General features: G+C 57.0%; 49 protein-coding genes (2 of these 49 only partly in view). 27 read left to right on the top strand and 22 right to left on the bottom strand.

Annotated elements, in window-relative coordinates; all coding sequences use genetic code 11:
* The 3 genes in view from P4G45_RS10500 to P4G45_RS10510 are tightly spaced (each overlapping or abutting the next) and all read right to left on the bottom strand, a layout consistent with a single transcriptional unit that may run on beyond the window.
* Positions 1-1,745, bottom strand: the 5' portion of a protein-coding gene (locus tag P4G45_RS10500; RefSeq protein ID WP_348266431.1) for a CusA/CzcA family heavy metal efflux RND transporter. The gene continues 1,393 nt to the left of window position 1, outside the view; only the first 1,745 of its 3,138 coding nucleotides appear in the window; its start codon is at positions 1,743-1,745; its stop codon lies beyond the left edge, outside the window.
* Positions 1,746-2,876 carry an efflux RND transporter periplasmic adaptor subunit gene (locus P4G45_RS10505; RefSeq protein WP_348266432.1) on the bottom strand — a complete coding sequence of 377 codons (1,131 nt, stop codon included), beginning with the start codon at positions 2,874-2,876 and terminating at the stop codon, positions 1,746-1,748.
* On the bottom strand, positions 2,876-4,156 hold the full coding sequence (locus tag P4G45_RS10510; protein ID WP_348266433.1) for a TolC family protein: 1,281 nt from the start codon (positions 4,154-4,156) through the stop codon (positions 2,876-2,878). Before P4G45_RS10510 ends, P4G45_RS10505 begins: the two co-directional genes overlap by 1 nt.
* 288 nt (positions 4,157-4,444) lie before the next feature.
* On the opposite strand from P4G45_RS10510, the gene P4G45_RS10515 reads away from it, so the two are divergent.
* Positions 4,445-5,839: a PAS domain-containing sensor histidine kinase gene (locus P4G45_RS10515; protein ID WP_348266434.1), complete on the top strand. Its 1,395-nt coding sequence runs from the start codon at positions 4,445-4,447 to the stop codon at positions 5,837-5,839.
* A complete protein-coding gene (locus P4G45_RS10520) occupies positions 5,836-6,507 on the top strand; it encodes a response regulator transcription factor (protein ID WP_348266435.1) in 672 nt (223 codons plus the stop codon). Before P4G45_RS10515 ends, P4G45_RS10520 begins: the two co-directional genes overlap by 4 nt.
* A gap of 687 nt (positions 6,508-7,194) precedes the next feature.
* Here P4G45_RS10520 and P4G45_RS10525 read toward each other — a convergent pair.
* The 4 genes from P4G45_RS10525 to P4G45_RS10540 all read right to left on the bottom strand — a co-directional run bounded on the left by P4G45_RS10525 (position 7,195) and on the right by P4G45_RS10540 (position 12,496).
* Positions 7,195-7,395: an AlpA family transcriptional regulator gene (locus tag P4G45_RS10525; protein ID WP_348266436.1), complete on the bottom strand. Its 201-nt coding sequence runs from the start codon at positions 7,393-7,395 to the stop codon at positions 7,195-7,197.
* 612 nt (positions 7,396-8,007) lie between these two features.
* Positions 8,008-8,622, bottom strand: coding sequence for a peroxidase-related enzyme (locus tag P4G45_RS10530; RefSeq protein ID WP_348266437.1), 615 nt, complete (start codon positions 8,620-8,622; stop codon positions 8,008-8,010).
* Positions 8,619-9,251 carry a peroxidase-related enzyme gene (locus P4G45_RS10535; protein WP_348266438.1) on the bottom strand — a complete coding sequence of 211 codons (633 nt, stop codon included), beginning with the start codon at positions 9,249-9,251 and terminating at the stop codon, positions 8,619-8,621. The genes P4G45_RS10530 and P4G45_RS10535 overlap by 4 nt, the downstream gene beginning before the upstream one ends.
* 59 nt (positions 9,252-9,310) lie before the next feature.
* Entirely contained in the window at positions 9,311-12,496 is a 3,186-nt protein-coding gene (locus tag P4G45_RS10540; protein ID WP_348266439.1) for a carboxypeptidase regulatory-like domain-containing protein, read from the bottom strand.
* 255 nt (positions 12,497-12,751) lie between these two features.
* Between P4G45_RS10540 and P4G45_RS10545 the strand changes: the two genes are divergently transcribed.
* From P4G45_RS10545 to P4G45_RS10555, 3 genes are all read left to right on the top strand, one after another.
* Positions 12,752-14,077, top strand: a complete 1,326-nt coding sequence (locus P4G45_RS10545; protein ID WP_348266440.1) for an amino acid permease — start codon at positions 12,752-12,754, stop codon at positions 14,075-14,077.
* Positions 14,078-14,093: 16 nt separating this feature from the next.
* On the top strand, positions 14,094-14,663 hold the full coding sequence (locus tag P4G45_RS10550) for a peroxidase-related enzyme (RefSeq protein ID WP_348266441.1): 570 nt from the start codon (positions 14,094-14,096) through the stop codon (positions 14,661-14,663).
* 61 nt (positions 14,664-14,724) lie between these two features.
* Positions 14,725-15,291 carry a peroxidase-related enzyme gene (locus P4G45_RS10555; protein ID WP_348266442.1) on the top strand — a complete coding sequence of 189 codons (567 nt, stop codon included), beginning with the start codon at positions 14,725-14,727 and terminating at the stop codon, positions 15,289-15,291.
* Between the two features lie 141 nt (positions 15,292-15,432).
* On the opposite strand, the gene P4G45_RS10560 is transcribed toward P4G45_RS10555, so the two are convergent.
* The 4 genes from P4G45_RS10560 to P4G45_RS10575 all read right to left on the bottom strand — a co-directional run bounded on the left by P4G45_RS10560 (position 15,433) and on the right by P4G45_RS10575 (position 22,826).
* Positions 15,433-16,278 carry a sugar phosphate isomerase/epimerase family protein gene (locus tag P4G45_RS10560; RefSeq protein WP_348266443.1) on the bottom strand — a complete coding sequence of 282 codons (846 nt, stop codon included), beginning with the start codon at positions 16,276-16,278 and terminating at the stop codon, positions 15,433-15,435.
* Between the two features lie 117 nt (positions 16,279-16,395).
* Positions 16,396-17,910 (bottom strand): glycoside hydrolase family 32 protein, encoded by a 1,515-nt coding sequence (locus P4G45_RS10565; RefSeq protein WP_348266444.1) that lies wholly within the window; start codon positions 17,908-17,910, stop codon positions 16,396-16,398.
* Positions 17,911-18,007: 97 nt separating this feature from the next.
* Entirely contained in the window at positions 18,008-21,532 is a 3,525-nt protein-coding gene (locus P4G45_RS10570) for a carboxypeptidase regulatory-like domain-containing protein (protein WP_348266445.1), read from the bottom strand.
* Positions 21,533-21,695: 163 nt separating this feature from the next.
* Complete coding sequence (locus P4G45_RS10575; RefSeq protein ID WP_348266446.1) at positions 21,696-22,826, bottom strand: GntR family transcriptional regulator; 1,131 nt, start codon at positions 22,824-22,826, stop codon at positions 21,696-21,698.
* Positions 22,827-22,951: 125 nt separating this feature from the next.
* On the opposite strand from P4G45_RS10575, the gene P4G45_RS10580 reads away from it, so the two are divergent.
* The 8 genes from P4G45_RS10580 to P4G45_RS10615 all read left to right on the top strand — a co-directional run bounded on the left by P4G45_RS10580 (position 22,952) and on the right by P4G45_RS10615 (position 33,322).
* Positions 22,952-23,860 (top strand): carbohydrate kinase, encoded by a 909-nt coding sequence (locus tag P4G45_RS10580; protein ID WP_348266447.1) that lies wholly within the window; start codon positions 22,952-22,954, stop codon positions 23,858-23,860.
* Between the two features lie 375 nt (positions 23,861-24,235).
* On the top strand, positions 24,236-25,393 hold the full coding sequence (hppD, locus tag P4G45_RS10585; RefSeq protein WP_348266448.1) for a 4-hydroxyphenylpyruvate dioxygenase: 1,158 nt from the start codon (positions 24,236-24,238) through the stop codon (positions 25,391-25,393).
* Between the two features lie 37 nt (positions 25,394-25,430).
* Positions 25,431-26,183: a phenylalanine 4-monooxygenase gene (locus P4G45_RS10590; RefSeq protein WP_348266449.1), complete on the top strand. Its 753-nt coding sequence runs from the start codon at positions 25,431-25,433 to the stop codon at positions 26,181-26,183.
* 13 nt (positions 26,184-26,196) lie between these two features.
* The gene (gene hmgA / locus P4G45_RS10595; protein ID WP_348266450.1) at positions 26,197-27,510 is read left to right on the top strand and encodes a homogentisate 1,2-dioxygenase; all 1,314 of its coding nucleotides are present in this window, start codon (positions 26,197-26,199) and stop codon (positions 27,508-27,510) included.
* 1 nt (position 27,511) lies between these two features.
* Positions 27,512-28,366, top strand: a complete 855-nt coding sequence (locus tag P4G45_RS10600) for a hypothetical protein (RefSeq protein WP_348266451.1) — start codon at positions 27,512-27,514, stop codon at positions 28,364-28,366.
* The gene (fahA, locus tag P4G45_RS10605; protein ID WP_348266452.1) at positions 28,357-29,661 is read left to right on the top strand and encodes a fumarylacetoacetase; all 1,305 of its coding nucleotides are present in this window, start codon (positions 28,357-28,359) and stop codon (positions 29,659-29,661) included. The genes P4G45_RS10600 and fahA overlap by 10 nt, the downstream gene beginning before the upstream one ends.
* A gap of 374 nt (positions 29,662-30,035) precedes the next feature.
* Positions 30,036-31,670 carry a hypothetical protein gene (locus tag P4G45_RS10610; RefSeq protein WP_348266453.1) on the top strand — a complete coding sequence of 545 codons (1,635 nt, stop codon included), beginning with the start codon at positions 30,036-30,038 and terminating at the stop codon, positions 31,668-31,670.
* 233 nt (positions 31,671-31,903) lie between these two features.
* Complete coding sequence (locus P4G45_RS10615; protein ID WP_348266454.1) at positions 31,904-33,322, top strand: ATP-binding protein; 1,419 nt, start codon at positions 31,904-31,906, stop codon at positions 33,320-33,322.
* Between the two features lie 90 nt (positions 33,323-33,412).
* On the opposite strand, the gene P4G45_RS10620 is transcribed toward P4G45_RS10615, so the two are convergent.
* Positions 33,413-34,309, bottom strand: a complete 897-nt coding sequence (locus P4G45_RS10620; protein ID WP_348266455.1) for an RluA family pseudouridine synthase — start codon at positions 34,307-34,309, stop codon at positions 33,413-33,415.
* Positions 34,310-35,095: 786 nt separating this feature from the next.
* Between P4G45_RS10620 and P4G45_RS10625 the strand changes: the two genes are divergently transcribed.
* The 4 genes from P4G45_RS10625 to P4G45_RS10640 are packed head-to-tail and all read left to right on the top strand — an operon-like array spanning position 35,096 to position 38,165.
* Positions 35,096-36,385, top strand: a complete 1,290-nt coding sequence (locus P4G45_RS10625; RefSeq protein ID WP_348266456.1) for a tetratricopeptide repeat protein — start codon at positions 35,096-35,098, stop codon at positions 36,383-36,385.
* A gap of 25 nt (positions 36,386-36,410) precedes the next feature.
* The gene (locus P4G45_RS10630; RefSeq protein WP_348266457.1) at positions 36,411-36,878 is read left to right on the top strand and encodes a hypothetical protein; all 468 of its coding nucleotides are present in this window, start codon (positions 36,411-36,413) and stop codon (positions 36,876-36,878) included.
* 6 nt (positions 36,879-36,884) lie between these two features.
* Positions 36,885-37,421: a hypothetical protein gene (locus tag P4G45_RS10635; RefSeq protein ID WP_348266458.1), complete on the top strand. Its 537-nt coding sequence runs from the start codon at positions 36,885-36,887 to the stop codon at positions 37,419-37,421.
* 57 nt (positions 37,422-37,478) lie between these two features.
* Positions 37,479-38,165: a M48 family peptidase gene (locus P4G45_RS10640; RefSeq protein WP_348266459.1), complete on the top strand. Its 687-nt coding sequence runs from the start codon at positions 37,479-37,481 to the stop codon at positions 38,163-38,165.
* A 67-nt stretch (positions 38,166-38,232) separates the two neighbouring features.
* On the opposite strand, the gene P4G45_RS10645 is transcribed toward P4G45_RS10640, so the two are convergent.
* Both P4G45_RS10645 and P4G45_RS10650 read right to left on the bottom strand, forming a co-directional pair.
* Entirely contained in the window at positions 38,233-38,592 is a 360-nt protein-coding gene (locus P4G45_RS10645; RefSeq protein WP_348266460.1) for a hypothetical protein, read from the bottom strand.
* A gap of 201 nt (positions 38,593-38,793) precedes the next feature.
* Positions 38,794-39,657, bottom strand: a complete 864-nt coding sequence (locus P4G45_RS10650; RefSeq protein WP_348266461.1) for a prolipoprotein diacylglyceryl transferase family protein — start codon at positions 39,655-39,657, stop codon at positions 38,794-38,796.
* 65 nt (positions 39,658-39,722) lie between these two features.
* On the opposite strand from P4G45_RS10650, the gene hpt reads away from it, so the two are divergent.
* A complete protein-coding gene (hpt, locus tag P4G45_RS10655) occupies positions 39,723-40,334 on the top strand; it encodes a hypoxanthine phosphoribosyltransferase (RefSeq protein ID WP_348266462.1) in 612 nt (203 codons plus the stop codon).
* Between the two features lie 32 nt (positions 40,335-40,366).
* Here the strand turns inward: hpt and P4G45_RS10660 are convergent, their stop codons facing one another.
* Positions 40,367-41,440, bottom strand: coding sequence for an LLM class flavin-dependent oxidoreductase (locus P4G45_RS10660; RefSeq protein WP_348266463.1), 1,074 nt, complete (start codon positions 41,438-41,440; stop codon positions 40,367-40,369).
* A gap of 137 nt (positions 41,441-41,577) precedes the next feature.
* Here P4G45_RS10660 and deoC point away from each other — a divergent pair, with 137 nt between their 5' ends.
* A complete protein-coding gene (gene deoC, locus P4G45_RS10665) occupies positions 41,578-42,366 on the top strand; it encodes a deoxyribose-phosphate aldolase (RefSeq protein ID WP_348266464.1) in 789 nt (262 codons plus the stop codon).
* A gap of 108 nt (positions 42,367-42,474) precedes the next feature.
* On the top strand, positions 42,475-44,355 hold the full coding sequence (locus P4G45_RS10670; RefSeq protein ID WP_348266465.1) for a SpoIIE family protein phosphatase: 1,881 nt from the start codon (positions 42,475-42,477) through the stop codon (positions 44,353-44,355).
* Position 44,356: 1 nt separating this feature from the next.
* Here the strand turns inward: P4G45_RS10670 and P4G45_RS10675 are convergent, their stop codons facing one another.
* Positions 44,357-45,076: a tetratricopeptide repeat protein gene (locus tag P4G45_RS10675; protein WP_348266466.1), complete on the bottom strand. Its 720-nt coding sequence runs from the start codon at positions 45,074-45,076 to the stop codon at positions 44,357-44,359.
* A 75-nt stretch (positions 45,077-45,151) separates the two neighbouring features.
* On the opposite strand from P4G45_RS10675, the gene P4G45_RS10680 reads away from it, so the two are divergent.
* The 5 genes from P4G45_RS10680 (at position 45,152) to P4G45_RS10700 (ending at position 49,706) form a co-directional block, all read left to right on the top strand.
* On the top strand, positions 45,152-45,616 hold the full coding sequence (locus tag P4G45_RS10680; RefSeq protein ID WP_348266467.1) for an SET domain-containing protein-lysine N-methyltransferase: 465 nt from the start codon (positions 45,152-45,154) through the stop codon (positions 45,614-45,616).
* A 77-nt stretch (positions 45,617-45,693) separates the two neighbouring features.
* Positions 45,694-47,715, top strand: coding sequence for a DNA polymerase III subunit gamma/tau (gene dnaX / locus P4G45_RS10685; protein ID WP_348266468.1), 2,022 nt, complete (start codon positions 45,694-45,696; stop codon positions 47,713-47,715).
* On the top strand, positions 47,716-48,039 hold the full coding sequence (locus tag P4G45_RS10690) for a YbaB/EbfC family nucleoid-associated protein (RefSeq protein WP_188553504.1): 324 nt from the start codon (positions 47,716-47,718) through the stop codon (positions 48,037-48,039).
* A gap of 20 nt (positions 48,040-48,059) precedes the next feature.
* Complete coding sequence (recR, locus tag P4G45_RS10695) at positions 48,060-48,638, top strand: recombination mediator RecR (protein WP_373694197.1); 579 nt, start codon at positions 48,060-48,062, stop codon at positions 48,636-48,638.
* Between the two features lie 66 nt (positions 48,639-48,704).
* On the top strand, positions 48,705-49,706 hold the full coding sequence (locus P4G45_RS10700; protein ID WP_348266470.1) for a metallophosphoesterase: 1,002 nt from the start codon (positions 48,705-48,707) through the stop codon (positions 49,704-49,706).
* Positions 49,707-49,728: 22 nt separating this feature from the next.
* Here the strand turns inward: P4G45_RS10700 and gpmI are convergent, their stop codons facing one another.
* Positions 49,729-51,354, bottom strand: a complete 1,626-nt coding sequence (gene gpmI, locus P4G45_RS10705) for a 2,3-bisphosphoglycerate-independent phosphoglycerate mutase (protein WP_348266471.1) — start codon at positions 51,352-51,354, stop codon at positions 49,729-49,731.
* A gap of 361 nt (positions 51,355-51,715) precedes the next feature.
* On the opposite strand from gpmI, the gene P4G45_RS10710 reads away from it, so the two are divergent.
* Complete coding sequence (locus P4G45_RS10710) at positions 51,716-52,036, top strand: hypothetical protein (protein WP_348266472.1); 321 nt, start codon at positions 51,716-51,718, stop codon at positions 52,034-52,036.
* A gap of 581 nt (positions 52,037-52,617) precedes the next feature.
* Here P4G45_RS10710 and P4G45_RS10715 read toward each other — a convergent pair.
* Together P4G45_RS10715 and eno are read right to left on the bottom strand one after the other, a co-directional pair.
* A complete protein-coding gene (locus tag P4G45_RS10715) occupies positions 52,618-53,199 on the bottom strand; it encodes a DUF2059 domain-containing protein (RefSeq protein WP_348266473.1) in 582 nt (193 codons plus the stop codon).
* A gap of 105 nt (positions 53,200-53,304) precedes the next feature.
* A complete protein-coding gene (eno, locus tag P4G45_RS10720) occupies positions 53,305-54,597 on the bottom strand; it encodes a phosphopyruvate hydratase (protein ID WP_348269249.1) in 1,293 nt (430 codons plus the stop codon).
* A 351-nt stretch (positions 54,598-54,948) separates the two neighbouring features.
* Here eno and P4G45_RS10725 point away from each other — a divergent pair, with 351 nt between their 5' ends.
* Complete coding sequence (locus P4G45_RS10725; protein ID WP_348266474.1) at positions 54,949-55,962, top strand: hypothetical protein; 1,014 nt, start codon at positions 54,949-54,951, stop codon at positions 55,960-55,962.
* Positions 55,963-55,970: 8 nt separating this feature from the next.
* On the opposite strand, the gene P4G45_RS10730 is transcribed toward P4G45_RS10725, so the two are convergent.
* The 3 genes from P4G45_RS10730 to P4G45_RS10740 all read right to left on the bottom strand — a co-directional run.
* Positions 55,971-56,411, bottom strand: a complete 441-nt coding sequence (locus P4G45_RS10730; protein ID WP_348266475.1) for an NUDIX domain-containing protein — start codon at positions 56,409-56,411, stop codon at positions 55,971-55,973.
* A gap of 101 nt (positions 56,412-56,512) precedes the next feature.
* Positions 56,513-57,001, bottom strand: coding sequence for a beta-galactosidase trimerization domain-containing protein (locus tag P4G45_RS10735; RefSeq protein ID WP_348266476.1), 489 nt, complete (start codon positions 56,999-57,001; stop codon positions 56,513-56,515).
* Positions 57,002-57,241: 240 nt separating this feature from the next.
* On the bottom strand, positions 57,242-57,671 hold the final stretch of the coding sequence (locus P4G45_RS10740) for a beta-L-arabinofuranosidase domain-containing protein (RefSeq protein ID WP_348266477.1). 1,406 nt of this gene lie beyond the right edge of the window; the window shows 430 of its 1,836 coding nt (coding positions 1,407-1,836); its start codon lies off the right edge, out of view — the gene reads right to left on this strand; the stop codon is at positions 57,242-57,244.

The raw sequence follows: 57,671 nt of genomic DNA on the forward strand, positions 1-57,671 counted from the left end.
GTTGGGCCAGTGCTTGGCGCGAGCGTGCCGCGAACCCACAGCGCTCCTTCATCGAGGTGAGGTAGAAACTCTGAACCGATGGCGCCTCCAAAGGCAAGAAATGCGGCAACCAGGAGTGCGCCTACTGCCACTCCTACCGTGAGGACGCGGCGTTTAATGGCCCATTTTACCGCTGGACGGTATCGAACGGTAAGCCACGTCATTACCGGATTAGCCCACTCTTTAGCACCGCGCTGAAAGAAGAAATCTGCCAGCACCGGGGCAATGAGCATAGAGAAGGTGAGCGCGCCGAGAAGAGCAAACGCTACCGTCCAGGCCATCGGTTTGAAGAGACGCCCTTCTACGGACTGTAGCGTAAAGATTGGAAGATAGGCAGTGATAATGATAGCAATCGCATAGAAAACGGGGCGCTGTACTTCGTGTGCGGCGTCGCGAATTTTATCTCTTGGGCTGCGATAGTCGGTTCCATTGTGACTCAGGTGGCGGATGATGTTCTCGATCATAACTACGGCGCCGTCTACCACCATGCCGAAGTCGAGAGCGCCAAGCGAAAGAAGGTTCGCCGGAATGTGCCGTAGATCGAGACATATCGACGCGAACAGTAGCGAGAAAGGAATGGTAAGCGCAACGATAAAAGCGCCGCGAGCATTCCCGAGGAACAGAAACAAAATGATCGCCACGAGAATAATGCCGTGCGCCATGTTGTGGAGCACAGTATGCGTTGTGAAATGCACTAAATCAGACCGATCAAGGAACGGAACAATCTTCACTCCCTTGGGAAGGATATGATCGTTCAACTCGTCGGTCATTTTGTGAATGGCCTGGAGTACCGGGTCGGCATCGTCGCCTTTTTGCAGAAGAACGACACCTTCTACAACGTCATCGTTATCGACGACTTTGCCGTCCACGCGCCGGATGGCTTTGCCGATCTGCCCCAGACGGATCTTCGAGCCTTGCGTTACAGTCGCAATGTCTTTGATCCGCAGTGGCGTTCCGCTCTGCGTTTTGATAACTGTATTGGCGATGTCCTGAATGCTTGTGAAGAGGCCGACGGAGCGCACATTGATCTGCTGGCTGCCCTCCTCGATAAAGCTGCCGCCGGCATTTACATTGTTATTCGCGAGCTGTTGTTCTACCTGGCCGATGCTTAGCCCATACGAGATGAGTTTGTCGGGGTCCAGCCGTACCTGATACTCCTTGGTTGTTCCTCCGAAGCTCGAAACGTCCACGACTCCAGGGACATTTTTGTATGCCTTCTCCAGTGTCCAATCTTCGAGCGACTTCAATTCCATCAGGTCGTACGAAGGGTTTTTGCTCTCCAGCGTGTACCAGTAAATTTGCCCTACGGGACTCCAGTCGGTACCGATTTGCGGCTGTAGACCGGTAGGCAGGGTGACTTGCGAAAGCCTTTCCAGCACATGCTCGCGGTTCCAGTCATTCGTCGAATCGTCATCGAAGACCATGGTGACGCTGGAAAGTCCCGCCAGCGACACTGATCGCAGATGCTGCATGTGCGGGATGCCGGCCATCGCTATTTCGAGGGGAATTGTAACCTGCTGTTCCACCTCTTCCGACGCGCGGCCAGGCCATTGAGTGATCACCTGCACATAATTGTTTGCAACGTCTGGATACGCTTCAATAGGCAGGTTGCGAAACGAGAGAATACCCCAGCAAAACAACAGGACGGCACCGCCAAGCACAATCCAGCGGTTCCGGAGCGCAAAATCAACCAGTGCACGAATCATCTACTGCTCCACCGTACTGTTCAGTGAAAGTGCATTGCTGACCACCTGCTGGCCTGCACTGACGCCCGACATGATCTCCTGCTGATTGTTCGGCAGCATTTTGCCCGTGGTAACTTCCACTCGCCGGAACTGATTGTCTCCGGCAGGAACAAAGACCCAATCCCGATCGTGCAGATGGAGGACCGCATCTGCCGGAACTGTGGCCCGCTGTTCGAGATGTTTCCCATGGAAATTAGCCGTGACAAACATACCGATATTCATGAATCCAGGGTTGTGTACCTGAAGACGTACCTGGGCAGTTCGGAGATTCGGATCAAGGATCGGGCTGATATTGCTGATCGTACCGGTGAGAACCTTATCGGGATAGGCATTGAAGTGAATGTCTGCCGTCTGTCCAAGATGGATGGAAGGAATGTCGTTCTCATACACGTTGCAGATCACCCAGACATCGGAAAGATTGGCAATCGTGAAAGCTGTGGAGGATCCTGAATAGGTGACGCCCGCGGCTGCAGCATCTGTCACGTTTTGCGTAACGACTACACCGGATGTCGGTGCGTACACGTTAACAATGTTGCTCGGGTGATCTTTATCAATACCCAGCGTCTGCAATTGTTGCTCTGCTGCATGTAAGTCGGCTACTGCATCCTGCTCTGTATTCTGTGCCTGTTCGAGCTGGCTTTGTGGAATCGCGCCATGCTGATAAAGAATTTCTGCGCGCCTTAACTGGGTAGTCGCGAGATGCTCATCGTTGACCGCTTTGAGGTATGTATTGAATGCTCCGGCGACGTCATTGCTTTGCACCCGCATGAGCAACTGTCCTTTCTTTACGGTATCTCCAAGCCGTACACGAATATCAACGACACGACCTGATGCGAGCGAGATGACAGGAAGCATTTTGGCGATATCGGGATTCACCGTTCCTGTCACATTCAGATCAGAGGCAGCCTGATAGGGAGCGGATACCGTTAACGGAAATTGTTCTGGGTGATCGACAGTCACTTCGTTTGAATCTGAAACGTGGATTACCTGTGTTGGTGGAGGTGCACCAGCTGCAGGGTCGGACTTTTTTTCGCACGCGGTCAGCGAAAGGCAGATGATGCAGCCGACAGCTTTCAATATAAACTTACGCATTATTGGATCACCTCGCGCCCAACGGCAAGATTCAACTGGCTCGCGGCCGTTAAATAAGAACCGACCAGTTGTAGATAGGCCAACTGGACATTGCGGTAGTCACTCTGCGCATTGAGAAAATCCAGCAAAGAAGCTCCACCGTGCTGATAAGAGAACGTGATGGTGTCGCGGACGCGAGAGGCTTGCGCCAGATATTTGTCTTTGTATGGCCGGAGCAAGATGAGATTGCTGTTCACCTGTGCATGGGCCGAATCGACATCAGCGAACACCTGCGCCCGCACCGCATCCTCTACTTGCTGATTGCGTCCGATGTCCAGTTGCGTACGTTGCTTTTCGCCCTGATTGCGATCGAAGATGCGAAGTGGAATGCTCACGCTGGCGCCCACTGTCTGGTGGGCATACGGATTATTAAAGGATGGGTTGTACGTATACCACGCGCTGAACGTTGGATCGGTTGAACCATTGGCGATAGCCAATTTATGGTTAGTGATCGACTGCTGAGCCGACTCAAGAGCTGCTCTCAGATCAGGACGGTTATCGAGGGCGATCTGGCGGAACGTTGCAAGCGGCTGCAATTGGTCAGAGAAATCAAAAGTACCCTGAACATCAAACTGGTCTACCGGCGTTTTGTCATTAAGCAGTTGAAGCAGCTGAATCTTGGACGTTCGCAGATTTACTTCAGCTGTTTGTAGATCGGACTCATACTGCACGCGCTGCAACTCAATTCGATCCAGGTCCACCTGCGCGAGGTCTCCCTGCTTGAAGCGGTCGCGGCTGATATCGATGATGTGATCGTAGTAATCAAGTTCCTGACGCGCCAACTGTAGTACCGCTTTTGCCTGGAGAGTCTGCACGAATACTGACCTTAGATTGAAAAGAAGATTCCGCTCAAGATCCTCGTGTTGCGACCCTGCAATTTGAGTGCCCTCTTTCGCAGTCTCCAGACGGAATTCCCTTTTGCGGTCGCGTTCATGGAGGTAACTAAAATTCGATTGATATTGAGTTCCTACCAATGGTTGCCAAACTCCTTTATAAGGAGTGAGTTGGGTCCCATCCGTTGATAAGGTGAGTTGGGGATTCGGCCTGAGATAAGCCGTGATTTCCTCGGCTTTCATCTCCTGCACGTTGATGGCATCCGCCTTCAACGTAGGATTTGCGGTTTCAAACTTGATCTTAACTTGCTCCCACGTCAGGCCGGTTTGCGCGTTCAAAGACATGCTTGTGAGCATCAGAGCGGCACAAGACAAAAGCAGAGAAATAAATGGCTTTCTGAGAATCATGCAATAAATTCGGCTTCGGAGTATGGTTCGAGGAAGTGTGTTCCCAGATTTAAGCTACCCACCTAATGATGTTTAGGTGGCAAAGGCTCAGGAAATGCTCTACTCGTAGAGTAGAGGCATAGAGTGGCGAAATCGCCCTATCTATCAGACACAGAGGCTATCTTTCGGCTATCCAGCATTGAGCCATCAAAGGATGCGGGCACCATGTTTTATACCGAAGTCACAAAAAAATGAGCCGTTAATACAATGAAAGAGCTTACGTTCCCTAGTTGCTAAGGCAGGAAAATCATGCTTTCGTCAGTGTTTCAAGGCAGCAAGAAATCCGTTTTGGTCAGCACCAGCGTGTTAATTGTGGTGATCGCACTGATTGATTGGCGCGCGATTAATGAACTTCCGCTAGGTTTTCTTTACCTGCTTCCAATGCTCATGGTGGGAAGAATCCTGAATCCTCGCCAGATTGCTCTAGTCGCCGCACTATGTACATTTCTCACTGAGATTTTTGATGAATTTGTTTGGAGTTTTAGAACAGGAATTCCCCGCGATATCTTGTACTTCTCCGGCTTCTTTTGCGCGGGCTTATTTGTGTGTGAAATCAACCGAAGTCGCCGCACTGCCATCGAACACTTGCATGAAATTGAGAGACAGCGAGACGCGCGTCGCGATGCTGAAGATCAACTTAAGGTACTGGTAGAAAGTAGCCCCGCAGCCATCGTCACTACTGACTCGACTGGATGCGTTGTCATGGCGAATGAAGCAGCTCATCGAATGCTGGCGTTGCAACCCGGTGTTCTTCCGGGACAATTGATTCATCGGTATTTTCCATCTCTTGTAAATGTCTCCCGCCAGGAAGCGACACCTCGCCTCTTTCGCACGATGATGCAATCCCGCGGTCAGCGTGCTGACGGAGAAGTATTTTTGGCAGAGATTTGTTTTTCGACCTATCGTACAAATGGCGGGACGCGCCTCGCAGCCATGATTCTGGATACATCCGAAGAACTTCGTACTCGTGAGGAGAGCAGTCTGCACCAAATGCTGGCCGGGTCGCGCATCGCAGCGGCAGCAGTTTCCCATGAAGTTCGCAATGTATCCGGCGCTATTTCAGTAGTTCATCAGAATCTCGCACGTAGCGGACTGCTTTCTCAAAATAAGGACTTTGAAGCCCTCGGAAGTCTCCTGCATGCGTTGGAACGTATCGCTGGCGTAGACCTGCGTCAATATACAGACCAGACTGCGGAGACTGACCTGACCTCCGTACTTGACGATGTGCGGATCGTAGTGGCACCGGCGCTTAGGGAAGCTGGGATCGAAGGCCGATGGGAGATTCCTTCCGAACTACCTGTGGTGTGGGCAGACCAGCAGAATCTTATGCAGGTCTTTCTGAATCTGGCCTCGAATAGTATTCGCGCACTTACAGATAGAGACGACAAAAAGCTGTCTATTGTAGCCAGAGTCAGCGATCAGTATGTGCTGATTGAGTTCACTGACAACGCCGGTGGGGTAGCTTATCCCGATCAATTGTTTCGTCCATTTCAAAGGGAAGCGCAGATAACAGGCCTCGGTCTATTTCTGTCACGTGCTTTTATGCGCGCTTGTAGAGGCGAACTGCGATACAGGCCCATCCCAGGGGGAGCCTGTTTCATCGTCGAGATGCCAATTGTGGAACAATCAAAGGGGCTCGCATGAGCACTCCAACACGCATTCTACTGCTCGACGATCACAGTCTTTTTCGCGAAAGCCTTGTCCGGCTTCTCGAGTCGGAGCCGGATTTCCGTGTTGTGGCCCATTGTGCAACCGTTTCCGCGGCAATCGATGTTCTCCAACGGACCCCAATTGATGTTGTCCTGCTGGACTATGATCTCGGCGAAGAGCGGGGAACCGATCTACTGCGCCAGCTTCATGCCTGCAAAAGCTCGCCAAGAGTGCTGATGGTAACGGCGGGGATAAGTGAGCGTACCACTCTGGACATACTTAATGCTGGTGTGGCCGGAGTTCTTTTCAAACATAGCAATCCAACTCAGTTGGTGGATGCTATTCGAAAAATAGCACAGGGCGAGATGTGGCTTGACGGCGGCATCGTTCGATCATTGGTGTCGGGAGTAAAAGACCGAGGCGCAGAGACTCGGAACACGCGACCGCTGACCTCACGCCAGCAAGAGGTTCTTTCAGGAATTCTCGATGGCCTCACTAATAAAGAGATTGCGTGGAATCTGAAGGTTTCAGAAAGCTCGATTAAGGCCGTGATTCAGGAGTTGTTCCAGAAGGCGGGGGTGAGAACACGTAGCCAATTGGTGAGAATCGCCATCGAAAAACATGCTGGCGACTGGCTCAGTAATGACAAGAAGCTAGGATAGGCCGAATCAACTGACCGGGGCAGGCTATTTAGCGTTGGGAGGTCAGCAGATTGGAAGTGCGCTCATTTCCAATCGTCAAGGTTCTTAAACCCTCCGGCTAAAGGTATCTGGAAATTGAGCTTCAAGTTGCGATAACAGGGCGATGCACTCATCCGCTCCGTTTGAGACCGCGATTTCTGCTAGATGCAAAGTTGTCCGTGGATACAGCTTTGTCCCTCATACTCTAGGCCGCTTCGAAATATCCCGTATATTACGTGGAGCAACAGCGATGAGCACCTGTAGACGGTTTTGTTTCGGGCCAGGAGGCACGGAAAGAGATCAGTGCCGGCATGTAAAGCGCTCTTCTCAGGTGACGATTCCCGGCACGATCCGAGACGCCAATCGACTCCTGGGATGGCGCACCGCGATCTGGTTAGCCAAATCACCAAAGCTCTCGTCACTCAGGTCTCTCAATTGCTTTATGAGCGCCGAGCAAATTCTTTCTCCGCTTTGTGCGCGCTATTTTTGAACTCCATCATGCAACCGCTCTGTGCGCTTCTGGATCCACTTCGTGACTACTTGTGCCAGCACGCAAAACTGTTTGATCGAACACACGGCTCACAGTTGTTCCGTTGGCCTGCTTATCTCAGGAAGGTTAAGTTCGGTTATCATGGCAATTCCCTGCCGGGCTGAACGCTGGGACGGACCCTAAAGCCGGACGGTGCGACTCTCAAGCCATTGGTCGATCTGATTCTCTATCCAGCCAACCGCCCGCGCGCCGAGCGAAACAGGCTTGGGGAAGATGCCGTCAGACATCATCTTGTAGATCGAACTGCGAGAGATGCCCGTGCGCGATTCGACTTGTTTACGGCGAAGAATTGAGACGGATGAGCAGGCTTGCTGTGACATGGTTGCTCCTTGAGATTTTGGCGCTAAACACTGAACCCTGGCTACTGGGCTTGGCTCTGCGTGGTAATCCCACGGATAATCTCGCCCTTTGAGAAGGCGGCACCAACACTGTTGCAGCTAGTACACCAAATTCAAGGTCGACGGTTATTCCGCTGAACGCTCAGAGATTCCATTGCAGGCCGACCTACCAGCCCTCCGTCGTGGCAGAAATTATAAATAGGTTTCACGTTTGCACGTGTCAATTCGCGAAGTGGTCCAAGAATTGTGCCGGTGAGGGTACTTTTGCGGGCACTTCAAGACAACACATTTCTATCCACTTGAAATTGAGCAACTTGCGGTTAGATAAGAATCCCTGTCTCTTTTAAGGGGCTTTCATAATCAACGATTTAGCCACTAACCAGTTCACAATCAATACTTACAAGCAATCCGATAATTCTGGACGAATCGCCCATTTCGGCTTTTTTTGGCTCCTTTTGGGCCTGTTTTGGATACCATGGATGGATACCTCCCCGCCTGCACATCTAATTCTTGGCTGTCAGCGAATCACGCGGTACGTGGCTCAGTTTAAAATTCTTGCCGATAGATTCTATGGCCGGCGCCAAAATCGTCTCATCAGCGCGCATACCCCGTTGTGGCCATGCGCGAGCCGAGACGCTTGAAGGCTTCATCGCTTACAGGATGGACGCCGCTGGCCGAGACCCACCGGTTGTAGAAGTTGAATAGGGCGCAGGCGGAGATGGCATAGAAAATTGCTCCATCGTCCCATCCTGCGGCATTCAGCTCGCTGGTGTCCGCCGCCGTGATGGATGCCGGAGCGAGCGTGACTTTGCGAACGAAGCGGAGCAGAGCTTTCTGCTTTTCGTCGATGCTCGATGATTCAAGGTCATGAATCACACCCCAGACAAGGGATTCGTCCCCCAGCAATTTTGCGGAGACAGCGGCATGCGCCTTCATGCAGAACTCGCACTGATTGAGCGACGAGGTGTAAGCAGCGATCAGTTCGCGAAGCCCGGGGCTGATCGGACACTCGTTATGCATCAGCGTGTGCGAAAGTGCGGCAAGATGATGCGCCACTTCGGGATCGAAGGCCAGCAGATGCCATATCTGCCAGTAGTCCCCGCCGGAAGACTTTGCGCTCTCGATGAGGTCACGATAGACGCTGGGCTTTGGGTTATCTTCGACTCCGCGGAGAAACATTGGTTCCTGTGCAACATGCGATGTGCTCATAGGTTCTCCTCTGTGCGGGCCTGGCTTAGATCGACATCGAAGAGTTGTTGCGATGCCAGGCCGAAGGTATTGGCTACGCGGTTGAAACAAGAGAACAGCGCCGTAATGTGAACCGTCTCGGCGATCTGAGGCTCACGCCATCCGGCATCCTGCAACGATGCGATATCGGCCCGGGAAATTTTGTAGGACTCGTCGGTCACTTTGGCGACGAAGTTCAAAAGACCGCGCTCGTTGACGGTGAGGGAGGGACTGGTTAGATCTCCGGTGAAGAGTGCTAGCAGGAGCCGCTCGCTGCCTCCCTGCTGATGCAGGAACGAGGCATGGCTGTCGAGACAGTAGGGGCAGGCGTTAAGCGCGGAGACGTACGTCGCGATCATCTCTTTCGTCCTGCGGGGGAGGTGCCCCTCGACAAAGAGAAGATCGGAGGCGATTGCCAGCATCTGTTCCAGCAACGGCGGGTGAGTGGCGAAGCATTTCAAAATGCCGGGGACGTGCTCACGCCCGAAGCGAGTGCGATAGTCGGCGTAGACCCTGGCCACGGCGCCGGTTGCAACGTCTTCTTCTACGACGGCAAGAGTAGGAGCGGATTGATACGGGATATCGGCGAGAGCGGTTTCTAGCGTGCTCAAAGAGAACCTTTCTTGATGGGATGCGGCAGCAGTAGCCGCCGCATCCCCTTGGGAAATGCTTAAAAAGCCAGCCGCGCGGCAAACTGAAAGGCCCTTGGGCCGCCTGAACCGAAGAAGCCTCCAGCGGTGGTTACGGCAGAGTAGAAGTTGCTCTGGACGCTCTGTGTCGGCTGGCCGTTCTGTGCCGCCTGATAAGGGCCGATGGCGATGTTTCTTCCCGAGTAGTTGTTGTTGCTGGTGCCGCGAATATTGGTCTCGTTGAAGACGTTGAATGTCTCTCCAATTAAGCTCAGAGTTACACGGTCTTTGAAAAGGAAGTCCTTCTTCAAGCGAAGGTCGAGCGAACTGAATGGGCTGTAAAAGTTGATATTGGCAGGCACATGCTGGAGAGTTCCGCCGGCCAGGCACGGATATGCCGCCGGACAGGCAGGAAGAGCGTTCCACTTGTCGATAACGGCGTTGAGCTGATTGCTGTTCTTGATCTGTCGGCCAATCGAGTTGCGGGAAAGCAGTGGCAGACGCGAACCGCTTGCGCCATTGATGGAGCCAGTGCCGGGAAGGAAGGTATCGGCCGGAACGCCCGAGCCAAAGGTATAGATGGGCGCCAGCGAGACACGCCAGGGAAGCTGCGCCTCTCCGTAGAGAGTAATCCGGCTGCGCTCATCGGTAACGGCGTATCCCTTTTCAAGCTGAGGCTGGTTGATTCCCTCCACCAGGTTGACCTGCTCATTGGCGTTACCGTTAGTGAGTTGATCGTCGTTGGAGTAGTCCAGCGTCTTCGAGAGGGTGTAGCTGATGTTGTATTGATAGCCGATGGGGCCCAGCTTTGCGCTACGGTGCTGGAAACTGAAGATGAACCCGTCATACCAGGACTTCGCCTTCGACTCCAGAATCGTAATGCTGTCAGAGATGCCGGTAACGGGGTCGGTGATCAGACAGGGAGCGTTGCTGCCAGGGCAGGAGACGTAGGGCGATGTCGAATCGTCTGTGCGAAGAAAATGCCCGTTCAACTGACGGCGCGCGAAGACGTGCAGGCCGTCGGCGGACAGGATCCAATTGTTGCCGAATTGTTGCTGCAGACCCAGGGAGAACTGCTGGACGATAGGATGGTGGGCGTCAGGCCCGGTGGCCTGCATGCCGACACCGCCGGTCTGATGCGGTCCGCTAAAGGGAGCGGCCAGGCTGGGGGTGCCGGGAGCGAAGCTGGATAACGGCGCGAAGCAGGCTCCGAGGCTTGGAGGCCCGGGTACATAAGGCGAGATGCAGGCGGAGCCGGCATATTGGGTTACCGTCAGCGCGCGATTATTCTGCACCAGTTCTTTCGAGGCAGCTTCGAGAATAATGCGGTCGTAGTAGATCCCGTAACCTCCGCGGAGAACAGTCTTACCGCCACCGAAGGGATCATAGGCAAAGCCGAGGCGTGGACTGAAGTCTTTGGTATCGGGAGATTTCTTGAGGTTGAGGATGTTCGCCATCCAGGTGCATGGCGTTGAGGGCAACGATGTGAGGTTTGGGCACGGTCCATGTTCGCTGGAGGTGCCGGTGATGTTCGTATCGTATTCCCAACGAAGTCCCAGATTCAGCGTCAAACGGGAAACGACACGCCAGTCGTCTTGTATATAACCTGCCACATAACTATTGAAGACAGTGGGGATGGGCACGGGCGTGACGGGAGCGCTGCTCTTAAGAGCAACCGCGATGGGGATGTCGAGATCGTTGACCTTGCCGTCTCCGTTGAGATCGGCGAAACCGAAGTCAGTGGTAAGAATGACAGTGCCTGAACCGAAGACATTGATCTCACCAGCTGCAGTATAGTGTTGAAACTCCGCTCCCAGTCGCAGGGAATGCTTGCCAAGAGCCCAGGAGTAAGCGTCACGGAACTGGACGCGGTTGAGATGCGTGGCCTGGGGAAGATTGAAGTTGGCGCCATCCGCGAGACTGGGGAAGATGAGTTCATTGGTAAGGTCTAGTTGCGGGTTGGTAACAGGTGAACTCTGCGGGAAGGGAGGAATCTCGTTGGCAAAGTTGTCATAGTGGAAGGAGAAGTCGTTGACGCGCGTAGGAGAGAGAACTGTGGTGAGAGCGGCCTGAATGGAGTTGAAGCGGTTGAGCGAATTCTGCCGCTCCGCGGCGCTGAAGGAAGGGGTGGACTGCGAGGGCGTGGCCTCACCGGTGTCGGTCGAACGATTGAAAGAGTACCGCACCATAAGGCTGTTGCTTGCACCGAGCTTCTGGTCGTAACGGGTAGACCAGAGGGCATCGCGTAGCGGAGCAGGTGCAGACGTATGTTGGATCTGTGAATTCGTGAAATCGCGTGCGCCCGTCTGGAGCGCCGCATTCTGATCCCGATATTCAAATGCACTGAAGAGCCACGCTTTGTCTCGGCGCAGCGGGCCATCGAACGATGCGCCGTATTGCTCGCGATCGAAGGGTGGGGTGGGGAGAGAGCGGTCGAAGGTTGCCGGCAGTGCCTGCAGGTTTCGGTTGCGTTCAAACATGAAGAGCGATCCGTGAAACGCATTTGTTCCTGATTTGGTGACGATATTGATGATGCTGTTGCCGGAACGTCCGACTTCAGCCGTGAATCTCGCGGTGGCAATCTGAAACTCCTGAACGGAGTCGGCGGGAAAGTTGGCGAGAGTTCCTCCGACGATCTCGTCGTTGTTGTCCCCGCCATCCACCGTAATATTTCCGCCTCGACCGAAGCTACCCGCGGAGCTTACTTCGAGCGTGTTGGTCTTGGTGGGATCGAAAGTGGGAGCGGGACGATTGCCCGGCACAAGGTAGGCGAGTTCGAGGAAGTTTCGGCCGTTGAGCGGAATGTTCGCTATGGTCTTCGAAGTGATCTGGCCCTGGATCATGGACTGCGATAAATCGACACCTTGATTGTCGGCAGTCACATTTACCACCGAGTGGGCGCCTGCGGGGTAGATTTCCACGTCAATGGTCCGCGCTTTGCCAGCTTCAAGGACAATGCCGTGCGTTTCGGTTGCCGCGAAGGTGGAACTTTCGACACGCAAGTTATAGCTACCGACATCGAGCGACGAGAAGACATACAAGCCTTCTGCGTTTGTCAGCGCCTGCCGCGAAGTGCCTTGGGCCGTGTTGGTGACAGTGACTTGTGCGCCTGAGACACTGGCGCCCTGAGGGTCAGCAACTCTGCCATTGATTGTGGCGCTGGGAAGCTGTCCATAGGCCAGTGTGGTCACTGCCATCCAGACAAGTGATGCAAGGGTTTTACGCATTTCGACCACTCCATTTTTCAGCTGGCACACGCACGTACAGAAGTACGGCAGTTCAGGAACCGTTGTACCGATCAAAGAATCTTGATGAGTTGTGTTGGTGCCAACACTATAGGCGAGGATGAGACTTGTCATGGCCCGGAGGATTGAGTGGCCGCTCCATCCTTTGATGGAAGCTCACTGTAAATGAATTCTCTTCTCGGTCTCAATCTTTTGGTGGATGCCGATTGCGGAAACGACACGTAGCATGGTGCCTCAATGGAACAGCGTCGGCAGATGGGTTTGGCGGGGACGGTCGCCGTGGTAATGGGCGAGTCGATCGCGCTCGGCATTTTTCTGACGCCGGCGGCCATGGCAAAGTCGCTCGGCTCGCCCATGCTGCTCGCCGCTGTGTGGTGCGGTATGGGGCTTATCGCGCTGTGCGGTGCGCTCTGCTACTCGGAGCTTGCGGTGCGCTTTCCCCATGCCGGTGGCGAGTATGTCTATCTGCGCGAAGGATATGGCGGCCGCATAGCCTTTCTCTACGGATGGATGTCTGCCGCGGTGATGGATCCGGGCCTTGCTGCAGCTCTGGCTATGGGCGCAACACCGTATATCTTCTCGATGCTGGGAATGTCCCAGCAGGTACGGCTATGGGTTCCCGCATTGATCCTCATCTCGCTCGCAGCGAACAATTACGTCGGAACGCGGCTCAGCCGGCGCGCCATGGCGACGGCAAACCTGCTGAAGATTGGCGTGCTGCTCTGCCTGGTGGCATGGGCCTGGATCTCCGGCCACTCGACCGTCGCCAACATACTGCCGCTAGTGCACCGGCGCGCGGGCTCCGAGCCGATCTTCGCCGCCGTCGCGGGAGCCACGGTCGCCGCGTTCTTCAGCTTCGGCGGATGGTGGGAGGCAGGCAAGATCGCTGGCGAAGTCCGCAACCCGCGGCGGAACCTTCCGCTCGCATTTACCTGTGGTGTGCTGCTGGTGACAGTGGTCTATCTGCTGGTGAGCTTCGCGTTTCTGTCCGTGGTTCCACTGGACCGAATCGTCTCCAACACGGCATTCGTCGCCCAGTTCGGCGAGGCGCTGTTCGGAAGCCTGGGTGGTCGTGTACTCTCCGGTTGTGTGCTGCTTTCGGTGCTGGGCGGGATGATGGCGATGACGATGGCCGCGCCGCGTGTCTACTATGCGATGGCAAAGGACGGCGCATTCTTCTCGATCTTTGGACGACTCCACCCGCGCTTCGGGACGCCGGCGAACGCGGTCCTGCTCCAGACTGGGCTTGCGCTTCTTGTGCTTTGCTTCGGCGCATTCGACCGCATCCTCTCGTTCATTATTTTTTCGGCGATCTGTTTTCTTGCCTTGTCCGCCGCCTCTCTCTTCCGGCTCAAGGAGCCAGTACACCGTTGGTGGTATCCGGCGGCTCCAATCCTTTTTCTCTTTGGATGCGGAGTAATTGATTTGCTTATCCTGATGCACGACCCGATCCCTGCCCTGCTCGGTCTGCTTGCTGTACTGTGCGGCGATCCTGTCCGCCATTTCTTCTTCTCGTCATCGCGTGCCGCTGTGACGCCTATTCCCGAACAGCACCTATTTTGAAAGGACACGATCATCCATGGCTCACATTCAATTGCCCGAAGGACTTCCTGGCATCCGGGGAGCAATGGCTTTCCGTCCCGAGACAGCCAAGCCTCTGAATGAACTGGTAGAGATTTTGCTACACGGACCAAACTCCCTGACGCCGGGTGAGCGAGAATTGATTGCGACATACGTCTCGACTCAAAATGACTGTTACTACTGCCAGACGATTCACGGAGCCATTGCTGCTGCCAGCCTGGGCGACGATGAAGCGTTAGTCCAGAAGGTAAAGTTCGATTTTCAAAATGCCTCGATCTCTGACAAGTTGGAGGCCCTGCTCGTGATCGCAGGACAGGTGCAGAAGGGTGGAAAAAATGTCACATCAGACGCCGTGGCAGATGCGCGAACGGCCGGTGCGACGGATATGGAAATCCACGACACGGTGCTGATTGCAGCAGCGTTCTGCATGTACAACCGTTATGTCGATGGACTGGGGACCGCGCAGCCGAGAGACGAGGCTATGTATCGTGAACGCGGCAAATGGATTGCTCGCGATGGCTACGTCAGCGTGAGTAAGGAATACCTTCCGGCGGACGTATCACGATAGAAACGCGCTATCCGCCGTGGTGCACGGCCTCAAATATAAAAAATTACCGAGGAGCACAGACATGCCGCACATCTCTCTACCCGAAGGATTACCTGGTATTAGTAGCTGCTTTGCCTTTCGTCCGGAGACGGCCAAGCCGATGCGCGAGCTGGCACATGTACTATTGCACGAACCAGGTACGTTGAGTCCGGCGGAGCGAGAGCTAATTGCAACGTATGTCTCCAGCCAGAACGATTGCTATTTCTGCCAGACCAGTCACGGGGCTGCAGCTGCTGCGCACCTGGGTAATAACGCAGACACCGTGGCTCAGGTGAAGCATGACTTTTTGCAGGCAGCTATCTCCGATAAGCTCAAAGCTCTTCTGGTCATTGCCGGTCAGGTGCAACAGGGAGGCAAGCACGTTTCTTCCGATAGCGTGCAGAAGGCGCGGAACCTTGGCGCCACAGATCTCGAGATCCACGACACGGTTCTAATTGCCGCAGCGTTCTGCATGTACAACCGCTATGTCGATGGGCTTGCGACGTGGCAGCCCCACGATCCGGCAATGTATGCCAGCATGGGAACGCATCTGGCAGAGCATGGCTACATCACCCCATCGGCGAAGGCGGAAGATAAAGTAGGCAGTTAGCGCTTTCATTGGGATTAAGTCTCAGACCAAATACTTCAGTGGCAACGGCACTTATCGGAGAGCGATTTGGCGCAAATCGGTGTTTAACCTTGTGCGGCGAGGTTTGAAACGTCTAATGCTGGACATGGTCATCATGCATAGTTAAGCGTGTTGGATCTGCGCCTTCAGATATGAGATTCCCCGTTGAGCGATCATATCTGGGGACACGGCTGGATCCGCCCATAACGCACCGGGGGCCAAAGGTTCGGACGATAAATAGCCGAAGCCTTCGATCATCAGGTATCCGCTGTACTCGATGCGTTGGAGTGACCGCAGAATCGCCGGAAAATCTACATGTCCAGAGCCAAGGAGGCCGCGGTCGTTCTCGCTCAAATGAATATGCTTCAGTTGTGCTCCCAAAGACTCGATGGCAGTCGGAATATTCTTCTCCTCAATGTTAGCGTGGAAGGTATCGATGGTGACCCCGATGCGTGGGTTTGCGATTGCGGTGCAAAGCTTCCCGGCCTCAGCGGCCGTACGCAGGAAGAACGTCTCGGAGCGGTTGACTGGCTCGATGGACAGAGTGATGTCGTTTGTTTCCAGCAGCTCTCCGACACACTGGAAAAGCTCAACCGCCCAGCACCATTCGTCCTCCGTAGGCCGATGCGCGGGCAGATAGCCAATGGGCGCGAAGAGCGGACCGCCGAGAAGATGCGCTCCCATCTCTGCTGCCGTCTCAATGCAACGAACAAGATGATCTCGGGAGCGCTGACGGACGGTGTGTTCTGGACTGATGGGATTGATCCCGGCAGGGAGGATCGAGCAGAAGGTGCACTCCAGTTCATTCGCCTCGAAGGCTCTGCGGATGGCAGTAGCCGGGAGCGTCGCAGGGTCAAACATGGGAAGCTCCAAGCCTGCGAAGCCCATCGCACGGATGTTGGGCAGAAGGCTCAAATGCCGCTCTTCGAAGTTGGCGGTCCAGGCGAATCCACTTACCCCTAACTTCATCTTCCTTCTCCTAGTTGAGACCTAGTTGCGTCTGGATCTGTTAGAGCGATCTGCCCTTCGTCTCAGGATAGAGGAAGAGCACCACGAAGAATCGATTCACATGGATCTCCGCGTTTTCTATGTGAGGCGGTTGTTGGAGATCGGCTCGATCTTCCATGCATTCATCGTGACCTCGCCCATGCCTGTGGCGTGTACGCGCACATCGGGGGCGGTCGAGCCTTCGTAGTAGAAACGTTTCGTGTAGCCAATGCGCTCTCCGAGTATCAGTTCGATCACCGAGCCATCGACGAAAGCATGGAGCGTTGGCCGATCGTCTGGTTCGAGCGCGACCTCTTTGCCATCGGCGAGGAAGCTGTGCTTCTCGGGCGAATAGCTCACGCGCATCACCTCAGTCTCGTTGGCGTTGAAAGAGACTTCGAAGCTCTTGTCGCCACCACCGGCGCACGTCACCTCTCCAGTTGCCTTGCGCAGAGTCGCGACGGCGCCTGTCCTCGTCTCTTCGGATGGAACCGTACCCGCGCGCAGCTTGACGGTCTCGGGCAGCATTTGGAGCCGCAACGTACCGTCGGGATCGACATGCATCACTCGCGGCAGACTCATGATGCCCGACCAGCCAGCCTCAAGCATGGCAGCATCGTTGCGCCGCTCCGGGATCCAACCCCATAGAATCCTGCGCCCCTTCGCGTCGAGCTGGGTCTTGGGTGCATAGAACGCATCAAGATCAAGCAGACCGGTCTTGAGCGGCGTGAATTTCATCGTAGCGACGTCGAGCTTTCCGGACTGCCAGAAGACCTTGCCCAACGTCGAGTAGATGAGCACATGCATGCCGTCAAGCGCGAAGAACTCCGGACACTCCCACATCTCGCCGTCTTCGCATGGATTCGCAGTCCTCTTGCCATTCCATATACCGCTGGTCAATGGATGCAAATACTCCCAGGTGTTCAGGTCCTTCGAGCGATACAGCAGCACGCATCCACCCACGCGAGCCACGCCGGAGCCCACAGTCATGTAATAGGCGTCATCTTGTCTCCACGCGGATGGATCGCGAAAGCCGGTAATGGCCATGCCTTCGGGAGGCAGGGGCACGATAGGCTTAGCGACTTTGGTCCAGTGAATCAGGTTCGGGTCGTCGGAGAAAGCGAGACACTGCGACTCCTGCAGCTTGTCTGAGCCGTCGCGTATCGTAGCCTTGTCAGGTGTGCTCTCGACGACGCCCGTGTAGACGAAATACACACGTTTTCCCACAGCGATAGCCGAGCCGGAGAAGCAGCCAAAGGCGTCTGGGCCGCCTGCGGTTGGTTCAAGGGCGAGCGGCAGATGCGTCCAGTGCAGCATGTCCGGGCTCACGGAGTGGTACCAGCTCATATCGCCCCAGACCGCCGCATGAGGGTTGTACTGAAAGAACATGTGGTACTTGCCATTGAAGAAGATGGGACCGTTCGGGTCATTCATCCAGTTCTTCGCCGGGAGAAGGTGGAACTGAGGACGCCGTGGGTCGTTCGCGATTTCGGCGGCAGACTTCGCTGCAACCGGATTGGACCTCGCGAGCAGAACACGCGGAGCAAGAGCCCATGCCGCTGCTGTCGCGAGAAACTGACGCCGGTTTGGGAAGAGGCGAGCGCTGTGCTTCATTCCTGACTCCTATGCTTGCTTACGACGCGAAGAATGATCGGAACGAACTCATGGGCGCATCGCCAGCATGCTGACGATGCACCCATGCGATTGCAGACTAGAACGATAGACGGAGTGCTGCCTGCAGAACCCTCGGCGTGTTGGCCTGGTGGGTTACAGCGCCATACCCACCATCGTTCAGGTTCGTGTCCGGTGCGCCGAACTGCGCACGGTTGAAGAGGTTGAAGGCCTCGATGCTGAACTTGCCCGTGACCTTTTCGTAGATCGGGAAGTTCTTACTGGCGGAGAAGTCGAAGTTCGCCGCACCCGCAGAACGCAGCTTGTCGTCCACGCGGCTCTCATTACCGAAGGTGAAGTCGGCGGGAACCGCGAAGCAGGCCTTGTTGAACCAGCTGTTCACGCGGCTTTGCGCCGATCCGTCAATCTGCTTGTTGCAGCCGGCGACGACATTTGGACGAATGGGCCCCGAACCGAAGTAGTTGCTGAGCGAGTTGCCCGAGGTAGAGAAGGGCAACGGTAGACCGCTGTGGAAGGTGGTGATGCCGTTCACGCGCCATCCACCGACGACTGCATCTACGAGTGCGTTGCTTGCGCTAAGGTACTTCTGCCCGCGACCGAAGGGCAGATCGACACCATAGTTGATGACAAGATTATGCGTCAGGTCCTGCATGCTGACCGACTTCTCCGCACGCAGGTTGTAGTTATCCTGCACGACGCCTTGTCCGCCCTGTCCATCCTGGAAGCTGCTGGTGTTCTCGGTATTGCTCAGCAGCTTGGCCCACGTGTAGGCGACCTGCACGAGACCACCATGCTCGAAGCGCCGGTTGAAGGTCGCTTGCAAGGCCTCGTAGGTTGAGCTGCCATAGCGAGGCACGGTCTGGTTGACACCGGTGTACTGCGGGAACGGCTTCAGTAGATAGCCCTCGAGGATGGTCGCCCCACCAAGCTGCCCGCCTGCGGGAATCTTTCCGAAAAGCGGATTGCTGACCGGCTTGAAGAGACCAGTGCCAAGTCCGGCGGAGCCGCCGATCGAGTCGTACTGATCGGGAAGTTGATTGCGGTTCAGGCCTGTGCCGGTGTAGCCCTGCGAGAGCACGAGGTGCGTACCCTTGGCTCCGGCGTAGGAGATCGTCGCCGAGGTCTTGCTGCCGAAGGCGTGCTCCGTGCCCACGTTCCACTGCTGCACATAGCCATAGGCCTGGTCGGGGATACGAGAACCGATTCCCTGCCCCAGCACAGCAGCGAGAGCCGCCGCCGTACGGCCTGATGGAAGAAGAATGCCATGTGGAAAGGGGTTGGCTATGGTCGTGTTGACAGCGCTCCCAGGCGTGTTCGAGAGTCCGGTGCTGGCGTTGTTGATCGGTGCCGCACCGGGCGAGTCGGCGGTCATCTCCGCAGGCAGGAACGAGATACCGTAACCGCCGCGGAACACGGTGCTGGTGTCGGCGCGGTAGTTCATGCCGATACGAGGCGAGAAGAGCTTCCAATGCTGCGCCTCCTCCCGCCGGGAAGGATAGAGCGGACTGTTGACGTAGACCAGACCACCCACGATGGGCATGCTGCTGCCCGTCACCGGGTTGGTTACGCTGCCGAGATTCGTGGCGAGTGTAGGATTCAGGATCGTGTCTAAGTCATTGACCTCCGAGTAAGTGCCGGGCTGATCCCAGCGGACGCCAAGATTGGCCGTCAGCTTACTTGTCGCCTGCCAGGTATCGGTCGCGTAGAAGCCGTAGGAGTGCAGCAGCGCACGCCATGTGCCCACCTCGGTGATGCCCGTGCTGGCCGGTACGCCGAGCAATAAGGACGCGAGTGCGTTACCGCCGCCAAGCGTAGGGCTTGCGGTGAAGGCGGTCGTCGCGCCGAACCCTACACCCTGGTTGTTTCCGAAGTTCGTCCACAGAATCTGACGGCCGATGCCGCCGATCTTGATGGTGTGCCGTCCAGTCACCTTCGTGATGCTGCCGCTAATCGCGTAGACCGTGTTGAGCCAGTAGAGCTGCGAGAGATTGACGCCAAGGCTGTATCCGGGCACGTTGATGTTCGGCAGAAGACCCTGATGGTTGTTGACCTGCTGAGCCTGGAGCGCGCCGTAATTAGCATTGATCGTGCTCTGGTCGAAGCCGTTCGAAAGAGGCGTCTGGAAGTTGTAGTTCTCGAGCCACGAGAGCCGGAGGTCGGCGATAGTTGACTGGTTGAAGACGTGGTTGTCGCCGACAACAGCCTCGGTCGTCGTGTTGCCCGTGGGGCCGGAGCCAACCTTGGTGCCAAGCGGATCACTGTTGCCGTTGTGCGGATTCCAGAAGGTGTAACGAGCGAACAGCTGATCCGCTTTGCCAAGGCTGTAATCCACGCGTGCGTTGTACTGATTCTGTGCGCCTTCGATCGGTGCGGTGGCGACGAAGTTATTCACCAGTCCCGGACGGTTAGGCAGAGGCGACTCAAGCGCCAGGATCTTAGCCGCAGTCGGATCGATCTGGCTGGGGCAGATCACGTTGAGCACACCGTTGCACGAGTACTGCACGCCGGTTACGGGGTTGTAGATGTTGCCCAGGCCCGCCGCGGAGAAGTCTCCGCCCAACTGCGCTGCCGTCGGCAACGTGTAGGTTGAGATTGCGCCCGAAGTCAGCGTCTCACGCTCGAAGGAAAAGAAGAAGAAGAGCCTGTCCTTGAGGATTGGCAGTCCGATGTTTGCGCCGTACTGGTTCTGATGCAGCGGTGAGCGCTTCAGTCCCTGATGGTTGCTGAACCAGTCGTTCGCGTCGAGCACCGTATTGCGGAAGTACTCATACGCCGAACCATGAATCTGATTGGTTCCCTGCTTGGTCGAGATCTGGATGACGCCACCCGAGAATCCGCCGAACTCCGCGCTCACGTTGTTGGTTTGCACGCGGAACTCCTGCACCGCATCCTGCGTGGGAACCAATGAATTGACGTTGTTCTCTGGCACGTTGGACCCCACTCCATCGATGAAGAAGAGGCTTTGCCCGCTGAAGCCACCGCCGATCTGATAGTTGCCATAGGCGATGGCCTGCGTTTGTCCGCCGGCTTGAAAGTTGCCGCTGCCACCGTTGGCCATCGTGTTGCCGGAGGTCCCGCCGCCGGGCACAACACCCGGAACGAAGTCGAGCAGGTTATTAACGTTGCGACCATTCAACGGCGACTCAAGCACCTGACGGCCGCCGACCACGCCGCCAAGCGATGCGCTGTCGGTTTGAAGCGGCGCCGAGGCAGCCTCGACCGTCACCGTCTGGGTGACGTCGCCCACCTCCAGCGCGACATCGACGCGGGTGGTTCCGCCGACTGTCACGACGATGTCGTTTTGCGTCCAGGTTTTGTAGCCCGTCTGCGAGACGTTCGCCGTATACGCTCCCGGGTTCAAGTTCAAAAAGCTGTACGTACCGCCCGTTCCGGTCGTTGTCTCCTGCGTCTGGTTCGTCCCAATGTTCTTGAGAGAAACCTTCGCGCCCGCAACGTTCGCTCCGGAGGAATCAGTCACTGTCCCAACAATCGAGCCGTAGTTATTCTGCGCGTTCATGTTTCGGGTAACCAGGAGCGCCATGATACCCAGCAGAAACAAGACGGCGGTCCGTGGGAACAGGGTTTTACCGTGTGTGATTGACATTTTTCTATCCTCCGAAGTGATGCCTGGTTTTTTGAACCATGCTTCTTGTAAGAGAATTGATATACAGATGTCAACGAAATTGACTAGATGAATTAAACAAACCTAGCTATACATTTACAAGCCACATCGATTCAGAGATCTGAACACTCCCAACCGTTCAGGATTAACCTTGCCTGTTAGCGCCACAGGACTGACGCACGACGAGACTCCCATTTAAGAGCACCGATCGCGCTGGCAGGTGGGGGTTACTGATCCGGTCAAGCATGGTAGCGATGGCGGTCGCGCCAATGTCTCGACAGGGCTGGTGAAGAGTCGTGAGTGGAACGGGCAAAAGCTCGGCGTAGCGCACATCATCGATTCCAGCGATCCGGATATCGTTGGGGATGCGCATCCCCAGACCAAGCAGCGTTCGCATCACGTGAGCCGCTGTCAGGTCGTTGGCACAGAGCAGAGCATCGATCTTCTTCTCGGCGATCCGGCTTGACAGCATAGCGGCATCCGTTGGTTCGGCACGCAGGACCATCTCCGGATCCACGGGCATGCCCGATGCATGCAAAGCCTCTCGATAACCCACGATACGGTCGTCGACCGTCTCAGCCGAACCTTCCACAGCAAAAAATCCAACGCGTTTTGCCCCCTGCCGGATCAGGTGATCCGTCATCACGTAGCCGGCACGCCGATTGTCCAGGCCCACGATGTCGTACTCGCTCCGCGCCGGATAGTCCAGAACGCAGCGATCCAGCAAGACCACGGGGATACGTGCACTTCGCAGTGCTTTTAACACGCGGCGGTTCACCTGATCGCGGCGAGGGCCGAACTCCACGGGAGCGAAGAAGACGCCGGTGACGCGCTGTTCGATGTAATGTTCGCAAAGGTGTTCGGCCTCGTCTTCCTTGCTCTCTCCGGCCGCCGAGTGCCCCCAGGAAAGAGAGTGGCCTGAGGCGTTCGGAGAGGCCGACATACCTTGGCAGATCGGCTCGAAGATCTCTGTCCGGCCAAGATCTGGAATGATCAACCCAAACACGGGCTTCTGGTTCGAACCCCCTTCCGAGGCGTAGGTACCGGAGCCGGCCCGCCGCACCAAAAGACCCTCCTGCTGCAGGTGTTGCATGGCCTTGACCACCGTCATCCTGCTGACGCCGAATCGCCGCATCAACTCGGCCTCGCTCGGCAGGCGTGCGCCGTTCCGATAGCGCCCCGCCTCAATGTTCTGGCGCAAGCCCTCAATAATCTGAAGATATTTGGGCTGCGGGCGTTTCGCCTCACCTGAAATCTCCTCGGCTTCGCTTTCCATTCTGACCTTCTTTCTTTGTCGTTCTATCTCAAGGTAAATCCATCTATCTACTCGAAAAAGATAGACAATTACTTTGCAACCGGAATATACATTATGCTACTAACATTTGAATAGAGGAGCAGTTCATGGTGAGTTGTGTGATCGGCGAGGTACTTTGGGATGTCTTTCCCGACGGAGAGCGCTTCGGTGGAGCGGCCCTCAACTTTTGCGCCAACTTGGAACGCCTCGGCGACCACGCTACCCTCTCTAGCGCGGTAGGCGACGATCCTCATGGACAGATGGCGCTCGAGCAGATGCGAGCTCTCGGCATCGGCACACAGGGTATCCACACCGTCAAAAACTTGCCCACAGGCCTTGCCCGCGTCTCCATGAACGATCAAGGTGAGCCCTCCTTCTCCATCCCCCGGCCCGCCGCCTTCGATGAGGTCTCGGTCGATGCCGCGATGATGTCAACATTGCAGGCTAGTGCCGTCGATTGGATCTACTTCGGCACCCTGCTTCAGACGAATGCGGCCGTTGAGCAGATCACAGTCAACCTGAAGGAACAATTGCATCCGGCACGCTGCTTCTACGACATCAATCTGCGCACTGGTCACTGGAATCTCGCACTGGTGCAACGACTATCGCGCCTGGCGTCCATCATAAAGTTGAATGAAGTGGAAGCCGAAACCCTCTTCTCCCTGACCAGTTCGAAGCAAGAAACCTTCTCTTTGGAACGCTTTTGCGATCGGTGGGCGTCGTCTTACAGAGTCGACGTCATCTGCGTAACACTCGGACCCGCAGGGTGCATGGTCTATGACCGCGGCAAGTACCACCGCGTTCCCGGGTACAACGTCACCGTTTGCGATACCGTTGGTTCCGGAGACGCCTTTGCCGCAGCGTTCCTTCATGGATACAACCGCGGATGGCAGATCCCACAAGCTGCGCAGTTCGCGAACGCGCTTGGAGCTCTCGTGGCAAGCCGTGCTGGCGCAAACCCCTCCTGGACGACAGGAGAAATCAGGGCGATGCTCGGAGACCAATGGCGCGGATGATTTCACCTGAAAACGGCCCTGCACAAGGCAATCGAAAGTTTTAATAGCCTTGGTGAATATTTACCGGGACCATTATCAGTTAGCGACAACGGACCAATGCACTCGTCCGCTCTCGTTTGAGGCCGCAATTTCGGTCAGATGTGGACGCCGACACACTCATGGAACACTCCGGGCAACCGAAGTCCAAATCGATCGTTCCGCCAGGATTACGGTCAAGCGCACCTTGCTGCCTGTTGCTCTGACCGAAATCGCGATGCCGCCACGGAGCGCCCGATTTGACCCCGAAATGGGTACCGACGAAAAGTAAATTGCCGCACAATTGACGGCGACAATAAGCTCGCGCAGGGCGTAGCATATCTAGCCGAAAGGATTCCGATGAGGGCCTCCACCCAACCCGCCTCCGCTCCATCTTCGAGCGATGCCGCCGGCACAGCCCTTCCCAGCGCAGACTTTCTACCGCTCAAGGGGACCGATCACGTCGAGTTCTACGTAGGCAATGCCCGTCAGGCTGCATACTTTTACCGAGCTGCCTTCGGCATGTCTCTGGTGGCCTATGCGGGCCCCGAGACGGGCCAACGAGACCGCGCCTCGTATGTGGTGCAGCAGGGCAAAATTCGCTTTGTGCTGACGACCCCTCTGCGCAGCGGGGACGCGGTTGCCGACCACGTTCATCGGCACGGAGATGCAGTCCGGGTGATTGCTCTCTGGGTGGACGATGCCCGCAGTGCCTGGCTGGAGACCACCCACCGCGGCGCCAGTAGCGTGGCCGCACCCGAGATCTTTTCAGACGAGCATGGTCAGGTCGTCCTCTCCAGTATTCGCACCTATGGCGATACGATTCACACCTTCGTTGACCGCGGCGCCTACTCCGGGCCGTTTCTTCCCGGGTTCCGCGCCGTCGAGAACGATCCCGTCGCCCGGCCGGTCGGCCTCCTCCACATCGACCACATGGTGGGCAATGTGGGCTGGAACGAGATGGACAAATGGGTGAACTTCTATAGCAACGTGATGGGATTTTCGCTCTACCAGCACTTCGACGACAAAGACATCTCCACCGAGTATTCGGCACTCATGTCCAAGGTCATGGCCAATGGCAATGGATACGTCAAGTTCCCCATCAATGAGCCAGCCAAAGGGAAACGGAAATCGCAGATCGAGGAGTACCTGGAGTTTTATCCCGGCCCCGGGGTACAGCACATTGCCCTCGCCACCAAGGACATCCTGCACAGCGTCCGTAAGCTGCACGAGCAGGGTGTTGAGTTCCTGCATGTACCTCATACTTACTACACCGATCTTCAGGAACGGGTGGGCAAGATCGATGAGCCGATCGACGAACTGGAAAAGCTCGGCATTCTGGTGGACCGCGACGAAGAGGGATACATGCTGCAAATCTTCACCCGCCCAGTCGAAGACCGCCCAACCGTATTCTTTGAAATCATTCAACGCAAAGGAAGCCGCAGCTTCGGCAAGGGCAACTTCAAGGCGCTCTTTGAGGCCATCGAACGGGAGCAGCAGGCACGCGGCAATCTGTAGATGTGAGGCCATCGATAGTCTGTCTTGGGGTAACACAATGAAGACCGCAACGTTTTCGGCCGCCGCGCCTTTCATCATTCGCCAGGATTACGCGGCCTACACCGCAGAGCAGCACGCGGTATGGGCAGAGCTTGTCGGCCGTGTTCTTCCGGAGTTGGAACGGCACGCCGCGCAGGAGTATCTCGATGGTCTTCAGCTCATCGATCTCAAGAAAGACTGCCTGCCCAATCTCGAATCCATCAGTGCCCGACTCTTCCCCCGAACCGGCTGGAATTCCACGCCGGTAAGCGGCTTTCTTCCTGCCCCCGCCTTCTTTGAAATGCTGTCCATGCGCTGCTTCCCAACGACCACATGGCTGCGCAGCAGAGAATCGCTCGAGTACACGCCCGAGCCGGATATCTTTCACGATGTCTTTGGCCATGTGCCGATGCACGCTCATCTGGTGTATGCCGATTTTCTGCAACACTATGGGCGCGTCTGCGCAGCCACCTCCGACGCGACAATTTTGGAGAAACTCGGCCGCCTGTTCTGGTATACGGTTGAGTTCGGAGTGATCCGGCAACGAAATGAAATCAAAGTGTACGGAAGTGGACTGATCAGCTCCCACGGCGAATGCCTGAATGTCATCTCGGGCCATTGCGCCATCAGGAATTTTTCCCTGAATGAGGTGCTGGACACTCCCGTAAAAGTAAATGAGTTGCATAAACTGCTTTTTGCTGTGAACAGTTTTGATCAGATCTACGAGGCAATGCACGAGGCAGAGCGGCGATTGCTGCATGGTCGCCTGTGAGAGGGTCTACTCCATGTCCGAGGAAATTCGGTATCAATCCGGCTTCGGCAACGAATTCGCCACCGAAGCAGTTCCAGGAGCGTTGCCGCGTGGCCAGAACGCTCCTCAAAAGCATCCCCTCGGCCTCTACACCGAGCAGTTCAGCGGCTCCCCCTTTACCGCGCCGCGAGCCACCAATCGCCGCACCTGGACCTATCGGATTCGCCCCTCCGTAACCCACCGTCCTTATGAAGAGATTCCAACCGGCTTGATTCGCAGCGGCCCATTTCACGAGACCCCCACCACTCCCAATCAACTCCGCTGGGACCCGCTTCCGCTGCCCGAATCGGAGACGGACTTCGTCGACGGCATCGTCACACTCGGCGGCAGTGGCGACCCGGCCATGCAGACTGGCGTCGCCATCCATCTCTACGCTGCGAACCTCTCCATGCGCGACCGCTTCTTTTATAGCGCGGACGGAGAGTTCCTGATCGTGCCGCAGTTGGGAGCGCTGCGCCTGCACACCGAACTGGGCATTCTCGAAGCGGCGCCCGGAGAGATCTGCGTCATTCCCCGCGGCGTCAAGTTCCGCGTTGTCTTATTGGAGCAGCACGCTCGCGGATACATCTGTGAAAACTATGGTCTGCCCTTTCGTCTGCCTGAGCTGGGAGCGATCGGCGCCAACGGCCTGGCAAACCCGCGCGACTTCAAAATCCCCGTTGCCTCCTACGAAGACCACGAAGGCGAATTTCACATTACTGCAAAATTTCTGGGCAGGCTCTGGTCCGCATCCATCGACCACTCCCCACTGGACGTCGTCGCCTGGCACGGCAACTACGCACCTTACAAGTACGACCTCGCGCTCTTCAACTGTATTAACACCGTATCGTTCGATCATCCGGACCCGTCGATCTATACCGTTCTGAGTTCGCCAACCGCTGTTCCCGGCACGGCAAACTGCGACTTCGCCATCTTTCCACCGCGGTGGCTGGTCGCCGAGCATAGCTTCCGCCCTCCATGGTTTCACCGCAACCTGATGAATGAATTCATGGGCCTCATCTTTGGCGTATACGATGCCAAAGCCGAGGGATTTCTTCCCGGCGGAGCCAGCCTCCATAACTGCATGGCCGGTCACGGTCCGGATGCCGAAACCTTTGAGCGGGCCACCAACGCCGAGTTGAAACCGCAGCATCTCGAAGACACGTTAGCGTTCATGTTCGAGACCAGCCTCGTCGTGCGCCCCACCCAATTCGCAATGAACACCAGAATCCTGCAACACGAATACTATGAGTGCTGGCAGGGGCTGAAAAAACGCTTCGCCTCCGCAGCCAACGCAGAGTCAACCTAGCATGACCGCTCTCGAAAGCTTGCTCGCCGGACTCATCGATTACGCAGGCCTCTACCCGCCTGCCGCCCTCGACATGCGCACCGCCCTGCGCAACTACGTGAGCTATGGCCGCAGTCAACACGCATCGGCATTGGGACATTTCATCGTGGACATCAATCGCCTCACCGAATTGCGAGAGGTAGCCGGTGATTCCACTCGCCACGTGAGGCTGAGTCTACTCGTCTCAGCTACCACCGACTGGGATAGCCTTGCAGGTCTCCTCCACGAGGGTTTTACCATCGACACCATTGAAATCAAGACCGATCATCCGTCGCAGATTGCACGCATCGCGCGGTGCATCCCCCCTGATTTGACAACGTATTTTGAAGTTCCTTTTGACTCCCATGCCTCCGAAGCACTTGAAGCAATCTCCGCTGCCGGAGCACGCGCCAAGCTACGCATGGGTGGCATCGTCGCCAACGCATTCCCTGCTACTCTGACGGTCGCCGATATGCTCAAAGCTCTCGCCGACCGGAGAATACCGTTCAAGGCAACCGCAGGACTGCATCACCCTATTCGATCTCATCACCCCTTCACCTACGCGCCGGATAGTCCTTCCGGCACCATGCACGGCTTCCTCAATCTTTGTTGCTCCGCAGCTCTGCTTTATTTCGGCGGCCAGGTTAGTCATGCGATCCTCTTGCTCGACGAGCAGGACCCCGGCGCATGGCATATCACGCCAGACGCCATCGCATGGCGCAATGTCCGTTGGAGCACCGATCAACTGCGCTCCGTTCGCGAGAAATTCTTCACCAGCTTCGGCTCCTGTTCCTTCGCCGAACCAATGGACGACCTGGAGGCACTCGGATGGCGCTGAGAAGCTGGGTTACCTCTGCCAATGATGCGGTCTCGGATTTCCCCATCCAGAACCTGCCGTACGGCGTGTTTCGGCATCGCGAAAGAACACGCATCGGCGTCGCCATTGGCGACCAGATCCTCGATCTGCACGCCTGTGCCAGCCATGGTCTGCTCGCACCGCTCTCGGAAGAAATCATCGCTGCCTGCAGCGCACATCTTCTCAATCCCCTGATGTCTCTCGGGCCGGAATCATGGTCCGCGCTGCGCCGTCATCTCAGCGCGCTTCTCGATGCAGATCAGGCCGACACGCAGACGCAGGGCCGCACCGAAGCACTGCTCGTCCCCATGCGCGACGCTGCCATGCAGCTTCCGGCACAGATCGGCGACTATACCGACTTCTACGCCTCCATCTATCACGCGACTAGAGTTGGCAAGCTATTCCGTCCCGACAACCCGCTGCTGCCAAACTACAAGTACGTTCCCATCGGCTATCACGGCCGCGCCTCCTCCATCGTGGTCAGCGGATCGGAGATCCGAAGACCATGTGGGCAGACAAAAGGCTCGAACCCCGAGCCTGTCTTTGGACCCGCGCATTCCATGGACTATGAGTTGGAGGTTGGTATCTTTGTCGGTCCCGGCAATCCCCTCGGATGCAGCATCCCTATCACCGAAGCGGAACAACATATCTTCGGCGTGTGTCTGGTCAACGACTGGTCTGCGCGCGACATCCAGTCCTGGGAGTATCAACCGCTCGGGCCCTTCCTATCAAAGAGCTTCGCCACAACCATCTCTCCATGGATCGTTCCCTTGGAAGCCCTCGCCCCCTATCGTGTCGCTGCACTGAAACGCCCTGCCGGTGACCCAGCCCCCCTCCCCTACCTGGCTTCTCCGTCCTCCGACCGCGACGGCATCGACCTCACGCTCGAGGTCTATCTCCAGTCGCAGCGAATGCGCCACACCGGCGTTATGCCGACACTGCTCAGCAGAGCGAATCTGCGCGACCTCTATTGGACGCTCGCCCAACTGCTTACCCACCACGCCAGTAACGGCTGCAACCTGCGGCCTGGGGATCTACTCGCCACCGGCACGATCTCTGGCCCGGACGAAGGCTCGGAGGGATGCCTTCTCGAGAAGAAGCTCAACGCCGAGCCTATCCGCCTGCCCGGCGGAGAGGTGCGAACCTTCCTCGAAGACGGCGACCAGATTACCTTCCGCGCTTACGCCGAAAAGCCCGGCCTGCCAAGAATCGGCCTCGGCGAATGCACCGGCACACTCCTCAGCCCCTACTTACCCCACATACATACTGGTTCGTAAGAAGTTACAAATTGCGCCCAAAAGCGGGAGTTAACTCTTTGCGCATATCCGATGAGTACTTTTCCCTGTAATCACCAACTCAGCAATGGAACTCATCCACAATCAAAGTTGGATTTTGCTGGTGCCAATCTTCTTTTTCCTGTATCAACAATACCTATGCGATTAAGACGGGCTGGATTGTGGGTTGCGGGAATTTCCTGCGCTATAGCAGTGTGTAATAAGGGCGTTGGGCAATCGGCTCAAGTGACGAATCAGAGAGTAAACGGGTTATCGTCCGCTGTGGCACAGGTTCCACTCACTTCAGCCAGGAGTGATGCGGGAACCAAGCCCCCCCGGACGAGTTGCCGGTAGTCGACGAAAAAGAGCCCCCGCAGGTGCCACTCAATTTAGGTGTCCCACGCACCCTGACCTCACGTAGCGAACTCGTCCTGCCGCCCGGCTGGGACGCGACGCCACCGGACGACATTCGCCAACTGACTCCATGGGTTCACTACATTCGTGTCTATCGGGTTGAGCATGGAACGTTGATCGAAGAGAAAACAATCACCATCCTGCAGAGCAAAATCCCGGTTGCCTCGTGGCCCGAGTACAAAAAATTTACCGATGTCGTCTCGCCGGGTACCTACCCTTATGTACAACTCACACGAAGTTCACCCCCGGCAGATTCCGCTGGCCCTCCCCAACCCATCAAGGACGATCCGAAAGCTCGCGGTCTGGTCAATGAAGCTGCTGAAGCAAACCAGCATCATCAGATTGATCATGCCGGCGAGTTGATTAAGCAAGCGAAGGCAATCAACAATGAACAGCCCTTCCTTTGGAGTGTTGCCGGTTACCGTGCGATGCTGCAGGGAGAAGTCACGGAGGCTGTCACCGACTTCGCACACGAACTCGAACTCCACCCCAACGAAGGCAACATCTATCCCCTAATGGCAAGTGCACAGATGGCAGAGGGAAAGAGGCTTGACGCAGAAGTGACCCTGCGCCGTCGCCTTAAGACCATTGGGCCAGATCCCGACGTTGCCATAGGACTTGTCCAAATGCTCCTCGAAGATGGGAATTCGAAGGATGCTGTTGGCATAGCCGAAGACGCCAGTCAGGCTGACTTCGCGAATCAGCGCCTCCGGGTGCTGTTGGGTCGTGCGCGGATAAAGAACGGACAAAAAGCGGCTGGAGCCGCCACCCTTTTTGTAGTACTCCGTGAAACAGAGGATCCAGGACTGCGCAATGACATTGCTTACGAACTTGCCGACGCTGATCAGGCTACCCAGGAGGTGGAAGACGCCAGCCGCAAGTCCGTAGAACAACTAACCGCCGAATCCGCGAAGTGGACTCTCTCCACCGCCGAACAGGACATCAGCGAGATGCGGAGCCGCTCGAACCTCCTCGTTGCCAGTTGGGACACTCTCGGCTGGACCATCTATAAGAGCCGTACCGGTCATGAACCCGAGCGTCTCGAGGAAGCCAAACGCTACGTAGCCAGCGCGTGGCAAAACAGTCCTAGGCCGGAAGTCGGTCTTCACCTCGGAGAACTGGAAGAGGCCCAACACCACTTTGCAGAGGCGCTTGGGACTTATCAGTTGGCACGGGCAACTGCTCCTGATTTCGATCTCCGCGGCGTCCGTCAGCCTCCAACGGGAATACAGCGCGATCTCACGGCTCGTATTGATCGTCTCAAAAAGACGCATCCACAGGCTGTTATCAAAGAACCAAACGAAAAGTTAAAGGACGAGCTCAAGCTTGACGCAGGCCCGTCACATGGCCAGTCGATTGTCGCGCCCTATCGTTTGCTTCTTGCGGCTGGAGGTGTTGAGTCTGCGGTTCGAATTGAATCCTCCGACGGCGATCACGGCAAACCCGACATTCGCAGAGATCTCGATAGATTTCGACGCGCCATCCCGGCTTCATGGGTTCCTCCCGGCTCCGGCGCTCGTGTACTTCGTTCTGCTGTTCTGAACTGTCATCAAGAAATTTGCGAGGTCATGGTGACGCCGCTCTCCGCCACTCGCTGAATTCGATATACCCAATTGCAGATAAGCGGAGTCGTCTGAAGCTACGAAGGAGCTGTGGATCGCACTCCCTGTCGCCTTCAATTGGCGACAAATCGGTTCAAAGAGCAAGCTGACAGCATTTGACCACCGCCGTGGTAGCGGTGTCTTCGCCCAGTTCCCTGAGTGCATCGGCGATTTTTCATCTGATATGTTGTTAGCCAACCGTTTTGCGTCTCACCGGGAGATTGCAGCCAGTGCTAGCACAAGACCTCATCGATCGGTTGTCAGAACACAAAACCCTGAGCGCCGCGCCCCGGACGGAGTTAGAGTGGCTGGCCGCACACGGATCGATCCGAAATCTGAATCCTGGCGAAGTGTTGAGCGTGAAGGGTCGCCAGGTCGAGGCTCTTTATATCATTCTCTCCGGGCGGCTGGCTTTATTCGTCGATCGTGGTGCCGGACCGAACAAGGTCATCGAATGGCGCGCCGGAGACGTTGCCGGGCTGTTGCCGTATTCGCGGCTCATGACTCCGCCTGGCGATTCCATTGCGCTGGAGCCGCTGGAAATTCTCGCCATACCCCGCGACCATCTCAGGGAGATGACGCGAGAGTGCTTTGAGGTCACTTCGATCCTGGTCCATACCATGATTGATCGCGCCCGGCTGTTTACCTCCAGTGACCTGCAAAACGAAAAGATGATCTCCCTGGGCAAACTCTCGGCAGGCTTGGCCCACGAACTCAATAATCCAGCCTCTGCGATTGAGCGTTGCGCGGCTACGCTCGAGGACCGCATTGAAGATGTAGAAGAGATCACGCGCGGTCTGGCTGCGGCGACACTAAGCGATGCCCAAATGGCCACCATCGATGTGGTCCGCGCGTCCTGCATGGCAAAACAGAAAGGACCGCGGTCCCCTCTGGAACAATTGGATCGCGAAGAGGCTATTGCAGAGTGGCTCGCCAACCACGGAATGGATACGGTCTGCGCGAGCACGCTTGCCGACACCGAAGTCACACTTGAATCGCTGAACCTCCTGGTTGCTGCAGTGGAGCCGCCGGCACGGAACGCGATAGTGCGTTGGGTAGCGGCCGGTTGTGCCGTACGGAGCCTGGCCATGAAGATTCAGGATTGTTCGATGCGCATTTCAAGCCTGGTGACCGCGGTTAAGGGATTCACGCACATGGATCAGGCCAACGTGTCCGAGCCGGTGAATCTAGGCCCAGGCCTGAGAAACTCTGTGGCGGTGCTGAATTCGAAGGCGTGTGAGAAGTCGGTGGTCGTCACCTTGGAGTTGGAGCCTGAACTGCCAAAGGCGTGCGGCTTTGCCGGTGAATTGACCCAGATATGGGGAATACTGCTCGACAATGCCTTGGACGCCGTAGCGAATGGCGGTCGGGTTGAGGTCCTTGCAGTCCGCGATGACCAGAATGTCGTGGTGCGAATTATCGACGACGGCCCGGGAATTCCAGAGGAGGTTCGCGACCGCATCTTCGATCCGTTCTTCACCACCAAACCCCAAGGACACGGAACCGGCCTCGGGCTGGACATCGTCCGTCGACTCGTGCGCCATAACGACGGCGCTATCGACTTTGAATCGCAACCCGGCCGCACCGAGTTTCGAGTCAGGCTTCCGATCGCCAAAGATCTTCCCAGCCTGAGTTTGGCGGGTGGGTAACGCACTTGCGTTTACCGATGGATTGATGCCGGGAAGCAGACTTCAGGGTATCTATTCGTGCAGCGTGGAAAAGATCGGTGCCCCATGAACCTACCGATGCGATGAGGATCCAGACGGCAAAGCTGCCTCAAGATTAATTTGTTCTCCGGTGATGGGGTGGTGAAATTTCAGAAACTGGGCGTGCAGGAAATATCCTCCATCTCCCGGGAGGCCTGGGAGATCTTCAAGAGGCTGGCCGGTGAAGCCGTACAGAGGATCGCCTACCAGTGGATGACCGATGGATGCCAGATGGATTCTGATTTGATGAGGGCGGCCCGAATTTAGGCTTACCTCAAATGTTGTGGTGCTTATCGTGCGTGAGATCACCTTCGCCAATGACTTTGACGGTTTGCCACTTAGGTTGGCGGCCCATACGGAACCAATGAGCGGGTGCGGTACAAGGCCGATGGGTGTGAGAATTTCGTAGGCGTCGTGCTGTGCACTGCCTTGAGCCAGCGCTCGGTAGATTTTTTGAATTCTGGGTGTGTTCCAGTTTGCGGATAGTTTAGAGGCCACCTGCGGTGTTTTGGCGAAGAGGACGATGCCGGTGGTGGCTCGGCCCAGCCGGTGGACAGGGTTTGCATTGGGGCTTTGCTTTTGCACCAGGCGCAGGAGGGTGTTTTCCATGAAGCCGGCGCCGGGGAGAGTGGGCAGCCCGCTAGGTTTGTTGACAGCCAACAGATGGAGGTCATTAAACAGGACTTCGAAGTGCTGTGGAGAGTCTGGTTCGATCCAGGGCGGACGGTTCCAGACAAGCGTCTGGCCTAAAGTGAGCGATTCGCTTCCCGTGGCGGTGACGCCGTTGACGGTGACTTCGCGGTTGTTCAGTTTTTGTTGCCAGGCTTGTGGACTCGAGTGTGGGTAAAGGCTTGCCAAGTGGGAGAGCAGGGTTCGTCCATGATATTTGCTGCTGATGATTGTGGTATAGGCATAGCCCCGGTTGAGCATGTGGTTTGAGTGTAAGCTATGGCATCTGCGACAGGAGTTGCTGGGTTTCGAGTTGTCACTCGATTTAGGCGGCCAGAGCTCTCAATGCGTCCAGTGCGGGGAGCCAGATTCCGCGCGGACCGCGGGCACAGCGGAAACCCGCCGTATATCCAATCCAGCCTTGACGTACTTATTCATTTTCAAATGAAAAGCTGTTGAAGCCCGGCCAATCAGACGGGCTTCGCTATGGGCGGCTTTTAGCCCAACGGTTTGAAGCTGACCAGCAGTGTGACGAAGAGCAATCCAAAAATAATCACCAACAGGGGAAACCACCGGTCCAACCAAGACTCCGTTCCATGCGACGCGCTCATCAATAATTCTCCTTTTCTCTCTTCCAGCATCCTAACCGAGAATCAAATTCACACTCAATGCCTGGCGTCCACCCTCCTCTTTTCACACCCCACGCTTGACGCGCCTGTTATCCTTAAATCAAGGAACGCTGTTGAAGCCCGGCCAATTCCAGGCCGGGCTTCCGCACTTAAATCCGAACGGAAGTCCAGACTTAAAGTCTTTTATTCGAAGACTTTGGGTACTTAAGTAGAGGGAGGGGGTACCACGATGTCAGAGGCAATCGACAAGTTTCCAGCCGCACCAAAGCTTCTATCTCCAGGTACTCCAAGCCTTCAGTATTTGCTTCTAGGTACCCCAAGGCTTCAGCCTTGGGCCTCTCTCTCCCCGGGAAAAAGGGGGGCTTTAGCCGCTGGGGTATGCTCTCTCCAATCGCTGTCCTGTGTTCTCCTGGCAGTCTTGCTTCTTCTCCCAATAGCCCACGCCCAGCTTCCCGCCGGGACAACCGACACGACCCAGACGCAAACCCAGACTGATCAGGACCCACTCCGCACCCAGGCCAGCGCCGCGCTCGATCAACGCGACTTCCCTACCGCTCTCAAGCTTCTCACCAGCCTCGCCGCCAAAAATCCCAACGACGCCCATCTCCTTTACGACCTCGGCTTTACACAGGAGTCGCTCGACCAGACCTCTAACGCCGCCGAAACCTACCGCCGCGCCGCCGCCGCCGATCCCAAATACTTCGAGCCGCATCTCTCCCTCGGCCTGCTGCTCGCGCGCACCGGACAGCACGACGCAGCCCGCGCCGAACTCCTCAGCGCAACCACGCTGACTCCTTCCACCGACCCCGCGCTCAAAGCCCGTGCCTGGCGCGCCCTCGCTCGTCTCGATCAAACGACCCGTCACTCCGACGCCAGCAATGAGCTTCTCGAAGCCATGAAAATCTCGCCCGAGACCCCCGACGACATCATCCTCTCGGGCGAACTCGCCGAAGCCTCCGGAGACCTGCCCGCAGCCGAAGCCGCCTACCGTCGCCTGCTGAGCGCCGACCCGCAAAGCGCGACCGCCACCTCTGCATTGGTGCACCTCCTCGAACGCGAAAAGAAGTCCGATCAGGCCGAAACCCTGCTCACCGCCGCGCTGGCAAAAAACCCTGACGACCCCGCCCTCAACGCCCAGCTAGCCAGCCTCTACGACGCCCAGAACCAGCCGGAAAAGGCGATTCCGCTCATCGAAAAGCTGCACGCGGCCAATCCCGGCGACGCTACCCTCACCCGCTTGCTCGCCCATCTCTATAGCAGCAACAGCCAGTTCGACAAGGCTGCTCCCTTGTACGCCACGCTCACCACCGCTTACCCGAACGACCCCACCCTCGTCACCGACCGCGCCGACGCTCTCATTCACCTCAAGCAATTCGCCGAAGCCGAGTCCCTTCTCAAGCGCACCCTCGCCGAGCCATCCGCCTTCGCCACCAAGGACGATCTCGGCCTGGCCGCCAGCCACCTCGCCTTTGCCGCTTCGGCCAATGAAGATCCGGCCACCACCTTGCAAGCGCTAGCAATTCGTGATAAAGTGCTGCCACAGTCACCGTCATCCCTGTTCCTGGCGGCGACCGCGTACGACAAGCTTCACCAGGTCAAGCAGGCGCGCGACCTGTATAAACAGTTTCTCTCCGTGGCCAACAACAGGTTCCCGGATGAGGAGTGGCAGGCCCGCCACCGCCTTGTCACCCTCGATCACATGCGGTAGATAAGCGCTCCCTTCGAGGTGCGTTATGCGGTTCCTAACCAGGTTTTCCACACTCCTTCTCGCTTCAGCATCCTTCCTTCTCCTCACTCCTGCTGTACACGCTGCGATTGACGAAACTACTCCTGACGCGCAAACGCTCAGCCAGCTCGAACTTCGCGCGCAACAGGCGAACCCTCGTGATCAGTGTTATCTTTACACCCAACTCGTCCACACGATGACAGAGATCGCTGTCAAGCAAATGGTCAACGGCGACGACGAGCAGGCAAGCGCAACGCTAAAACAGGTCAATCGCTACGCTCATCTCATTCAGGTGAACCTTGAGCAAAACACCAAGCGCCTCAAGAACGCCGAGATGCTGATGCATCACACGACACTTCGCCTCGCACAGGCATTGCATCTCGCCTCCGAAGAGGACCGAACCACAGTTCAGGCCACGCTCAAACAACTCGACCTCGTTCAGGACCAGATCCTTGACCAGGTCTTCAACCATTAGGATCGAATGCCGCGACGAATATGCTTCGCCCTCATTCTGCTCGCTCTCCTTCCGCCACTGCACGCGCAGAGCAGCGATAACTCGCTCTCCGAGGCCGAAGTCGAGCAGCTTCGCGAATCGGCTTACTTCCCGCGCGATCGCGTGCTGGTCTTCGTGAAGTTCCTCGACGAGCGTTCCAACGCCCTGCACGAGCTCTTCGCCCATCCTCGCCGTCCTGGCCGCGAACAGGATGCGCATGATCTGCTGGAGCAGTTCGCCTCCATTGCCGACGAGCTTGAGGACAACCTCGACGATTACGGCACTCGCCACAGCGACATCCGCAAATCTCTGCCAAAGCTCCTCGAAGCGACTGATCGCTGGTCGTCGACGATCAAATCGCCGCCGGATGACGAGGCCTACAACGTCTCCCGCAAGCTCGCGCTCGAAGCCATCCGCGACCTTCGCGAAGACGCGACCGAACTTATCGCAAGTCAAAAAGCCTGGTTTGCCGCCCATCCGCCCGCAAAAGAAGAGAAGAACGGCGCGATAGATATTCCTCGCTGACATTGTTTCTTCATCAGTGCAAATCAGCGGAAGGCTTCGTGTTAACCTAGAAAAACAGTGTTCCCCGCACTCATCTCCATCTTTGAAGAGCAGTACCGAGACCTTCGTCCGCGCGCTCCAATTCCGCCGCTCGACATCCGCTTTCGTCGCTTTACGTCGCTCAATACTACGATCAGGCTGCGCGAAGGCCGTCTCCATGTTCGCCTCTCCGACCTTCTGGAATCGGCGCCAGAAAGCGTTCACCGCGCCATCGCCCACATTCTGCTGGCAAAGCTCTACAAGAAGCCCATCGCGCCGATCCATGCAGACCGCTACCGCCGCCACGTCAGTTCCGAAGCGATCTCGAAACAAGCCGAACACATTCGTCAGACCCGGGGACGCAAGCGCATCTTCACCTCCGTCGGCCATCACTACGATCTGGATGAGGTCTTCGAGGCTCTGAACGCGCGCTTTTTTCATGGGCTTCTCGGTCGCCCCACGCTTACCTGGAGCGCTCACCATGCGCGCCGCATGTTGGGCCACTACGACGCCGCACACAATACCATCGTCGTCAGCCGGGTATTCGACCGGCCGGATACACCGCGGTGCGCTGTCGAATACCTGCTGTATCACGAGATGCTTCACCTTAAGCATCCTGTCCGCGTCAAGGCCGGGCGACGCTGCGTCCACTCCCGCGAGTTCCAGGCAGAAGAACGGCTCTTCCCGGAGTTGGAAGCGGCCAAAGCTTACCTTAAGCGCCTTTAGATTCGGCGTTGGACGGCCATTCCTGATTCGCGCAGAAAGTGCAGCACCCCTTGTCGGGAATCTCGGATTACTTCTTCATCATCCCGGCCATATCGCAGCTGGTGGACATCATTTTCATGCTGGTCACTTTCATGGAGTTGTCGTCCATCATGCCCGTCACCTTTACCTTGTGACCGACGTGGGGCTTCAGGTCCTCTGAACTCATCAGCTCCATCCCATCGGGATGCATTTTGTTCATGAGCATGTATTTCCCATCTTTCTCTGCAATGCATCCGATGGCCGACATCTTCTTCATCTTGCCCGATTTCATGGCGCCGGACTGGCCCATGCTTTCGGTTTGTGAATTATCAGTTCCCGATGTCTGCGCGAATGAAGGCATACTGAGCGCCAAAGTTAGACACGATAAAAGCAGCAACTGCTTTTTCATTGTGAATCTCCTTTCGGCTGAAGGTACTTCCATCCACATCAGATGCGCAGGAGGCGGAGCGCAGCGGTATGGATTATGGCGAAAGCTCGAAGAACCTGCCCAGAACATGGGATTTTGAGGCAGCAATCAACACAGCGCGGCTTCTCCACGGTCGCAACAACTCGTGCGCGAAGAGATAGCAAAGTAATAGAGGTCTAATAGTTAATTTGTAATTCCTGAACTAACCTGCACCACCGGCGTCGTAGCCACCGCGCGTCGCCAGGCCACCAGCATTACTACTATCCCGACAAGCATCGAGCCGATCGCCGCCATCTGAGCGTTGCTCATGCCCCAGTAGAGCCTGGGGTTAATGCGTACAAACTCCACCAGGAAGCGGCCTAAGCCGCTGAGCACGAGATACAAGCCGGTTAGCCAGCCTATCGGCCGGAGTTTCCGGCCAAGCTGCCACAACAGCCACGCCAGCGCTAGACCGAATAGCAACTCGTAGATCGGTGTAGGCTGCACCAGCGCAGTCGGAGGATTGGGGGGAACCAACGCGTTCTTCGCCATGTGGACGCCCCACGGAAGGGTGGTGTTGATTCCGTAATCGCCATCGCCCGAGGTCAGGCAGCCGATCCGTCCCACGCCGTAGCCAATCGCCGCCGCGGGAGTCGCCAGGTCGAGCATCCGCACCGATGCCAGCCATCCGGTTACGCCTCCGGGCTTCGCTTCGCGCCCCTGCCACATCAGCATTGCAATTCCCGCGACAAGGCCGCCGAACCAGGCGAATCCTGCCTGAAACCAATGCAGAAAGTCGACCAGAATATCCAACGGATGGTTCCAGCCCGGAGCGACAATCTGCGCCATAGCTGCGCGTAGTTCGGAGACATTCTCCAGTTCATGCCAGGCCTTTGCGCCGAGAATGCCCGCGATGACGACAAATGCCACGACGGTTAATGCATCGGCATCGACCTTATTTCGCATAAAGTTCTTGTGCAACACGACCGTCGCGACAACCGCAGCCAACCACAACAGCAGTCCAAATGTACCCAGATGAACTGGGCCGATATCGATATAGGGATACATACGCCTCGCTGGTTCAAGTATATCGGCCCTTTCCCTAATGCCCTATTCGCGCTACTCTGACGATTATGGCTAACAGTTCACCAGCCTTTCCCCGTGCCTCCGGGATGGAAGTTCTTTTTTCGAAGACTCAGATTGCTGAGCGCGTTCGCGAGATCGGGGCGCAGATCTCAGCCGACTACGAGGGCAAATCCATTGTCTTGATCGGCGTTTTGAAGGGTGCCGCAATCTTTCTATCTGATCTGGCTCGGGCGATTGAGGTGAACAATACTTTCGATTTTGTTGCGGTTTCGAGCTATGGCCCCGCCAAAATGTCCAGCGGAATAGTAAAGCTGATCAAGGACATCGACAACCCTATTGAAGGGAAACATGTGATTCTTGTCGAAGATATTCTCGATACGGGACTTACGTTGAGTTATCTGCGAGGAATGATGTTGCAGCATAAGCCGGCTTCGCTGAAGATCGCGACCTGCCTCGACAAGCCGGCGCGGCGTCTCGTGCCGATGGATGCAGATTATGTGGGATTCCAGATTCCGAATCAGTTTGTGATCGGGTATGGCATGGATTATGCCGAGCAATATCGAAATCTCGAAGACATTCGGATTTTTTCTGACAATACAACGCAGAGTGTGGGATTTCAAAAAAATAGAAGCAGATCCTCCCACTCCGTGGAAGGATGACAATAATTCAGGAATTCAGGGGGAACGGCCAATCAGGAACCGTTTTTAGCGCCTAAAGCTAAAGACTGTTCGGATGACCTTTTCAACCCGAATGCTTCGGCGAGCAGTTCGTAGCTTCGCAGGCGGGTGGCGTGGTCCCAAATGATCGAGTTGACTACGATTTCGCTGATGCCGAGCGCCTCTGCCATCTGTTCGAGATTAGACTTTACCTTTGCCGGGGTACCGACGAAGTAGCGCGGCCACTCGCCTGTCTCTGTCGTGGGATTTCCAAGAAGCGTCAGTTCGCGTTGAGCATCTTCAGGCGAGGAGACCGGGCTGCGGTCTCCCTGACGGATGCGCCATTGCAGGAGGCGGACGCTTGAGGCGAGGAACTCGGCCTCTTCCTGCGTTGGAGCGCAGATCGCCCCGACGGCAACCATTGCCTCCGGCTCAGAGCGGTATCTGCTGGGAATGAAGCTGCGCTGGTAGGCCGTGATGGCGGCTCGGGAGGACTCGCCGCTGAAGAAATGAGCGAAGGCATAGGGGAGGCCGAACTCGGCCGCTGCGGCGGAACTCCACATGCTGGACCCCAGCATCCAGACGTCGGGGCCACCGGGCATCTGCGGCGAGACGCGAATGCGGGCGAAGGGGTGCTGCTGAGGAAAATCGCTGTCGAGAAAGGCGAGTAGTTCGCTGACCTGATCGGGAAAGTCATCGAGCATCTTAGTGCTGCGGTCGCGTTTGAGCGCCAGCGCCTCCATGGGACCGCCACCGGGAGCGCGACCGATGCCGAGATCGATGCGGCCGGGGTAGAGGGCGTGCAGGGTGCGGAAGACCTCTGCCACCTTCAACGGCGTGTAATGTGGCAGCATGATGCCACCGGACCCGAGGCGGATTTGGCGGGTCTCCGCGCCGATGCGGGCCAGCATGATCTCGGGAGCGGTGCAGGCGAGGGTGTCCATGGCGTGGTGTTCTGACATCCAGAAGCGTTTGTAGCCGAGATCGTCTACTTTGCGGGCCAGTTCGATGGAGTTTTGCAAGGCTTGCGCCGGGGTGCTCCCCGCTGAGACGGGGGATTGGTCCAGGATGGAGAGCTGTAAGCCTTTTCGTATGTTGCTTTCTGCCATCTCTATTGGATGGCCGAAGCGACAGAACGACGCATGGGCTTGTGGATAGCGAGGGGTTTACGACAATTCAGCGAGTTGCCATCCCGGTATGATAGAAAGTACGCGGCGGGAAGCCTTTCCTTGCCGAAGGAGCATGCTTGAGCACCTTGTCTGTTGCAGAAACTCTCCCCACTGGACCTGAGCACTTCGACGCAGCGGCCTTCTCCGCACACACCCTCTCTTCGCCGCAGAACCTTGCCGCGGTATTTGACCATACTCTGCTGAAACCGGACGCAACGCGCAACCAGGTGTTGCAACTTTGCCATGAGGCCGCCGAATACCGATTTGCCTGCGCCATGGTCAATCCCACCTGGGTTTCCCTGGCTTCCGCTGCGCTGAGCGGTACCGGGATTCCGGTTGGCGCTGTGGTCGGGTTCCCCCTGGGAGCTATGCTTTCCAGCTCCAAGCGCGATGAGACCACCCGCGTGATCAAGCTGGGGGCCCATGACGTAGATATGGTGCTCAATATTGGGCTGTTGAAGTCGGGGCAGGCTGCCGACTATGAGGCGGTGCGACAGGACATTCGCGGGGTCGTCGAGCTTGCTCACGCAGCCGGGGCGATTGTGAAGGTGATTCTCGAGACCTGTCTGCTGAACTTTGAAGAGAAGCTGCGCGCCGCCGAACTGGCACTGAGCGCCGGAGCGGACTTTTTGAAGACAAGCACAGGGTTTTCTACCGGCGGAGCCACGATCGACGATATTTCGCTGCTGCGCGGACAGGCCGGGCGGCGGGCGGGCGTCAAGGCTTCGGGTGGGATTCGGTCCCTCGCAGATGCCGCTGCCATGCTCAGGGCCGGGGCTTCCCGAATCGGGGCCAGTGCAAGCGTGAAGATTGTTGCCGAACTTGCGGGCGGCGGGTTACATAGCCTGACTCCAGCAAAGGTTTAACAGCAGATGCAGCGATGACATCGACTGAAGGTAGCTTCGGCGCAATGTCCTGCACCAAGGTTGAAACTGCACTCCCCTGCACTCACCGTAGTATCATCGCCTCTTCCCATGCCAACCACTGACAAGCCGCGTCAAACGAATCCTCCCGCTGCGCCAGCACCGGCCGCGGCTCCAGTGCATCAGTTTGAAGGAGACTACCGGCCGCCTGTGCAGGAGGGTGAGACCGCTGTGAGACCCACGAACATTCGCGTGGAACCGTTGCAGGTGGATTTTCTGCACAACCTGGCTGACGCGCTGAACACCACGCTCGATTTGAACACGCTGATGCACCGGGTCGCCGACCTGGTGCGTGCCGTGATCGACTATCGCATCTTTGCGATTCTGCTGATTAACGAGCGCACCAACGAACTGTGGATGCGTTTTCAGACGGGGCACGCCCCCGAGGTGGAGCGCACAAGGATCAAGCTTGGCCGTGGGGTGATTGGCCAGGCGGCGCTGCAACGCAAGTCGCTGCTGATCGAGGACGTCTCGAAGTATGAGCACTATATCGATGCCAACCCCAATGTGCGATCGGAGCTGGCCGTCCCGCTAATCGTCAAAAATAAGGTCATCGGCGTGCTCGATATCGAGTCGGAGACGATAGGGTATTTCACGCCGGAGCACCAGCGACTGCTCGAACTGGTTGCCTCGCGTATGTCCATTGCAGTAGAGAATGCACGGCTATACACGCGCGTATCGCGACAGGCGCAGACGCTTACCGTGCTGAACGAGATCTCGCGCGAGATTACAAGCATTCTCGATCTTGACGACCTGCTGGAGCGAATTGGACAACTGCTGAAGCGGGTTATCGACTTCCAGATGTTCAGCATTCTGTTGTGGAACGAGCGGACGCAGCAGTTCGAGCATCGATTTTCTTCGCGCTATGGCGAACGTGTAATCCGTGAGCGCCCCATTGTTCCCGGCCAGGGGATCATCGGCATTGCCGCGCAGCAGCGGGAACCTGTTGTGTCATCGGATGTGCGAAAAGACCCACGTTATGTTCCTGAAAATCCGGAGACGCGCTCAGAGCTTGCGGTTCCGCTGCTGCATAAGGGGCAGGTGATTGGCGTGCTCGACCTTGAACATACACGCGTCAACTACTACAACGAAGACCATCAGCGGACGCTTTCGACGCTGGCTGCGCAGGTCGCCATTTCGATTACGAATGCGCGGCTATACCAGCGCATTCACGAGGAAGAGCAGCGGATGGAGCGCGACCTGGAGATGGCGCGCAAGGTGCAACTGAGGCTGATGCCGTCGCGGCCGCCCAAGCTGGCGCGGGCTGAGATAGCGGCCAAGTTTCTGGCGGCGCGGTCCATCGGCGGAGACGTGTACGACTTTCTCGATTACGGTTCGCCGGGGATGCCGGCGCGAACGGCGCTTGCGGTAGGAGACGTCAGCGGTAAGGCTGCTCCTGCGGCTCTGTATGCCGCGCTGGTGAGCGGGATTCTACGCTCGCTGGCGCCGCAGCATCTGTCGCCTGCGGCGATGCTGGCCGCACTGAACGACCAGTTGCAGGAGCGCAAGCTGGCCTCGCAGTACGTCACGATGTTGATGGCGGTGTGGGACGACTCGAACCAGACGCTGCAGATTGCCAATGCCGGATCGGTGCAGCCACTGTTTGTCTCTCGGACCTCTGAAGGCGTCACGGTGAAGACCATCAAGGCGGAGGGCTTTCCGCTGGGGCTGTTTCCTAACGTTGAATATGAAGAGTTCACCTTCTCGACGCAGCCGGGCGATTTGATCGTCTTCTTCTCGGATGGCATTCCCGATGCGGAAAACAACGCCGGGGAGATGTTCGGCACCGACCGTCTGCGCGATGTGCTTGAGTCCCAGGTGGAACCTACGGCCGCGTCCACTGTCGAGGCGATCCTGAAGGCTGTCTCCGACTTTCAGTCCGGGGTCGAGCACTTCGACGATGAGACGGTGGTTGTCCTGCGGGTGCTTTGATTTAGTGGAGTTCTTCGAGCGCCTTGCGTGCCGCCTTGGCGTTGTCCCCACCGGGAGAGAGTTTCAGATAGGCGTTGTACTCTGCCCTTGCCTCATCGGTCTTGTTCATCTTTGCCGCGGCCTGAGCCAGCGAGAAGTGGGTCTCGGCGTAGTCTGGCTCGGTTTTGACCGCGTCTTTGCTACGCAGGTAAGCCGCGTTGAAGTTGCCGCGATTGAAGTAAAATTTGGCGACATTGATGTCTTCGTCCACCCGCTCGTCGGGGGTTTGGAGATTCTTGACTTTGGGCAGGCGGTGGCGAGTGGGCGTCGGAGCTGGCGTATCTGACGTATCGTCACTTCCAGAGCTGCTACTGGAGCTGGAACTACTGGGAGCTTCGCCGGGCATGTCGGGCGATTCCGTGGGAAAGGGGTGGGCAGCGTCGGCGGCGGGCTTGGGGGCGTTTGGCGCGGTGTCGGCAGGCTTGCTGGTTTCGCCCGGGAATGGGAATTGCTGGGCTGACGACGAGGGTGTGGAAGGTTGCGGAGCGGCGGGGGGAGCGCAGGGCGCGGATGCGGGCTGGTTCGCAGGGCATGGCGCGGGGACGGTCTGGGCCACGCACGCTACGGCAGAGAGAGCTGCGGCGGCCAGCAGAAGTCGGAATGGGGTGCGCGGAGACATCACGTTATAGATTACTCGCTGATACTTTGACGAGATGGCGTGGAGGTTTGTTATAGTCAGCATCGGATGCATCGGATTTTTCGATGATGGGTCGGGTGTTTTCCGTCTACTTCTAATTTTATGGGTCTCTTCTAACAAATGGCTAAAGGTCTCATCATCCGTTCTTCGTCGATACACGCAGCAGGTTGCTATACGACGCGGAGTTTCAAAAGAGGGACTCGCGTTTGTGAGTACGAGGGACCGCGGTTTACAAAGGAAGTTGCCGATGACCGCTATCAGGACCGCTTTATTACCTACCTGTTCAGCTGTGGGGATGAGGGTATGGTCATTGACGGCTTTGGTACGGCGATGTTCATCAATCACTCCTGCAACCCTAATTGCGAGACCGAGGACCATGAGGGGCGCGTCTATGTCGTCGCCATTCGCGATATCGCTGCCGGAGAAGAGCTGACGTATGAGTACAACCTCTACGACAGCGACGATGCGGAGGCTGATTGCTACTGCGGTGCGGCAAATTGCCGGGGAACAATGTTCAGCGATGCCGAGGTGAAGAGGCGGGCTCGACTGGCACAGAAATCGGCGCGTGCGGCGAAGCGGAAATGACCCTGTCGTGGACGATACAATAAAACCAGCGACAATCGGGACAATAAGACTAGCGGCGATCGAGCGCACCTTCTTCTATGGCATATCAGGTTCTTGCAAGGAAATACCGGCCACAGCGTTTCGCGGATGTTGCGGGACAGGACCACGTGACCGTCACGCTGATGAATGCGCTGACCCAGGGGCGAATTGCGCACGGGTATATTTTTAGCGGGCATCGAGGCATCGGCAAAACTACGATTGCACGCATTCTGGCGATGGCGCTGAACTGCCGCAATACCATTGGCAGCGAATTGCGGCCAACGGCGGAGCCTTGCGAGGTCTGCGATAGCTGTACCGAGATCCGCAATGGCAATGCTGTGGACGTGATCGAGATCGACGCCGCTACGAATCGCGGCATCGACGAGATTCGCGAGCTGCGCGATGCAGCGCGGTATCAGCCAGCCAGGGACAAGTACAAGATTTATATTCTGGATGAGGCCCACCAGATCACCGACGCAGCGTTCAACGCCCTGCTGAAGACGCTCGAGGAGCCGCCCGAGCACATCATCTTCATGATGGCGACGACGCAGCCTGAGGACATTCCGCAGACAGTGCGTTCGCGGTGTCAGCACTTCAGCTTTCATGCGGTGAAGCTGGTGGACATTCTTAGCGAATTACGCGGCATTGCGGAACGCGAGGGTGTGGACGCCGATGAAGGCGCGCTCTCGCTGCTGGCCGAGGCGGGCGATGGATCGATGCGCGATGCGCTCAGCATCATGGATCAGGCGATCGCCAGCGCTCCGGTCGAGGATGGCAGGCCGGTGCTCGATGCTTCGCAGATTCGCGAGTTAATGGGCACGGTTCCGAATGCGGTGTTTGAAAAGATTCTTGAAGCAGTGGATGGGAACCGCAGCGCCGAGGTGATTACGGTCGCCAATCAGTTGCTGGATGCCGGGAATAGTCCGGCGCAACTGGCTCGGCAGTTTGTGAGGTATCTGCGTAATTGTGTGATTGCAAAGATCGCTGGAATTGGCTCGGATGGAGCCGATGCCAACGGAGTCTCGGGCGAACTGTTGCAGATATCAGCAGATGAACAACGCCGCGCTGGACGGTCGGCTGCACTCTTCGGCGAAGAGGAGTTGACTCGGTTTCTGCAGGTAATGCTACGGACGTTCGATGAACTGGGTTATCGGCAGGAACAGCGATTCCACTTTGAACTTGGACTGCTGAAGCTGGTGCATCTGCGACGTCTGCTTCCCGTGGAAGAGGTGTTGAGCCAATTCCCTGTTGGTGCTGGTGCAGGTCAGCCGCGAGTTCAGGGTTTGGCTGCTCAGCCTCGTACATCAGCTCCGAGCCCGGTTGCGAATCGAGTGATGAGTGCGCCTGCTCCTGCTCCCGCCAGTACGAAGCCTGCGTTTTCGCCGTTTGAGGTGGACAAGAGCCGGAAGCGATTTGAGAGTGGCGATGCGGAGAAGCCAGCTATGGCAACTCCTGCTCCTGTGCCTGTCGTGACTAAGCCAATAGAGTCTGTATCTGCTATCAAACCATTGGAACCTGCTGCTGTTCCCGTTGCTGCTCCTCCAGTGAAAGATGTCATACCTCCGGCGAAGGAAGTTGTGTCGCCTTCGCCGGTCGAAGCGGTCCCTAAACCGGCGAAGGTCGAAGTGGCAACTATTGATATTGCAGCTTCCATTGCAGTGCCTTCGCCACAGTCGTCGGAATCGTCGCAGGAGGCTGCTGAGTTGCAGCGCGTGGCGACGGAAGCACTGATGAGTGCGAAGAGTCAGGGCTCGGCTGCGGATGCTTTGGCCGATGCCGAATGGATGATTGAAGGCAACGAGTTGCGGGTGCAGACTGAGCTTTCGAAGACAATGCTGCCGATGGTCGTCAACGTCGAGGCGGAGAAGATTGTGCGCGCTGCATTGCGGGACGCAGGGGCAGGCGCGCTGAAGCTCGTGCTTCTGCCAGGGACTGCAACGGCCGCTGCTGCAAAGAAGCCGCGTGCAGCGAAGTCCGGAAGCGCACAGGCCAAGGCGATGGAACATCCAGTAGTGCAACAGGCTCAGAAGCTGTTCGACGCCGAGATTCGCAACGTGATCGATCTGAGCGAGGGAGAGTAAATGGATTTTTCTGATCTGGGCAAGATGAAAGAGATGATGGGGCAAGCCAAGCAGATGCAGGAGCAGATGGAGCGCAAGCTCTCTGAGACTGTGGTCGAAGCCTCAAGCGGCGGCGGTGTCGTGACCGTTCGGATGAATGGCAAAAAGGAAGTGCTGCGGCTGAAGATCGAGCAGTCCGCCATCGGCAGCGCGGGCAGCGATCTCGAACTGCTGGAAGACCTGATTCTGGCTGCGGTGAACGAGGCTGGACGTCGTGCTGACGAGGCGATCAAAGCTAGCGTGGCCGGGATGATGGGCGGCTTGAATCTGCCGGGGTTGACCTAGTGGCGCAGTTTGCGGAACCGATGACACGGCTGATCGAGGAGTTGCGCAAACTGCCGGGAATCGGCACAAAGAGCGCGCAGCGGCTTGCGTTCCATGTGCTGCGGTCTTCGGCGGAGGATGCTGAGAAACTGTCGGTAGCGATTCGCGAGTTGAAGGAGCATCTGCATCTCTGCTCCATCTGTAACAACATTACCGACGTCGATCCATGTATCTATTGCACGAGCACGTCGCGAGACCAGCGGCTGATCTGCGTGGTGGAAGAGCCGACCAATATCGCAACCATCGAAAAGACGCGAAGCTATAGCGGTGTGTATCACATCCTGCATGGGACGCTGTCGCCCATTGGCGGCGTTGGACCGGAGCAGTTGCGGATTGCGAATCTGTTGACTCGTTTGTCCGAAGTCGACGAAGTGATTCTTGCAACCTCACCGACGACGGAGGGTGAAGCTACGGCAGGTTATCTTGCCGGCGAGATCCACAGAGCGCGGCCTGAAGTAAGGGTGACTCGAATCGCAACCGGTGTTCCGGCGGGCAGTGATATCGAGTATGCGGATGAAGTGACGATGACGAGGGCCATGGAAGGTCGGCGCGAATTTTAGCATCGGTACGTTCACAGATTGTTCGCAAGACGGTGATATAAGCAAATCGAGGAACAGGAGTCGATCATGCTGAGCCGTCGTGGATTTCTTCGTCAAAGTTTTGCATTTAGTGCGCTTGCGGGCCTTGGCTCGCTGCCTTCGATAGCAAAAACACCCGCCCATAAGCCCAATGCCGCGGCCAACCACCTCCTGATGGTAGGAGACTGGGGTTATGAAGACTTTGCCGCGCAGAGCCGCGTCGCGGATGCGATGCAGCGATACGTGCACGAACATAGACTGACGACGGATGCTCTGCTGATGCTTGGAGACAACTGGTACGGACAATTGCCGGGCGGAGTTGCATCGCCGCGATGGAAGACACAGTTTGAGGACATGTATCCCAAAAACGTCTTCAACTGCCCTGCCTATGCAATCGCGGGTAATCATGACTATCAGCGGATGCCTGAGAGTAAAGTGGCTGCCGAGTTGGAGTATGCGCGCAAGGGTGGAACGCGCTGGACGATGCCGTCGCTCTGGTACAGATTCGACTTTCCGGCGACCAATCCTATGATGACGGTAATTGCGCTCGACAGCAATATGCCGCATCCAGCGGGACAACATACAAAGGCCGCGAACTTTACCTTGACGCCCGAGCAACAGGCAGAACAGCTAACGTGGCTTGAGACCGAGCTGATGAAGCCGCGCACAACGCCATTCCTTGTTGTGATGGGACATCATCCCATCTTTTCCAATGGGCCGCACGGAGACAATCAGATCCTGATTCGGGACTGGGACCCGCTGTTGCGCAAGTATAAGGCGCATCTGTATCTTGCAGGTCACGATCATGACATGCAACATCTGGAGTTCGACGAACACCCTACGTCATTCGTGCTGTCGGGCGGAGGCGGCGCGGACCTTTACACGTTGAAGATCGAAGAAGCCCAGCGTGGACCATACGCTGCGAAGGTATATGGCTTCAGCCATCTTGAGGTCACGCCGGAGAAGCTGACGCTGCGTCATATGGATGAAACCGGACGGTTGATTCACGCCTTCGACAAGATGCCCGATGGCAGTGTGAAGATCGCGTAACGATCTTCACACTGCCTGCGACTTAGTTCTCTTCAGAACGAAGATTGATGCCGGTCATCTCTTTCGGCTTTTCGAGACCGAGCAGCGTCAGGATGGTCGGAGAGATGTCGCGCAGGCTTCCGCCGGGGCGAAGGATGCGGTGATGGCTTGTGTTCGCTTCATCGTTGACGAGTATGAAGGGTACTGGGTTGGTGGTGTGCGCCGTGTGCGGGCCACCAGTCGCTGGGTCGATGAGCATCTCGGCGTTGCCGTGGTCGGCGGTGACGAGAAGCGATCCTCCGCGCTGCTTGATTGCCTGATAGATGCGACCTAGCTGCGTATCAACGGTTTCGACGGCGCGAATGGTGGGTTCGAGTTTGCCAGAGTGACCAACCATGTCGGCGTTGGCGAAGTTGACGATGATGACGTCGAAGGCGGTGTCGTTGACGGCTTTGACTACAGCGTCGGCGATGCCGGATGCAGACATCTCAGGCGCGAGGTCGTAGGTGGCGACTTTTTGTGAAGGAATGAGAACGCGGTCTTCGCCGGGGAATGGCTTTTCGATTCCGCCGTTGAAGAAGTAGGTTACGTGCGCGTATTTCTCTGTCTCGGCTACGCGGAGGTTGCGGAGATTGGCTTGAGCCAGCACGTTGGCCAGCAGGTTGTCCATCGACTCGGGCTGGATGACGATGGGCAGCTTGAAGTTTTTGTCGTACTGCGTCATGCAGACGTAGTGGATGTTCTTCGGCGCGCGGGCGCGAGGAATTTCGGCTTCTAGCTCGGCGGCCTTGGGCAGATCGTTGGCGTCGCTGGCCGTGAGACCGCCGGGGACGTCGCAGTTGCGGGCGAGCAGGCGGGTGATCTGACGGGCGCGGTCGGCGCGGTAGTTGAAGTTGACGCAGACGTCGTTGTCGCGGATGAGGCCGACTGAGTTGCCGCTCGCATTCACCACGGTGAACGGTGGGATGAACTCGTCGGTGATGTCGTTGTTGTAGAGCTCTCGCACGCGTGCGACGGCGTCGTGATAGCTGCCGCCCTGGGCCGTCCCGGTGACCATGGCCTCGAAGGCTTGCAGCTCCTTCTCCCAACGCAGATCGCGGTCCATCGCGTAGTAGCGGCCGGAGACGGAGGCGAGTTGACCGACACCGATCTCGCGAAGTTGTTGCTGCAATGCTTCGAGATGACCTGCTCCGCTGTTGGGCATGGTGTCGCGGCCGTCCATGAAAGCGTGGACGAAGACGCGGGTGAGGCCGTGTTTCGCGGCCATGCGCAGCAATGCGTAGAGGTGGCGCTGGTGCGAGTGGACGCCGCCGTCGGAGAGCAGGCCGAAGAAGTGGAGGCCAGCTTCGCGTGATGCGGCGAGGGTGAAGGCGGCGGTGAGAACGGGATCGCGGAAGAGGGTCTCGTCAGCGATGGCGGTGTCGATGCGCGTCATGTCCATGCGGACGATGCGGCCTGCACCGAGGTTGAGATGGCCGACCTCGGAGTTTCCCATCTGGCCGTCGGGAAGACCGACGAAGTGTTCGCTGGCGCGGATGAGGGTGTTGGGATAGGTGGTCAGCAGCTTGTCGTAGACGGGCTTGCGGGCGAGAGCGATGGCGTTGCCGTTGGTCTCGGCGCGATAACCCCAGCCGTCGAGGATGGTAAGAACGATCGGTTTGTTTGACATGGTTTAGGTCAGGATAACAAGAGTGAGCGCCGCCATGCTGCGAGTGCGCGCAAGCTGCGACAGCCTGAAGACTCGAGAGGGTTGTGGGCTGCTGTTGGCTTGGGTGGCGCGGGCTTGTAGAAGACGAGTCAGGGTGTGATGAAGTCGATGGGGCAGAAGAGAGTTTGGGTCTCTCCTCCAGATGGGTTTGTGCCACTTCACCCACCTTAGCGACGATGAAGCCGTCGCGAAGATGGGGCACGCCGTTTCGGGCTTCGTTGGGATTGATTGCGGGTTTAGACCGTGGCGGTAGACCTGCTTCGGCACGGCGATACATTTCTTGAACCTCGGCGATTGTGTAGCCGGAGGCTAATCTCATGCCTTGTTTTGCTTCGTTATCGATCTCCGCTTTCGATTCTGCTTCCAGGATTTCTTCTTCGATGACTTCTTCTTCCACGACCTCTCCCTGTTCGCCGATGATGGCGCGCGGAGCGAGATTACCCAGCCGGGGATGAGCGATCACTCGTTCGACTGGCACGACGTCCTCGTCGGTGGGAGCTTCTTTGGGCAGGCTGAGACTTGCGATCTGAAGACCGTAGAGGAGCAGGCCGGCGCGTTTGCTGTCGATGGCGCAGGAGGCAACGCGTTGAAGAACCTCGGCGATGGAGGCCAGAATGGAGCTGCGGTCTTCGATCCGAGGTAGCTCAAAGTCGGACATGCGGGCGCGGCGGGAACGGAGATCATCGACGGCGCGACGAGTGGTGTGGTGGTAGTAGCAGAACTCTTCGTGGCGCAGGCAGGGACTGCCGCAACGATGGCCATCGATAAAGATGTGGCGGCAACGATAGCGTTTGAGCTTGTCTTCAGTTATCTCGGCGATTTGGTCTGGCATGGTGTATCCCCCTCTGTACTTAAGGTCCTAAAGTCTTCAAAAGAAATTGGTTAAGTCTGGACTTCCGAACTCGTGCGGTTAAATGCAAAAGCCCGGCACGAGGCCGGGCTTATTTGCTTGCTGTTTCAATTATAGTGAGTCGACTAGAACTCTTTTGCAATTTTATGTTGTTGATTTCTTAGGGAGTTGCACGATTTAGGGCTTGACAAGTTTTCCACAGTGGGCGGGATGGATAAGAGGCATACCCCAGGGGCTAAAGCCCCCTTTTGTCGGCTTCGCAGAGAGAGGGCCAAGGCTGAAGCCTTGGCGTACCTAGAGGCCAGCGGAGAAGACTGCTCATCCCTTAACCAAGTCAGAAAATGTTGAGAACGACCAGCAAACTATGACAATAATTACTTTTGATCCGCCGCGCTTGCAGGAACCTGAGCCGCCTCATACTTCTTTTTGGCAGCTTCTATTTCGTCCTTATGCCGCAAGTAAACCTCACGTCCAACCTTCTGTCCCGCCTCACGCAACTGATCACCGGCGAAGGATTCAATAAAGGGCTGAGACTGAAGCAGATGTTGGCCGGCGGGCGACTTGTAAAAAGCGATGACAGCACCCATCTCTTCTTCGGAAAAATATCGCTGGTAGGCGGGGATAAACGCGGACTCGAGATCGATGTTCCCGATGGACGTTTTCATATCATCCCAGAACGCCGTAGGGAGATAGGGCGCGGAGCTTGACTGCATCCCGTTAACCATCTGAAACATGAGTTTATGCGCTGTTTCTATTGCGTGTGTAAGCCTGTAGTACTCATGAATCTGCTCCACCGTGGCTGGATGAGCAGGGACAAGATCTTCGGAAGGTGCCTTCGTGGTTTGGGTCTGTGGGCTGGGAGTTGCGGCAGGAATGGGCTGCGAGGTCTGCGCACTGACAGAGGCGGCCAAGGAAATAACGAGGATTACAGCGCAGCTTTTGAGTTGATTCGGCATTCGCAGAGCATACCTCAAGGCTCGACGATTTCGCTGCGGAATATTCCGCAAATTGCAGCCGTGCCCTTTTTGCTGTGGGCACGGCTTCAATGTTGGTTGATTTGGTTATCTGCCGAAGTTGACGGACTCGATGCCGAGGAATTCGGCGGACTGGCCTAGCTCTTCTTCGATGCGGAGGAGCTGGTTGTACTTGGCGATGCGGTCGGTGCGGCTGGCTGAGCCGGTCTTGATCTGTCCGGCGCCGGTGCCTACGGCGAGGTCGGCGATGAAGGTATCTTCGGTTTCGCCGGAGCGGTGGCTGATGATGCTGGTGTAGCCAAAGCGACGGGCCAGTTCAATGGCTTCGAGGGTCTCCGACACGGTGCCGATCTGGTTGACCTTGATCAGGATGGAGTTGGCGACCTTCTGCTCGATTCCCTGCTGCAGGCGGGCGGTGTTGGTGACGAAGAGGTCGTCGCCGACCAGCTGCACGATGCCGCCGATCTGGTCGGTGAGGAGCTTCCAGCCATCCCAGTCATCTTCGGCGAGGCCGTCTTCGAGCGAGACGATAGGATACTGACGCACCCATGACTCCCAGAATGCGGCCATTTCGGCGGAGGTCTTCTCGGACTTGTCGGACTTCTTGAAGACGTACTTGCCGGTGTCCTTGTTGTAGAACTCGCTGGCGGCGGGATCGAGCGCGATGCTGATCTCTTCGCCGGGCTTGTAGCCGGCGAGTTGAATGGCTTCGAGGATTAGCTCGATGGCTTCGGCGTTCGATTTGAGGTTGGGAGCGAAGCCGCCTTCGTCGCCGACGGCGGTGTTGTAGCCCTTCTTCTTGAGCACGCCCTTGAGGGTGTGGAAGACTTCGGTGCCCCAGCGGAGCGCGTCGGAGAAGGTCTCAGCGCCTACGGGCATGACCATGAACTCCTGGAAGTCGACGTTGGAGTCGGCGTGCGAGCCGCCGTTCAGGATGTTCATCATCGGGGTGGGCAGAAGACAGGCGTTGACGCCGCCGAGGTAGCGGTAGAGCGGCAGCTTGAGGGCCTCAGCCGATGCGCGGGCGCAGGCCATGGAGACGGCGAGGATGGCGTTGGCTCCGAGCTTGCCCTTGTTCTCTGTGCCGTCGATCGAGATCATGGTGGCATCGATGAGGCGCTGGTTGGTGGCGTCCATGCCGGTGAGTTCGGGTGCGAGGATCGACTCTACATTTTCGACTGCGTTGAGAACGCCCTTGCCAAGATAGTGGTCCTTATCGCCGTCGCGAAGTTCTACGGCCTCGTGCTCGCCGGTGGAGGCTCCGCTGGGAACTGCGGCGCGCCCTCTGGCTCCGCCGTCGAGGATGACGTCGGCTTCGACAGTGGGGTTTCCGCGGGAGTCGAGGATTTCGCGTGCATGGATAGAGACGATCTCGGTCATGTTGCTCCTATAGTTTGAGTTTTGGTGGTGCTGGGCGACGACGCGATGCATCAGGCGCTCATTCAATTTCGGGCGGCGGTCGACACGGACAGGAGCACCGCCAGTTGCGGCGATTGTCTGCACCAATCCTGCGTCGGGAGAGCTCACTCACTGGATTTTAGCAAAGCATTTCGAAACCCGGCTGAATGTGGCGTGAATCGCAGGAAATGAGTTGTTTGTTTCGTGGAGACGGTAGTAGCATGTTCGATTCCCTTTCGCCAGATTTGTTCCTCAAAGCAGGCGTTAGCCTCTAACCTTCTGTTTAATAGCCTGTCTAAAACTCAGGCCGGAAACTGCTCCCGAGGAACTGCCATGAAGCTACCCATTGCGACCGCCGCTCTCGTTTTGATCACGATCCCCGTTATTGCACAGGATGCGCGGACCGGCGTTTCTACGCCTCCAGCGGTGGACATTACGACGACCAGCGATGACAGTCCGGCGAGTCCTGCGCTGAAGCCGCGCGTACCCGATGCGAAGCCCTCGGCGGCTGTACCGGCGGCGACGAATTCAACGGGCTCTGGGGCCTATGGGCCTTATGTGCCTTATCGTGCGGCTGGGAGTGCCGCGCCAGCGCCAACTACTTCTGCAGCCTTTGATCCCGATGCGAGTATTGTGACGACCACCATTCCTGATACATCGGAGGCGGCGGACTCTCCGGCTCTCAATGCGGACATCGTGACCAGCGTTCCGGAGCGTGAAGGTGAGATTCGCGAAGGGACATTGCTGAAGGCGCGCATCACGCAGGGCCTCTCGACGACGGGCACGCTCGAAGGCTCACCCTTTTCGGCTTCGCTGACTGAACCTGTCGAGAAGGATGGCCGAGTGATTCTTCCCATCGGGTCGATGGTCGAAGGTCGCGTGACCGAAGTTCGCAGCGGACGGCGCATCTCGGGGCGGGCGGCACTGCATCTTCAAGTAAACAATGTGACGCTGCCGGACGGCTCGCAGTATGTCATTCATGCGCAGTTGATCGATACGGACCAGATGGACCATAGCAATGTTGACAGCGAAGGCACGCTGGTTCGCAGGGACCACGTAAGGAAGACACTCGCCGCGATGTCCGTAGCTACCGGCGGCGCTGCTGCTGCGGGCGCGATGATGGGCGGAGGCGTCGGGGCGCTGGTTGGTGCGGGAATTGGCGCAGGGGCGAGCACGGTTCTCTGGTTGAAGCAGGACCGGCAAGAGGCGCTTCCGAAGGATTCGCTTTTGGTTTTCAGTCTGACGACGCCGATGGTACTGAAGCCAACAAGTGATCGTACGATGAGCAGCATGGCCGCACCGCACGAGGTTCCCTATACTGCGGTGGCTACGGTTCCTGTTCAGTAGCTGGAAAGTTACTGGACGCGGATAGCAGGGACAAGTTTGTCTAAAAGAGGCTGCTGTTCTTCGCGGATATACTTTCGTGCTTCCTCGATGGAAAACCAGCGACCCCTATCGATTTCAGGGATTTCGAGTTGATGCCCGGAACGTGGAGGCCATTCGATCTGACAGGTGTTGCTCGTCAATTGGAGGGGATCGCAATCGCCTTCAAATGCCCACACCGTTACCACCTTTCCGCTTTTTTGTTGGACCGTGCCCAGATCGGCAAATTCTCCAGTCGCCACAAAACCAGTTTCTTCTTCAAACTCGCGCCGCGCAGCAGCAAGGGGATTTTCGTCTGGTCCATACTCGCCCTTGGGAATCGTCCACGCGCCTTTGTCTTTCCTGGCCCAGATGGGTCCGCCGGGATGTACCAGAAAGACCTCCAGTTCATTGGTCAATTGGCGATACATCATCAGTCCTGCGCTGCGCTTCGGCATTTGTAGAGACCTTAACAGTTCTTCGAGAATTTCTCATCTTGTTGCGGTTATAAAAATCACTCGTTGGAACGAAAGTGTTAGCGGACGCCCTCCTCGATGAGGGCGACGCCCCACGGGGGTAGAACGATCGTGCTATTTTGAGAGACCGCTTCACCGGAAAGCAGGTTCTTTCCCTGTGGCATGACATAGGGGATGCGAGCCGGAGAAGCCGAATAATTCAAGAGGTAGTGAACAAGGTGGCCATCGGTCAGTCTGCCGCTGCGCATGATCGTCGGGAAGTGGAGCGCTTGCTGCGGTCCCCAGAGACCGGCACGTTTGACACTTTCCTCCACAATCTTCTCTACAAGTGCATCGCTGGGCATGAAGCCGACGTAGGTGACCTCGCCCTTGCCATAGTTGTTGCGGACGATGGCTGCGTACTTGCCCCAAACTGGATGATGGTAGCGGGCGATGGTGGTGGCTGTCGTGGGCGTGAGCAGCTCCATCCACCAGCGTGCGGTATTGTCAGCAGCGCCGACGTGGTACGGATCACTCTCCAGCGTGACGCCCTCGGGGATGGTGAACACTCCTCGTAGTAGGCAGCACCGAAGAGGATCGTCTGCTGATCCTGATGAGATTGCGCAATGGCGGGGAATGCATTCGTAACAGCCAAAGCGGCGGAGATAGCGAATTTTAGCAACCGACGTTTGATCATGGGGTGTTTTTGCCGTAGAGGTTGCAGGAGGTGAAGGGAGCAAGCGCCTGTATTGAGAGGCGCTGCTTCGATGAAATTGTGACCTTTGAGGTTTCTTTTTAGAGAGACATCTTTACGTCTGCTGGTAGAGGCGATAGCTCTCGTTGTTGATCTCTGAGTAGGGCACCATGCGTACTTTGCCAGATCCGGTTGCGACCTCCCAGGCTGAAGAGTTGCCGATGCGCTGGGCAGCAAGGAGTTGATTGCGGGTGATGGTTTGGGCGACGGGGTCGATGGCGAAAAGCGCAACCGGGCCATAGAGGAGAGCGACGAGATTCTGGTGGCGATCGTCGATGGGGGAGAGACGCAGCGGCATGTCGAGAGAAAGTTCGATGTGGTCACCGTCTTTCCAGGTGCGGTCGAGATTGGCCCAAGTGCCGGGGGTGAGAGCGGTGTCGATGGCGTTGCCGTTTACAGTCACCTTTGTTTGATGGCCAGCCCATGCTGGGACACGCAGAGCAATGGTGAAGCGTTCGGGATGGGTGAGTGCAAGATGCATACTG

Origin of the sequence: Edaphobacter paludis, assembly GCF_039993895.1 — a bacterium.
GTDB lineage: Bacteria > Acidobacteriota > Terriglobia > Terriglobales > Acidobacteriaceae > Edaphobacter > Edaphobacter paludis.

What these genes read in the sequence shown, in the direction of transcription:
- hmgA (WP_348266450.1), top strand. Translation starts at nt 26,197, where the DNA reads ATGTCCGAGGAAATTCGGTATCAATCCGGCTTCGGCAACGAATTCGCC.
- P4G45_RS10520 (WP_348266435.1), top strand. Translation starts at nt 5,836, where the DNA reads ATGAGCACTCCAACACGCATTCTACTGCTCGACGATCACAGTCTTTTT.
- P4G45_RS10700 (WP_348266470.1), top strand. Translation starts at nt 48,705, where the DNA reads ATGCTGAGCCGTCGTGGATTTCTTCGTCAAAGTTTTGCATTTAGTGCG.
- P4G45_RS10565 (WP_348266444.1), bottom strand. Translation starts at nt 17,910, where the DNA reads ATGAAGCACAGCGCTCGCCTCTTCCCAAACCGGCGTCAGTTTCTCGCG.
- P4G45_RS10670 (WP_348266465.1), top strand. Translation starts at nt 42,475, where the DNA reads ATGCCAACCACTGACAAGCCGCGTCAAACGAATCCTCCCGCTGCGCCA.
- P4G45_RS10635 (WP_348266458.1), top strand. Translation starts at nt 36,885, where the DNA reads ATGCCGCGACGAATATGCTTCGCCCTCATTCTGCTCGCTCTCCTTCCG.
- P4G45_RS10570 (WP_348266445.1), bottom strand. Translation starts at nt 21,532, where the DNA reads ATGTCAATCACACACGGTAAAACCCTGTTCCCACGGACCGCCGTCTTG.
- P4G45_RS10545 (WP_348266440.1), top strand. Translation starts at nt 12,752, where the DNA reads ATGGAACAGCGTCGGCAGATGGGTTTGGCGGGGACGGTCGCCGTGGTA.
- P4G45_RS10515 (WP_348266434.1), top strand. Translation starts at nt 4,445, where the DNA reads ATGCTTTCGTCAGTGTTTCAAGGCAGCAAGAAATCCGTTTTGGTCAGC.
- P4G45_RS10600 (WP_348266451.1), top strand. Translation starts at nt 27,512, where the DNA reads ATGACCGCTCTCGAAAGCTTGCTCGCCGGACTCATCGATTACGCAGGC.
- eno (WP_348269249.1), bottom strand. Translation starts at nt 54,597, where the DNA reads ATGACCGAGATCGTCTCTATCCATGCACGCGAAATCCTCGACTCCCGC.
- recR (WP_373694197.1), top strand. Translation starts at nt 48,060, where the DNA reads ATGACACGGCTGATCGAGGAGTTGCGCAAACTGCCGGGAATCGGCACA.
- P4G45_RS10575 (WP_348266446.1), bottom strand. Translation starts at nt 22,826, where the DNA reads ATGGAAAGCGAAGCCGAGGAGATTTCAGGTGAGGCGAAACGCCCGCAG.
- dnaX (WP_348266468.1), top strand. Translation starts at nt 45,694, where the DNA reads ATGGCATATCAGGTTCTTGCAAGGAAATACCGGCCACAGCGTTTCGCG.
- P4G45_RS10620 (WP_348266455.1), bottom strand. Translation starts at nt 34,309, where the DNA reads ATGCTCAACCGGGGCTATGCCTATACCACAATCATCAGCAGCAAATAT.
- P4G45_RS10560 (WP_348266443.1), bottom strand. Translation starts at nt 16,278, where the DNA reads ATGAAGTTAGGGGTAAGTGGATTCGCCTGGACCGCCAACTTCGAAGAG.
- P4G45_RS10675 (WP_348266466.1), bottom strand. Translation starts at nt 45,076, where the DNA reads ATGCTGACTATAACAAACCTCCACGCCATCTCGTCAAAGTATCAGCGA.
- P4G45_RS10530 (WP_348266437.1), bottom strand. Translation starts at nt 8,622, where the DNA reads ATGAGCACATCGCATGTTGCACAGGAACCAATGTTTCTCCGCGGAGTC.
- P4G45_RS10715 (WP_348266473.1), bottom strand. Translation starts at nt 53,199, where the DNA reads ATGCCGAATCAACTCAAAAGCTGCGCTGTAATCCTCGTTATTTCCTTG.
- P4G45_RS10505 (WP_348266432.1), bottom strand. Translation starts at nt 2,876, where the DNA reads ATGCGTAAGTTTATATTGAAAGCTGTCGGCTGCATCATCTGCCTTTCG.
- P4G45_RS10650 (WP_348266461.1), bottom strand. Translation starts at nt 39,657, where the DNA reads ATGTATCCCTATATCGATATCGGCCCAGTTCATCTGGGTACATTTGGA.
- P4G45_RS10690 (WP_188553504.1), top strand. Translation starts at nt 47,716, where the DNA reads ATGGATTTTTCTGATCTGGGCAAGATGAAAGAGATGATGGGGCAAGCC.
- P4G45_RS10580 (WP_348266447.1), top strand. Translation starts at nt 22,952, where the DNA reads ATGGTGAGTTGTGTGATCGGCGAGGTACTTTGGGATGTCTTTCCCGAC.
- P4G45_RS10555 (WP_348266442.1), top strand. Translation starts at nt 14,725, where the DNA reads ATGCCGCACATCTCTCTACCCGAAGGATTACCTGGTATTAGTAGCTGC.
- P4G45_RS10590 (WP_348266449.1), top strand. Translation starts at nt 25,431, where the DNA reads ATGAAGACCGCAACGTTTTCGGCCGCCGCGCCTTTCATCATTCGCCAG.
- hpt (WP_348266462.1), top strand. Translation starts at nt 39,723, where the DNA reads ATGGCTAACAGTTCACCAGCCTTTCCCCGTGCCTCCGGGATGGAAGTT.
- P4G45_RS10540 (WP_348266439.1), bottom strand. Translation starts at nt 12,496, where the DNA reads ATGCGTAAAACCCTTGCATCACTTGTCTGGATGGCAGTGACCACACTG.
- hppD (WP_348266448.1), top strand. Translation starts at nt 24,236, where the DNA reads ATGAGGGCCTCCACCCAACCCGCCTCCGCTCCATCTTCGAGCGATGCC.
- fahA (WP_348266452.1), top strand. Translation starts at nt 28,357, where the DNA reads ATGGCGCTGAGAAGCTGGGTTACCTCTGCCAATGATGCGGTCTCGGAT.
- P4G45_RS10525 (WP_348266436.1), bottom strand. Translation starts at nt 7,395, where the DNA reads ATGTCACAGCAAGCCTGCTCATCCGTCTCAATTCTTCGCCGTAAACAA.
- P4G45_RS10550 (WP_348266441.1), top strand. Translation starts at nt 14,094, where the DNA reads ATGGCTCACATTCAATTGCCCGAAGGACTTCCTGGCATCCGGGGAGCA.
- gpmI (WP_348266471.1), bottom strand. Translation starts at nt 51,354, where the DNA reads ATGTCAAACAAACCGATCGTTCTTACCATCCTCGACGGCTGGGGTTAT.
- P4G45_RS10510 (WP_348266433.1), bottom strand. Translation starts at nt 4,156, where the DNA reads ATGATTCTCAGAAAGCCATTTATTTCTCTGCTTTTGTCTTGTGCCGCT.
- P4G45_RS10645 (WP_348266460.1), bottom strand. Translation starts at nt 38,592, where the DNA reads ATGAAAAAGCAGTTGCTGCTTTTATCGTGTCTAACTTTGGCGCTCAGT.
- P4G45_RS10725 (WP_348266474.1), top strand. Translation starts at nt 54,949, where the DNA reads ATGAAGCTACCCATTGCGACCGCCGCTCTCGTTTTGATCACGATCCCC.
- P4G45_RS10660 (WP_348266463.1), bottom strand. Translation starts at nt 41,440, where the DNA reads ATGGCAGAAAGCAACATACGAAAAGGCTTACAGCTCTCCATCCTGGAC.
- P4G45_RS10630 (WP_348266457.1), top strand. Translation starts at nt 36,411, where the DNA reads ATGCGGTTCCTAACCAGGTTTTCCACACTCCTTCTCGCTTCAGCATCC.
- P4G45_RS10730 (WP_348266475.1), bottom strand. Translation starts at nt 56,411, where the DNA reads ATGATGTATCGCCAATTGACCAATGAACTGGAGGTCTTTCTGGTACAT.
- P4G45_RS10680 (WP_348266467.1), top strand. Translation starts at nt 45,152, where the DNA reads ATGGCTAAAGGTCTCATCATCCGTTCTTCGTCGATACACGCAGCAGGT.